General features: G+C 70.1%; 56 protein-coding genes and 2 pseudogenes (1 of these 58 cut by a window edge). 25 read left to right on the top strand and 33 right to left on the bottom strand.

The genetic code is table 11. The annotated features are described in order from the left end of the window. From AB0C27_RS54675 to AB0C27_RS54645, 7 genes are all read right to left on the bottom strand, one after another. Nucleotides 1-961, bottom strand: partial view of a thiamine pyrophosphate-binding protein gene (locus tag AB0C27_RS54675; protein WP_357862940.1) — the 5' portion only. Its footprint begins 821 nt before the window's first position; 961 of the gene's 1782 nt are visible here — the first part of the coding sequence; it begins with the start codon at nucleotides 959-961; the stop codon falls past the left edge of the window. Nucleotides 962-1018: 57 nt separating this feature from the next. Then, nucleotides 1019-1837 carry a hypothetical protein gene (locus tag AB0C27_RS54670; RefSeq protein WP_357862938.1) on the bottom strand — a complete coding sequence of 273 codons (819 nt, stop codon included), beginning with the start codon at nucleotides 1835-1837 and terminating at the stop codon, nucleotides 1019-1021. Nucleotides 1838-2039: 202 nt separating this feature from the next. Continuing rightward, nucleotides 2040-2723, bottom strand: a complete 684-nt coding sequence (locus AB0C27_RS54665) for an HAD family phosphatase (protein ID WP_357862936.1) — start codon at nucleotides 2721-2723, stop codon at nucleotides 2040-2042. Next, nucleotides 2720-3445 (bottom strand): glycerophosphodiester phosphodiesterase family protein, encoded by a 726-nt coding sequence (locus AB0C27_RS54660; RefSeq protein ID WP_357862934.1) that lies wholly within the window; start codon nucleotides 3443-3445, stop codon nucleotides 2720-2722. Before AB0C27_RS54660 ends, AB0C27_RS54665 begins: the two co-directional genes overlap by 4 nt. Before the next feature lie 79 nt (nucleotides 3446-3524). Beyond that, nucleotides 3525-4862, bottom strand: coding sequence for an ABC transporter substrate-binding protein (locus AB0C27_RS54655; RefSeq protein ID WP_357862932.1), 1338 nt, complete (start codon nucleotides 4860-4862; stop codon nucleotides 3525-3527). Nucleotides 4863-4917: 55 nt separating this feature from the next. Then, entirely contained in the window at nucleotides 4918-5790 is an 873-nt protein-coding gene (locus AB0C27_RS54650; protein WP_357862930.1) for a carbohydrate ABC transporter permease, read from the bottom strand. Further along, nucleotides 5790-6770 carry a sugar ABC transporter permease gene (locus AB0C27_RS54645; RefSeq protein WP_346106744.1) on the bottom strand — a complete coding sequence of 327 codons (981 nt, stop codon included), beginning with the start codon at nucleotides 6768-6770 and terminating at the stop codon, nucleotides 5790-5792. The genes AB0C27_RS54650 and AB0C27_RS54645 overlap by 1 nt, the downstream gene beginning before the upstream one ends. 137 nt (nucleotides 6771-6907) lie before the next feature. Between AB0C27_RS54645 and AB0C27_RS54640 the strand changes: the two genes are divergently transcribed. Together AB0C27_RS54640 and AB0C27_RS54635 are read left to right on the top strand one after the other, a co-directional pair. Beyond that, nucleotides 6908-7687, top strand: coding sequence for a DeoR/GlpR family DNA-binding transcription regulator (locus AB0C27_RS54640; protein WP_357862928.1), 780 nt, complete (start codon nucleotides 6908-6910; stop codon nucleotides 7685-7687). A 105-nt stretch (nucleotides 7688-7792) separates the two neighbouring features. After that, nucleotides 7793-8290 (top strand): CAP domain-containing protein, encoded by a 498-nt coding sequence (locus tag AB0C27_RS54635; RefSeq protein ID WP_357862926.1) that lies wholly within the window; start codon nucleotides 7793-7795, stop codon nucleotides 8288-8290. Nucleotides 8291-8297: 7 nt separating this feature from the next. On the opposite strand, the gene AB0C27_RS54630 is transcribed toward AB0C27_RS54635, so the two are convergent. Continuing rightward, nucleotides 8298-9788, bottom strand: coding sequence for a hypothetical protein (locus AB0C27_RS54630; protein ID WP_357862924.1), 1491 nt, complete (start codon nucleotides 9786-9788; stop codon nucleotides 8298-8300). 188 nt (nucleotides 9789-9976) lie between these two features. Here AB0C27_RS54630 and AB0C27_RS54625 point away from each other — a divergent pair, with 188 nt between their 5' ends. The 6 genes from AB0C27_RS54625 to AB0C27_RS54600 all read left to right on the top strand — a co-directional run bounded on the left by AB0C27_RS54625 (nucleotide 9977) and on the right by AB0C27_RS54600 (nucleotide 16190). Further along, nucleotides 9977-10636 (top strand): methyltransferase, encoded by a 660-nt coding sequence (locus tag AB0C27_RS54625; RefSeq protein WP_357862922.1) that lies wholly within the window; start codon nucleotides 9977-9979, stop codon nucleotides 10634-10636. Next, complete coding sequence (locus AB0C27_RS54620; protein ID WP_357862920.1) at nucleotides 10633-11787, top strand: pyridoxal phosphate-dependent aminotransferase; 1155 nt, start codon at nucleotides 10633-10635, stop codon at nucleotides 11785-11787. The genes AB0C27_RS54625 and AB0C27_RS54620 overlap by 4 nt, the downstream gene beginning before the upstream one ends. A gap of 31 nt (nucleotides 11788-11818) precedes the next feature. Then, nucleotides 11819-12397, top strand: a complete 579-nt coding sequence (locus AB0C27_RS54615; RefSeq protein WP_357862918.1) for a hypothetical protein — start codon at nucleotides 11819-11821, stop codon at nucleotides 12395-12397. A 182-nt stretch (nucleotides 12398-12579) separates the two neighbouring features. Next, the gene (locus AB0C27_RS54610) at nucleotides 12580-13386 is read left to right on the top strand and encodes an alpha/beta hydrolase (RefSeq protein ID WP_357862916.1); all 807 of its coding nucleotides are present in this window, start codon (nucleotides 12580-12582) and stop codon (nucleotides 13384-13386) included. A gap of 93 nt (nucleotides 13387-13479) precedes the next feature. Further along, nucleotides 13480-14592, top strand: a complete 1113-nt coding sequence (locus AB0C27_RS54605) for a DUF3500 domain-containing protein (RefSeq protein WP_357862914.1) — start codon at nucleotides 13480-13482, stop codon at nucleotides 14590-14592. A 179-nt stretch (nucleotides 14593-14771) separates the two neighbouring features. Then, entirely contained in the window at nucleotides 14772-16190 is a 1419-nt protein-coding gene (locus AB0C27_RS54600; protein WP_357862912.1) for an MFS transporter, read from the top strand. A gap of 9 nt (nucleotides 16191-16199) precedes the next feature. On the opposite strand, the gene AB0C27_RS54595 is transcribed toward AB0C27_RS54600, so the two are convergent. Both AB0C27_RS54595 and AB0C27_RS54590 read right to left on the bottom strand, forming a co-directional pair. Next, nucleotides 16200-16967: a DUF899 family protein gene (locus AB0C27_RS54595; RefSeq protein WP_357862910.1), complete on the bottom strand. Its 768-nt coding sequence runs from the start codon at nucleotides 16965-16967 to the stop codon at nucleotides 16200-16202. A 119-nt stretch (nucleotides 16968-17086) separates the two neighbouring features. Beyond that, the gene (locus AB0C27_RS54590; protein ID WP_357862908.1) at nucleotides 17087-18109 is read right to left on the bottom strand and encodes a hypothetical protein; all 1023 of its coding nucleotides are present in this window, start codon (nucleotides 18107-18109) and stop codon (nucleotides 17087-17089) included. A gap of 294 nt (nucleotides 18110-18403) precedes the next feature. Here AB0C27_RS54590 and AB0C27_RS54585 point away from each other — a divergent pair, with 294 nt between their 5' ends. After that, entirely contained in the window at nucleotides 18404-19702 is a 1299-nt protein-coding gene (locus AB0C27_RS54585) for an MFS transporter (protein ID WP_357862906.1), read from the top strand. 43 nt (nucleotides 19703-19745) lie between these two features. Here the strand turns inward: AB0C27_RS54585 and AB0C27_RS54580 are convergent, their stop codons facing one another. Together AB0C27_RS54580 and AB0C27_RS54575 are read right to left on the bottom strand one after the other, a co-directional pair. Next, a complete protein-coding gene (locus AB0C27_RS54580) occupies nucleotides 19746-21200 on the bottom strand; it encodes a sulfatase-like hydrolase/transferase (RefSeq protein WP_357862904.1) in 1455 nt (484 codons plus the stop codon). A gap of 218 nt (nucleotides 21201-21418) precedes the next feature. Then, nucleotides 21419-22474 carry a LacI family DNA-binding transcriptional regulator gene (locus AB0C27_RS54575; RefSeq protein ID WP_357862902.1) on the bottom strand — a complete coding sequence of 352 codons (1056 nt, stop codon included), beginning with the start codon at nucleotides 22472-22474 and terminating at the stop codon, nucleotides 21419-21421. Between the two features lie 74 nt (nucleotides 22475-22548). On the opposite strand from AB0C27_RS54575, the gene AB0C27_RS54570 reads away from it, so the two are divergent. Together AB0C27_RS54570 and AB0C27_RS54565 are read left to right on the top strand one after the other, a co-directional pair. After that, nucleotides 22549-23817 (top strand): MFS transporter, encoded by a 1269-nt coding sequence (locus AB0C27_RS54570; protein ID WP_357862900.1) that lies wholly within the window; start codon nucleotides 22549-22551, stop codon nucleotides 23815-23817. Continuing rightward, nucleotides 23814-23975 carry a hypothetical protein gene (locus AB0C27_RS54565; protein WP_357862898.1) on the top strand — a complete coding sequence of 54 codons (162 nt, stop codon included), beginning with the start codon at nucleotides 23814-23816 and terminating at the stop codon, nucleotides 23973-23975. Before AB0C27_RS54570 ends, AB0C27_RS54565 begins: the two co-directional genes overlap by 4 nt. A gap of 55 nt (nucleotides 23976-24030) precedes the next feature. Here the strand turns inward: AB0C27_RS54565 and AB0C27_RS54560 are convergent, their stop codons facing one another. Next, entirely contained in the window at nucleotides 24031-24906 is an 876-nt protein-coding gene (locus tag AB0C27_RS54560; protein ID WP_357862896.1) for a hypothetical protein, read from the bottom strand. A 238-nt stretch (nucleotides 24907-25144) separates the two neighbouring features. Between AB0C27_RS54560 and AB0C27_RS54555 the strand changes: the two genes are divergently transcribed. Together AB0C27_RS54555 and AB0C27_RS54550 are read left to right on the top strand one after the other, a co-directional pair. After that, on the top strand, nucleotides 25145-25888 hold the full coding sequence (locus tag AB0C27_RS54555; RefSeq protein ID WP_357862894.1) for a hypothetical protein: 744 nt from the start codon (nucleotides 25145-25147) through the stop codon (nucleotides 25886-25888). A gap of 277 nt (nucleotides 25889-26165) precedes the next feature. After that, entirely contained in the window at nucleotides 26166-26357 is a 192-nt protein-coding gene (locus AB0C27_RS54550) for a hypothetical protein (RefSeq protein WP_357862892.1), read from the top strand. A 24-nt stretch (nucleotides 26358-26381) separates the two neighbouring features. On the opposite strand, the gene AB0C27_RS54545 is transcribed toward AB0C27_RS54550, so the two are convergent. Next, nucleotides 26382-27020, bottom strand: coding sequence for a helix-turn-helix domain-containing protein (locus AB0C27_RS54545; RefSeq protein WP_357862890.1), 639 nt, complete (start codon nucleotides 27018-27020; stop codon nucleotides 26382-26384). 61 nt (nucleotides 27021-27081) lie between these two features. Here AB0C27_RS54545 and AB0C27_RS54540 point away from each other — a divergent pair, with 61 nt between their 5' ends. The 3 genes and pseudogenes from AB0C27_RS54540 to AB0C27_RS54530 all read left to right on the top strand — a co-directional run bounded on the left by AB0C27_RS54540 (nucleotide 27082) and on the right by AB0C27_RS54530 (nucleotide 28186). Next, entirely contained in the window at nucleotides 27082-27723 is a 642-nt protein-coding gene (locus AB0C27_RS54540; RefSeq protein ID WP_357862888.1) for a class I SAM-dependent methyltransferase, read from the top strand. 33 nt (nucleotides 27724-27756) lie between these two features. Continuing rightward, nucleotides 27757-27888 (top strand): annotated as a pseudogene (locus tag AB0C27_RS54535) (ABC-2 family transporter protein); the annotation flags it as partial. 91 nt (nucleotides 27889-27979) lie between these two features. Beyond that, nucleotides 27980-28186: a hypothetical protein gene (locus tag AB0C27_RS54530; protein WP_357862955.1), complete on the top strand. Its 207-nt coding sequence runs from the start codon at nucleotides 27980-27982 to the stop codon at nucleotides 28184-28186. A gap of 70 nt (nucleotides 28187-28256) precedes the next feature. On the opposite strand, the gene AB0C27_RS54525 is transcribed toward AB0C27_RS54530, so the two are convergent. Then, on the bottom strand, nucleotides 28257-28637 hold the full coding sequence (locus AB0C27_RS54525) for a hypothetical protein (RefSeq protein WP_357862886.1): 381 nt from the start codon (nucleotides 28635-28637) through the stop codon (nucleotides 28257-28259). Between the two features lie 333 nt (nucleotides 28638-28970). Here AB0C27_RS54525 and AB0C27_RS54520 point away from each other — a divergent pair, with 333 nt between their 5' ends. The 8 genes from AB0C27_RS54520 to AB0C27_RS54485 all read left to right on the top strand — a co-directional run bounded on the left by AB0C27_RS54520 (nucleotide 28971) and on the right by AB0C27_RS54485 (nucleotide 36273). Next, nucleotides 28971-30098, top strand: a complete 1128-nt coding sequence (locus tag AB0C27_RS54520; RefSeq protein WP_357862884.1) for a serine hydrolase — start codon at nucleotides 28971-28973, stop codon at nucleotides 30096-30098. Between the two features lie 89 nt (nucleotides 30099-30187). After that, nucleotides 30188-31840: a malonate decarboxylase subunit alpha gene (gene mdcA / locus AB0C27_RS54515; RefSeq protein WP_357862882.1), complete on the top strand. Its 1653-nt coding sequence runs from the start codon at nucleotides 30188-30190 to the stop codon at nucleotides 31838-31840. Between the two features lie 7 nt (nucleotides 31841-31847). Continuing rightward, nucleotides 31848-32708, top strand: coding sequence for a triphosphoribosyl-dephospho-CoA synthase (locus tag AB0C27_RS54510; protein ID WP_357862880.1), 861 nt, complete (start codon nucleotides 31848-31850; stop codon nucleotides 32706-32708). After that, a complete protein-coding gene (locus tag AB0C27_RS54505; protein ID WP_357862878.1) occupies nucleotides 32696-32986 on the top strand; it encodes a malonate decarboxylase subunit delta in 291 nt (96 codons plus the stop codon). Before AB0C27_RS54510 ends, AB0C27_RS54505 begins: the two co-directional genes overlap by 13 nt. Continuing rightward, the gene (locus AB0C27_RS54500; RefSeq protein ID WP_357862876.1) at nucleotides 32983-33858 is read left to right on the top strand and encodes a biotin-independent malonate decarboxylase subunit beta; all 876 of its coding nucleotides are present in this window, start codon (nucleotides 32983-32985) and stop codon (nucleotides 33856-33858) included. Before AB0C27_RS54505 ends, AB0C27_RS54500 begins: the two co-directional genes overlap by 4 nt. Then, complete coding sequence (locus AB0C27_RS54495; protein ID WP_357862874.1) at nucleotides 33855-34721, top strand: biotin-independent malonate decarboxylase subunit gamma; 867 nt, start codon at nucleotides 33855-33857, stop codon at nucleotides 34719-34721. The genes AB0C27_RS54500 and AB0C27_RS54495 overlap by 4 nt, the downstream gene beginning before the upstream one ends. Further along, nucleotides 34712-35335, top strand: coding sequence for a malonate decarboxylase holo-ACP synthase (locus AB0C27_RS54490; RefSeq protein ID WP_357862873.1), 624 nt, complete (start codon nucleotides 34712-34714; stop codon nucleotides 35333-35335). The genes AB0C27_RS54495 and AB0C27_RS54490 overlap by 10 nt, the downstream gene beginning before the upstream one ends. Then, a complete protein-coding gene (locus AB0C27_RS54485; RefSeq protein WP_357862871.1) occupies nucleotides 35332-36273 on the top strand; it encodes an acyltransferase domain-containing protein in 942 nt (313 codons plus the stop codon). Before AB0C27_RS54490 ends, AB0C27_RS54485 begins: the two co-directional genes overlap by 4 nt. Before the next feature lie 423 nt (nucleotides 36274-36696). Here the strand turns inward: AB0C27_RS54485 and AB0C27_RS54480 are convergent, their stop codons facing one another. From AB0C27_RS54480 to AB0C27_RS54405, 16 genes are all read right to left on the bottom strand, one after another. Then, nucleotides 36697-37191, bottom strand: coding sequence for a flavin reductase family protein (locus AB0C27_RS54480; protein ID WP_357862953.1), 495 nt, complete (start codon nucleotides 37189-37191; stop codon nucleotides 36697-36699). A 1-nt stretch (nucleotide 37192) separates the two neighbouring features. Then, complete coding sequence (locus AB0C27_RS54475) at nucleotides 37193-38500, bottom strand: coproporphyrinogen-III oxidase family protein (RefSeq protein WP_357862869.1); 1308 nt, start codon at nucleotides 38498-38500, stop codon at nucleotides 37193-37195. Further along, nucleotides 38497-40968 (bottom strand): hypothetical protein, encoded by a 2472-nt coding sequence (locus AB0C27_RS54470; RefSeq protein WP_357862867.1) that lies wholly within the window; start codon nucleotides 40966-40968, stop codon nucleotides 38497-38499. Before AB0C27_RS54470 ends, AB0C27_RS54475 begins: the two co-directional genes overlap by 4 nt. 104 nt (nucleotides 40969-41072) lie before the next feature. After that, the gene (locus tag AB0C27_RS54465; protein ID WP_357862865.1) at nucleotides 41073-42179 is read right to left on the bottom strand and encodes a ThiF family adenylyltransferase; all 1107 of its coding nucleotides are present in this window, start codon (nucleotides 42177-42179) and stop codon (nucleotides 41073-41075) included. A gap of 4 nt (nucleotides 42180-42183) precedes the next feature. Further along, a complete protein-coding gene (locus AB0C27_RS54460; RefSeq protein ID WP_357862863.1) occupies nucleotides 42184-43419 on the bottom strand; it encodes an HEXXH motif-containing putative peptide modification protein in 1236 nt (411 codons plus the stop codon). Between the two features lies 1 nt (nucleotide 43420). Beyond that, nucleotides 43421-44638 carry an HEXXH motif-containing putative peptide modification protein gene (locus AB0C27_RS54455; protein WP_357862861.1) on the bottom strand — a complete coding sequence of 406 codons (1218 nt, stop codon included), beginning with the start codon at nucleotides 44636-44638 and terminating at the stop codon, nucleotides 43421-43423. Further along, entirely contained in the window at nucleotides 44631-45908 is a 1278-nt protein-coding gene (locus tag AB0C27_RS54450) for a hypothetical protein (RefSeq protein ID WP_357862859.1), read from the bottom strand. Before AB0C27_RS54450 ends, AB0C27_RS54455 begins: the two co-directional genes overlap by 8 nt. Continuing rightward, nucleotides 45905-47242: a tetratricopeptide repeat protein gene (locus AB0C27_RS54445; RefSeq protein WP_357862857.1), complete on the bottom strand. Its 1338-nt coding sequence runs from the start codon at nucleotides 47240-47242 to the stop codon at nucleotides 45905-45907. The genes AB0C27_RS54450 and AB0C27_RS54445 overlap by 4 nt, the downstream gene beginning before the upstream one ends. A 2-nt stretch (nucleotides 47243-47244) precedes the next feature. Beyond that, nucleotides 47245-48579, bottom strand: coding sequence for an MFS transporter (locus AB0C27_RS54440; RefSeq protein ID WP_357862855.1), 1335 nt, complete (start codon nucleotides 48577-48579; stop codon nucleotides 47245-47247). A gap of 84 nt (nucleotides 48580-48663) precedes the next feature. Beyond that, nucleotides 48664-48792, bottom strand: coding sequence for a hypothetical protein (locus tag AB0C27_RS54435; RefSeq protein ID WP_346106833.1), 129 nt, complete (start codon nucleotides 48790-48792; stop codon nucleotides 48664-48666). 107 nt (nucleotides 48793-48899) lie between these two features. Then, the gene (locus AB0C27_RS54430) at nucleotides 48900-50015 is read right to left on the bottom strand and encodes a phytanoyl-CoA dioxygenase family protein (RefSeq protein WP_357862853.1); all 1116 of its coding nucleotides are present in this window, start codon (nucleotides 50013-50015) and stop codon (nucleotides 48900-48902) included. A gap of 101 nt (nucleotides 50016-50116) precedes the next feature. Then, complete coding sequence (locus AB0C27_RS54425) at nucleotides 50117-50878, bottom strand: class I SAM-dependent methyltransferase (protein ID WP_357862851.1); 762 nt, start codon at nucleotides 50876-50878, stop codon at nucleotides 50117-50119. Between the two features lie 411 nt (nucleotides 50879-51289). Further along, nucleotides 51290-52417, bottom strand: coding sequence for an RICIN domain-containing protein (locus AB0C27_RS54420; protein WP_357862849.1), 1128 nt, complete (start codon nucleotides 52415-52417; stop codon nucleotides 51290-51292). A 57-nt stretch (nucleotides 52418-52474) separates the two neighbouring features. Then, a complete protein-coding gene (locus tag AB0C27_RS54415; RefSeq protein ID WP_357862847.1) occupies nucleotides 52475-53068 on the bottom strand; it encodes an AbfB domain-containing protein in 594 nt (197 codons plus the stop codon). Further along, the gene (locus tag AB0C27_RS54410; RefSeq protein ID WP_357862845.1) at nucleotides 53038-53325 is read right to left on the bottom strand and encodes a hypothetical protein; all 288 of its coding nucleotides are present in this window, start codon (nucleotides 53323-53325) and stop codon (nucleotides 53038-53040) included. Before AB0C27_RS54410 ends, AB0C27_RS54415 begins: the two co-directional genes overlap by 31 nt. Beyond that, complete coding sequence (locus AB0C27_RS54405; RefSeq protein ID WP_357862951.1) at nucleotides 53309-53539, bottom strand: TetR family transcriptional regulator; 231 nt, start codon at nucleotides 53537-53539, stop codon at nucleotides 53309-53311. Before AB0C27_RS54405 ends, AB0C27_RS54410 begins: the two co-directional genes overlap by 17 nt. Nucleotides 53540-53690: 151 nt before the next feature. Between AB0C27_RS54405 and AB0C27_RS54400 the strand changes: the two genes are divergently transcribed. Then, nucleotides 53691-54449, top strand: a complete 759-nt coding sequence (locus tag AB0C27_RS54400; RefSeq protein WP_357862843.1) for a DUF998 domain-containing protein — start codon at nucleotides 53691-53693, stop codon at nucleotides 54447-54449. A gap of 271 nt (nucleotides 54450-54720) precedes the next feature. Here the strand turns inward: AB0C27_RS54400 and AB0C27_RS54395 are convergent, their stop codons facing one another. Then, nucleotides 54721-55050, bottom strand: a complete 330-nt coding sequence (locus tag AB0C27_RS54395; protein WP_357862842.1) for an MBL fold metallo-hydrolase — start codon at nucleotides 55048-55050, stop codon at nucleotides 54721-54723. Between the two features lie 86 nt (nucleotides 55051-55136). Beyond that, a pseudogene (locus AB0C27_RS54390) lies at nucleotides 55137-55193 on the bottom strand (hypothetical protein); the annotation flags it as partial. Nucleotides 55194-55444 lie beyond the last annotated feature (251 nt).

Genomic DNA, 55444 nt, shown 5'->3' with positions numbered 1-55444 from the left:
TCTCCTCCGCCACGATGTCGAGGTGGATCACCGGCGTGCCCGGCACGGGCAGGGTGTAGCGCCTGGTGGCGATCTCACCGAGCTTGCAGCCGACGACCAGCAGGCAGTCGGAGGACTCGATGAGCTCGTTGGCGTACCTGCTGAACCGCCCGAACAGGCCGGCGGACAACTCGTGCCCGCACGGGATCGCGCCTTTGCCGCTCAGCGTGTGCGCCACCGGGATGCCCGCGCCCTCCGCCAGGCGCAGCAGGGCGTCATGGGCGCCCGACAGGTGCACGCCGCCGCCCGCCAGGATGAGCGGGCGCCGGGCCCCCGCCAGCGACTCCGCCGCGCGTTCCACGTCGGACGCGTCCGGCCGGGTCCGCCGGGCCGGCACGCGGGCGGTCGCGCGGTCGGCGTGGAGGTCGCTCGCCGCGAAGGCGTGCTCGGCGTGCGCGACGTCCTCCGGCACGTCGATCACCACGGGGCCGGGGCGTCCCGACGTGGCCACCGTGTACGCCCGCCGGACCACCTCGGGGATGCGCTCGACGGCCTCGACTCGGATCAGTTCCTTGACGGCCGGGCGCAGGATCTCCACCTGCCTGGCCTCCTGCGTCATGTTGCGCCAGGAGTGTCCCCGATGGGTGTCGCCGGTCAGGGCGATCACCGGGACGCCCGCGTTCAGCGACTCCACCAGGGCCGTGACCAGGTTCGTGGCGCCGGGCCCGAGCGTGCCGTCGCAGATTCCCGGCCGGCCGGTCAGCCGGGCGTAGGCGTCGGCCGCGAAGGCCCCGGTCCGCTCGTCGTTCACCAGGATGTGCTCCATCCCCAGGGCGCGGACGCCCTCGTAGAACGGCAGCAGCTGGAAACCGGCCATGCCGAACATGGGGCCCGCGCCGCAGATCCGGAGCATCTCCGCCAGGGCCCGCCCGCCGGAGACGGGCCGTCCTGGATCCTCGCCGTGCGTGCTGGAGTCCGTCATTGCACCTTCCTGTCCCGATCCGGTCGATCGTCGTGCGATGTCAGTGCGAGGCCGTTCTCAGTACGAGGTCGCTTTCAGTACGAGGCCGACGAACTCGGGTGTGGACATGCCCACGCGGGCTCCGAGGCGGGCCGCGGTCTCGTTCCCGGCCGAGAGCACGCCGTCGTGGTAGGTGGAGCGCCCGTCGCCCACCCGCGCGGACGCGGCCGACACCGTGACCGCCGCTATCCCGCGCGTGTCCAGCACCGGCAGCCGGCCCAGCCCGGCACCGTCCCTGCCGATCCCGGCGTCGTTGAAGACGGCGGCGGATGCGGCGACGCGGAGCGCGGTGCTCGGCGTCCCGCCCAGCAGACCGCCGTGCGACCCCGTGACCAGCACATCCCCTTCGTCTCCCGGGCCGGCCAGCGAGGCGGAGTCGAGGGCCCAGACGCGCGGCCGCCCGTCACGCAGCAGGTGCCGGCTCTCCTCCACCCGCGGGGGCCGCGCCGCCGGGGCGCTCGCCCGGGCGAGGGCGCGCGCCGCTTCCCCGCAGGGCAGGCCGGGCGCGCATCCCAGCGTCCGTGCGGGCGCGTTGGCGTACGAGATGCGGCCGTGCCGCAGGGCGTCGCCTCCATCCCCGATGCGGGCCGTCACGTGGCTCACGGCCGCGGCCGGCACCCCGAGCGCTTCGAGGTAGTCCAGGCCGGCCACTCCCGCCCGGTCGAGGCCGACACCGGCGTCGTTGAACACGATCGCCCGGACGCCGGCCCGGGCCGCGAGCCGGGCCGGGTAGAGCCCGCCGTGGGAGCCGACGACCACGACGGCGGCGCGGTGTTCGCTGCCCAGTTCCGTCGCGCTGTCGACGAAGGCCGGTTCGCTCCCGGGTGGGGTGGACATCCTCACGATCCGAGCTGCCCGTGCCCTGTCACGGTCACAGTTGCTCCCCTCGCCGCGACGTCCCAGTTTCGCAATACGATACCCAGTCTCTAAATAGCGTCAAGGCCGTTCAAGTTCTTCAAGGGGAGCGCTCGACCGATGGATCGTTCCACGACAACGCGCCGACCCCTTTCGAGGGGCCGGCGCGCGATGTTCCGTCTGTTCAGCCGATCCTGGCCGCCAGCAGCGAGATCAGCCGGTCGACGGTGACGGTCTCCAGGGGAGTCACCACCGCGCCGTGACCGTCGGCCAGTGCCGCGGCGTCCTCCGGCACGGCCACCACCAGGCAGCCCGCCGCCAGCGCCGACGTGATGCCGGGGCGGGAGTCCTCCAGTGCCACGCAGTCGCGCGGATCGACGCCCAGCCGGTCGGCCGCCGTCAGATAGGACTCCGGGTCGGGCTTCGGGCGGGTCACCTCGTCGCCGCAGACCACGGTGTCGAACATCCCGGGGTCGAGCTGGGCCAGCACCTCGTCCACCAGGACCCGGTGGCTTGAGGTCACCAGGGCGGTGGGAATGCCGCGCTCGCGTACGGACCGCACCACGGCCTGGGCGCCCGGCCGCCACGGCACCCCGAGGGCGAACAGCTGCCGGGTGCGTTCCAGCAGCCAGGCGGCCGACTCCTCGACGTCCGCCGCCACACCGAGAGAATCGTGGACGATCCGGGCGGTGTCGCGCAGGTTGCTGCCGACCACCCGGCGGCGGGTCTCGGCCGCCAGTGTGCCCCCGAGTGTCTCGGCGAAGCCGGCGAGGCTCACGTCCCAGAGGGGCTCGCTGTCGAAGAGGGTGCCGTCCATGTCGAACAGCGCCGCCGCCAGGGTGCGGGCGGTGGCGGTTTCCGTCGTCAACGGAGCGCCTCGGCCAGCCACCGCCGCGCCGTACGGGGATCGTCGCTGGTCGTCCCGTCCACGCCGAGTTCGAGCCAGCGCCGCAGGTCGCCCGCGTCGCGCGTGGGCCAGCCGTGCACCGGCACGCCCTCGTCGTGGAGCCGCTTGACGACCTCGGCGGTCAGTCCCTCCGCGCCGCTGTGGACCCGGGAGGAGCCGGTGTCCTCGATCAGCTGCCGGTAACCGCCCGGGTGGGCCTCGGCGGTGGTCCACTTGGAGACGATGATGCCGCGCGGGATCTCCGGCAGCTTCTTCGCCACGGTGGCCATCGCCTCGACCGAGAAGCCGGTCAGAATCGTCCGCTCGGCGTAGCCGGGGTGCCGGGGGAAGAAGTCGGTCAGGCCGTCGATGGCGGCCAGGTCCTTGATCTCCAGCTGGACGAAGCGGGTCGTCGCCGCGTACATCTGCTCCAGCGTGGGCACCCGCTCACCCCCGCCCACGTCGACCGCGCTGATCTCCGACCAGGTCAGCTCCGCGACGGGGCCCAGCTCCCGGCCGGCCGGCTCGGCCGCGGTCCGGTCCAAGGTGGCGTCGTGCAGCATGAAGAGCTGCCCGTCCGAGCTGATCCGGACATCGGTCTCCAGCTCGTCCACGCCGACCTCTTCGGCCACACGGAAGGACGCGATGGTGTTCTCGGGTGCTTCGGCCATGGCGCCGCGATGTCCGACGATGGCAAATGCCACGATCTTCCTCTCTGCTGTGATTTGTGGAGTCTCGTGGGGGGAGCCGGCCGGCGGAGCGGCGGCACGAGAGGTCGAGGGGTCAGGAGGCCACCAGCCGCTGGTACTTCGGCAGCACCCGCTGGACGGCCGGGGCGAGGGTCCGGTTCGCCTCGCGCAGCGCCTCACGCGGGTCGGCGTTGGAGGCGTACACCTTCTGCAGCACGATCAGCATCTCGGAGATCGTCTCGTTCACGTACCGGCGCATCACGTCCGCCTGGCGGGCGCGGCTCAGCTGATCCTGGGCCACCTGGTACGCGGGCGTCGCGGCGTTGCGTTCCTTGATCTTCGGCGAGTTGAGCGAGCTGGTCGTCACCGGGAGGTAGCCGGTGTTGAGGCTCCACTCGGGAGCGCCCGTCTCGGCCAGGTACTTGACCAGCTCCCAGGTCGCCTGCTTGCGCGTCCTGGTCGAGTTGCGCATGATCGCCAGCCCGCTGCCTCCTGTCGGCACGCCGGTCGCGTTCTGCTCGGGCAGGAAGGCCGCGCCGAACTCGAACTTGGCCGCCTTGAGCAGCGAGGTCAGCGCGCCGGTGGAGTTGGTGATGGTCGCCGTCACGCCGGCCGCGAAGTCGGCGTTGACGTCGTTGGCCAGGTAGGCCATCTGGTCGTCGTGGATGAACGCCCGGTCGAACTCCAGAGAGGCGACGGTCTGCTCGCTCTCCAGCCGCGTCGACATGCCCTCGGAGTAGCTGCCGCCGAAGGCCCAGCTCGACCCCTGGAAGTACCAGTCGTCCTTGCCGGTGTAGCCGCGCATCTTGACCGGCGAGCCGTTGTACTTGAAGCCCTTGAGCTGGCGCCCCCACTCCCGCAGCTCGGTGAACGTCTTCGGCCCGTGGTCGGGCAGCCCGGCGCCGGCGAAGATCTCCTTGTTGTAGTAGAACAGGGGCGTCGAACGGGCCCAGGGCAGCCAGTAGACCTGGTCCCTGACGGTGCCCTCGGCCAGGAACCGCGGATGATACTTGTCGGGGCCGAAGCCGGCGTCGAAGTAGCCGCTCAGCGGTTCCAGCGTCTCGGCGAGGAAGTAGCGGTTCCAGTTCACGTCGCTGAGCGTGACGAGGTCGGGAACCTGCCCTACGGCGAAGCTGGCGGCCAGCTTCGAGTCGAGCGCGGGATAGCCCGGGAACAGCTGGATCTCGCAGTAGATGTCCTGCTGCGACTGGTTGAACCCGTCGATGATCGTCTGCAGCACCTCGGCGTTGTGCGCGGTGAACGCGCTCCACAGCACGACCCGCTGGCGGCGGCGGAACTGATCCGGCACCAGCCCGCTCACCTGGGCGTAGTCGCCTTCCATCCGGCCGACGCAGCCGCTCAGGGCCAGGCCGGCCAGGGCCCCGGTGGCGCCGGTCAGGAGCCGGCGCCGGCTGAAACTCGTCCCCGTCACGCTGGGTCCTCTCTGAACGAACCGGATCGCCGGCACATGGTGGTCATGAGATCCGTCACCGTCGGACCGCGCTGCCGGCCAGGCCGGCCACGATGTAGCGCTGTGCCAGCAGGAAGACGATCAGCACCGGCAGGACGACGAACAGGGTGCCGGCCATCAGCGCGCCCCAGTCGTTGATGCCGTCGTTCTCCTTGAGGTAGAGCAGGCCGATCGGCAACGTCCGCATGTTGACCGAGTTCGTCACGATCAGGGGCCAGACGAAGCCGTTCCACTCGTCGATCAGCGCGATCAGCCCGACCGTGATGATCGCCGGCCGGGACATCGGCATGATGATCGAGAAGATCGTGCGCAGGTGCCCCGAGCCGTCCAGCTGCGCCGCCTCCAGCACCTCGTACGGGAGCGACCGGAAGAACTGGTGCAGCAGGAAGGTGCCGAACGCCGACGCCACGCCCGGCAGGATCAGGCCGGCGTAGGTGTTCAGCAGGTTCATCTGGCCGATGGTGATGTAGTTCACCAGCAGCGTCACGTGCCCGGGGACCATCAGCGCGCCGAGCATGAAGATGAACAGGTAACGCTTGCCGGGGAACGGCAGGAAGGCGAAGGCGTAGGCGGTGGAGATGGCCAGCACCACCTTGAGCGCCGTCCCGATCGCCGCCACCACGACCGAGTTGATCAGGAACTGGTCGAACGGGGCCAGCGTCCAGGCGTTGACGAAGTTCTCCAGGGTCAGCGACCCCGGGATCACCCGCATCGGCCAGCTGTTGATGTCGGCGTTGGTCTTGAACGCCGTACTGACGAAGAGATAGAGCGGGACCAGGAAGACCAGGGCCGTGAGCACCAGGGCGAGCACGCCCCACCAGCGCGTACGGCGGGAATCGGGCTTCCGCGCGGCGGGCTCGGTCGCCGCAGCGGTCGGCATGACCGTCATCAGTAGTGAACCCTCCGCTCGACGAACCGGAACTGCAGCACGGTGATCGCCATCAGCACCACGAACATGATCATGGAAGCCGCGCTGGAGACGCCGACGTTGCCGCGGTTGAACGCTTCGTCATAGATGAACCAGCTCAACGTGGTGGTGGAGCGGGCGGGCCCGCCACCGGTCATCATGGCGATCACGTCGAAGGACTGGAAGGCCGAGATCGTCTGGGTGATCACCAGGAAGAACGTGGTGGGGGAGAGCAGCGGGAAGATCATCCGGCGGAACTGCGTCCACCGTCCCGCACCGTCGATCCTGGCCGCCTCCAGCACCTGGGACGGGATCTGCTGGATGCCCACCAGGTAGACGATCGCGACGAAGCCGAGCCCCTTCCAGATGGAGACGATGATCAGCGCCCACAACGCCCAGGAGTCGTCGGTCGTCCAGGCCGGCGACGTGGCTCCGAACGCCTCGAACGCCAACCGGCTGAGGCCGATGTTGGGATCGAAGATGAACAGCCAGATGGTCGCGATCGCCGCCCCGGACAGCACGTGCGGGGCGAAGGCGAGCGTCTGCACCGCGTTCGCGCCCCGTAGGCGCTGCGCGAACAACATCGCCAGCGCCAGGCCGAGCACCAGCGTCACGACCACCACGACGACCACCCACACCAGCGTGCGGAACAGGACTTCGGGGAAGGACCAGCCGCTGAACAGGGACTGGTAGTTGAGCAGCCCGGCCCACTCGGCCTGCGGCGAGATGAAGTCCCACGTGCTGAAGCTCAGATAGACGTTCTCGACGATCGGCCAGTACGAGAACACGGCGATCAACGCCAGGTTGGGCAGCGCGAAGGCGGCGAACAGCAGATACCCGCGCCGCCGGCGGCGTGCCGCGGCGCGCCGCCCGTCGGGCGTTGTTCCGCCGGCATCGGCCGTTTGGCGGGCGCTGTCGGAGAGGGCTGATCTCGAGTCGAGATCGCTTGCTCCACTGCTCACGGGCTACCACCCATCCGCATCGAGGTCGAACAGGTGCAGACTTTACTGGCGGTCTCGTGCTCGAATCTGTTCATATGAGGCGAAATCTGTGACCATTGCGCGAACGTTTCGTCCAGATGTGCAAGGGTGTGCGCAAGGTGTCAAGCTCGTTTCACGGCCGTGCCTTCGACCGCCAGCAGCGGATCCTCACCTACGTCAGGAGCGAGGGCCGCGCGGTCGTCTCCGACATCGCCGATCTGTTCTCGATCTCACCCGCCACGCTGCGCCGGGACCTGCGGGCCCTTGAGGCGCAGCGCCTGATCGCCCGCTCGTACGGCGTCTTCTACCCCACGGACATCGGCCGTTACGAGACCCCGGTCGAGCACCGGCGCAAGGCCAAGACCGAGGAACGGCTGATGATCGCCGAGGCCGCGATCGCCATGATGGTCGACGTCGACACCGTCTTCCTCGACGAGGGAGCGCTGCCGGAGGACCTGGTCGGGCCGATGCGCCGGCTGCAGCGGATGACCGTCGTGACCCGCTCCCTGACCATCGCCGCCGAACTCAACCGCCAGACCGACCACGACGTCATCATGGTCGGCGGCCGGCTCCGCCCGAAGACCATGGGCACCGTCGACCGGTGGGCGACCGCGATGCTCGCGGAGCTGAACGTAGACCTGGCTTTCATGGGCACCAACGGCGTGTCGCTCGAGCGCGGGCTGACCACTCCCGATCCGGCCGTGGCCCAGGCCAAGACGGCGGCGCTGCAGGCGGCCCGTCAGACCGTGCTGGTGTGCGAGCACACCAAGTTCGGGGTGGCCAGCTTCGCCAAGTTCGCCGACATCGAGCAGCTGACGTACATCATCACCGGCAAACAACTCTCCCGCTCCACCGCCCAACGCTACGGCACCGCCGGGCCTCGGGTGCTGCGTGTCTAGCGCCGGCCGTCGCGGACGATGATCAACTCCAAATAGGATGACGCGTCACCACGGGCCGCACCAGAATGCGGGGCCGTCCGACGTCCGCCGCACCTGGAGGCCCCCATGCGCCGTCCCCTCGCGTCGCTCACCGTCACCGCCGCCGTCCTGGGCACGTTCGCCGTGCCCGTGAGCACGGCGCAGGCCGGTACGGTGCCCGCGTCCGCCCGGGTGGGGACGGCGCGGGAGAACATGGTGGTGCGGCTGGTCAACGCCCGGCGGGCGAAGAAGAAGGGCTGCCGGGCGCTCAAGCACCACCCCCAGCTCCACCGTGCCGCCCGCACGCACTCGGCCGACATGGCGGAGCACGGCTACTTCTCGCACACCTCCAGCGACGGCCTGGACCACATCGACCGCATCAAGGCGGCCGGCTACAAACGCGGCAGCCGCTGGTCGGAGAATCTCGGCAAAGGCCAGCGCACCCCCGCCATGGCCGTGCAGTCCTGGATGAACTACGCCGGAACCAAGGCCGCCATCATGAACTGCAAGTTCACCGTCATCGGGGTCGGCGCCGTCGACGACTCCGACGGAAAGATCGTCTGGACGCAGGTCTTCGCAGACTGACGCCGCTTCAGGGGAAGTACGGCTCCTCTCGCCAGGCATAGTGGTCGGGGAGGCGGAAATCGGTCAAGGGGATCACTCGGCCGACTGACGATGTGCCATCTTTAAGGACCGATTTCAACCGCCTCGGGCAGAGCCCGGTCGGTGGTTGGCTCAGGACGAGGTTGCTGTAGCCCTCCTTCCGCAGCTCGACGCAGAGTGCCTTGATCAGCCGAGAGGAAAGCCTCGGGTGGCGGCGGGAATCCACCAGGTGGAAGTAGCGGAGTTCGCAGGCGTCGGGGGCCGGATGGCCCAGCACGGCGCCGATGACACCGAACAGCTTGCTCTGATGGTCCTGGTCGAGGACGAGCAGGAGACGCTGCTCGCCGGTTCCGGTGTCCTGGAAGATCTTCCGGCGCAGCTCGGCGACGCTGGGTGCGCCGGTCAGCGCGGTCACCAGCGGCTCGTCGTAGGGCTCGTAGTCGCGGACCCGGTTCGCGTGGTCCAGGTGAAGGTCCAGGTAGTCCTCGTTCTGGCAGGGCATCAGAAACCCGTGCCTGCGTGGGCAGCCGGGGTCCCAGTGGTAGGCGTAGTGGATGAGCGAGGCGGCCAGGTCGGGGTGGGCGCCGGCCCAGACGTCGTCGAAGACGTACCAGGGCCGGTGGCCGATGCCGTCCGCGTGCAGGGCCAGCTGCGCCAGGTGCTCGCCGACCTCGATGAGCGTCCGCTCGGGCCGGCGGCCGTCGTCGGGAGTGACGGTGCGCAGGTGCTCCAGCGCCGCCCGGTGCGCCTCGTCATGCGGCTCGGGGAGCTCGCCGGCGTCGTCCGCGAACCGGCTGAGGCGTTCGAAGGCGGGCGCGATGTCGTCGTCGTCCGGGCCCACCAGTGCCCTGAGGTGGAGGAGGAATTCGGGCCAGTTGTCGCGATTCTGGATCGGCCGCCGCAGCGCGGCGGCCAGCTGGGGCAGTCGCACACCGGGCAGAACGTACGTCCGATCCCAGGCGAGGGTGTCGTGCCTGGCCTGCAGCGTGGTGCACAACAAGTAGGTGGCGCCGACGTCACCGGCGGCCGCGGGGGCGAGCTCTTCGCAGGGAAAGGGCGCGACGAACGGCTCGGGGCCGGGAGCGGCGGCGTCGGGCAGCGGCCAGGCGGCGTGGACGGGGTAGGCCCAGCGATCCGGCCGCCCGGCGACGCGCTCGTCGTCGACGAAGTAGAACGCCTCCTCCAGAAACGCGCCCATGCTGCTGATGCGGATGCTGTGGGCGTCGATGTGCAGCTCGCGGTCGGCCCATAACTCCATCCGGATCCGGCGGCGCAACTCGACCAGGTCCTCGGGAGGGGTGTCGCCGCAGTCCCGCAGCCGTTCCAGCTCGTACGGCGCGCCGTCCAGCTCGGCGTGCGCCCGGTCGAGCCCGTCCGGCTCCCACAAGCCGCGGAACCACTCCAGGACGGTACGGCCGGGCACGTGCCGGACCCGCTTGCACAGCGGCCCGGCTTCCCAATCGCGATGGATGAAGTACATGGGGTGTGGCTCCTGACGTGATGGGCGGCACGGCGGTCCAGGTTACTGATCTTGCGGTACGTGGCCGGGTCTTGTCGCGTGCGGCCGCTCGGCCCAGATCGTGCGCTCTGCTCCTGGCCCCTTCGAGGTTCCTGGGTTACGATCCCTTCATATGAGATGACCATCTCATTTGAGAATGGAGAATCGTCATGTTCATTGTCGCGCCCACGGACAGCGTGTCCATCGTCCCGCCCTGGGATCGGGTGCCGGTGGAGGAGATTCGCCGGCTGGGAGAGGTGCCGGCCGCCGACGTCGGTGACGCGCTGCGGCGGATGACCGTCATGGACGGCGGCATCCGGCTGCTCACCGGGCATGCCGGGCTCCTGGGAACCGCACTGACGGTGGACGTGCGGTCCGGGGACAACCTGGCCGTGCACCGGGCGCTCGACGAGGCGCGGCCGGGTGACGTCCTGGTCGTCAACGGGCACGGGGACCTGACCCGGGCGCTGGTCGGCGACCTCATCGGCGAGATCATGGTGAACGCCGGGGTCGTCGGTGCGGTGGTCGACGGCGCCATCCGCGACGTACGGGCGCTGAACGAGCTGGGCCTGGCCGTCTACGCGCGCACGATCACCCCCGCCGGGCCGTTCAAGGACGGGCCGGGCGCCGTCGGGGGCCCGGTGGCGGTCGGCGGGGTGGTGGTGGAGGCGGGTGATGTGCTGGTCGGTGACGCGGACGGCGTCGTCGTCGTCCCCCGGAGCCGGGTGAAGGAGGCCGTGACCGCGGTCGGCGAGGTCGTCGAGAAGCAGGAGGCGCTGCGGCGGCGCATCCTCGCCGCGCGTTCCGGACCAGCGGGGGCGGCACGATGACCGCCCCCAGGATCGCCGACCTGCGGCGCCGTTCGCGGCGGCCGGCCCTGGCGCCGGCTCCGCCGGGAGCGGTGTCGCTCGCCATGGGCGAGCCGGACTTTGCGACGCCGCCGCCGGTGGTCGAGGCCGCCGCGGCCGCACTGCGTGCGGGGCACACGCACTACGCCGATCAGAAGGGCCTGCCGGAGTTGCGCGCCGCGCTCGCCGCGAGGTTGCCGGGGCGTCCCGGACGGACCTGGAGCGCGGACGACGTCGTGGTCACCCACGGCGCCACCGCGGCGCTGGCCGCCGTCGTGCTCGCGATGATCGGCCCCGGCGACCGCGTGGTCATCCCCGAGCCGGCCTACTCGCTGTACGCCGATCTGGTCGTCTTCGCCGGGGGCACAGTGGACCACGTCCCGCTCGCCCCTGACCTGCACTGGGATCTCGACGCCCTGGCCGCGGCGCTGCCAGGGGCGGCGATGATGATCTTCTCGAATCCGTCGAACCCGACCGGGATCGTCCACCGCGAGCAGGAGCTCAAGGCCCTCGGGGACCTCCTCGACGGCTCGGACGTCCTGGTCGTCAGCGACGAGGCGTACCACCGGCTGGTCTATCCGGGGCACGTGATGACCTCGGCGCTGGAGATCGAGTCGCTGCGGGACCGGACGGTGTACGTGCAGACGTTCTCCAAGACGTACGCGATGACCGGCTGGCGGGTGGGGTACCTGGCCGGGCCGCGCGAGGTGGTCGACGCGGCCGCTCACGCGCACCGGACGAGCAACGGCTCGCTGAACACGGCGGCCCAGCACGCGGCGCTCGCCGCCCTCGACCTGCCGGACGGCGTCGTCGGCGCCATGGCCGAGACGTACCGGCGGCGGCGCGAGCTGGTGGTCGCGCACCTGACCGGGGTTCCCGGGCTGTGGCTGGTGCCGCCGGAGGGGGCGTTCTACGGGTTCCTCCGTTACGACGCCGGCCTGCCCTCCGACGTGGTCGTCAGGGAACTCGCCGAGCGGAAGGTGCTGGTCAGGGCCGGTGCCGAGTACGGGCCTTCGGGTGAGGGGCACGTGCGGATCTCGTTCGCCGCCTCCGAGGACGACCTGCGGACCGGGCTGGCCCGCATCGTGCGGTACTTCGGCGATGAGGGATATCCTGCGCCTGCGCGTCCATGAGGGCGAAGGATTCGGGTGACTGGGGGCAAGCTTGCGTAGCGACACCCGGCGCAACCGCCGGCGCCTCCTGGAGGCCGTCGGCGAGCTGGCCAGGGAGGCGCCCGACGAGCTCACCATGCAGGCCGTCGCGTCCCGCGCGGAGATCGGCCCGGCCACCGCCTACCGCTACTACTCCACCGTGGACGACGCGCTCGCGGCCTATGTCCTCAGCGTCGTCGAAGAACTGCGCGACTTCAGCGCGGCGTCGACGGCGGAAGGGCAGCCGCTGTTCGACTCGGTGGTGGACAAGTGGGTGGACCTGCTCGCCGAGCACGGCCCTGCGCTGGTGCAGCTGCGGTCGCGGCAGGGATACCTGAAGCGGCTGCACGACGCGAACGAGATCATCGTCGCGATGCGGGACGCCTGGTCAGGGCCGGTGCGGGAACTGCTCGCCGACCTCGGCCTGCCGGCCGAGATGCTGGAATACGCCCTGTTCCTGAACAACATCATGTACGACCCCCGGGAGATCCAGGACCTGCTGGAGGAGACCGACCTGTCGCGCAGGGAGGTCGTCATCCGGCTGACCGAGGCGTACCGGGGCGCCTTGCGCGGGTGGGCGCGGGCGGGCTGATCGCCCTCCTTCGCCGCCGGGAACCGGGCTCGTGGTCATGGGCCGGAGCCGTCGAGTCCGTGGGTGCGGCGATCGGAGAGCACGTCCCTGGCTCTGTGATCCAGGTCTCCCCAATGGCGTAACAAAGTGATACGGTCTTCTCAATTCATAGAGCTATCCGAATAAGGGGGCCAGCAGTGGCCATGCGTCAGGCAGAGCACGACCCCGAAGGATCGGCCGAGACCGTACGGGCGGGTGAGCTCGACGTCGGCGTCATCGACGACGGTGGCGGCGGGGTGCCGCTCGTGCTCGTGCACGGCGGTGAGAGCGACCGCACCCAGTACGCCACGCTCCGCTCGTACCTCGGCCCGGGGATCCGGGCGATCTCCTACGACCAGCGCGATTCCGGGATCACCGTGAACCCGCCGGTCCCGTACTCGCTGGGCGACCTCGCCGACGACCTCGCCGACCTGTTGGACGCGCTGGGGCTGGAGCGCGCGCACCTGCTGGGCACCTCCTTCGGCGGGGCCGTCGTGCAGCACACGGCACTCAGGCATCCCGATCGGGTCGCGTCCCTGGTCCTGATCGCGACCACGCCGAGCTTCGCGCTCTGCCCGCAGCAGGTCGGGGAGCTGTTCGACATGTCGCACGACGACCGGCAGCAGGCGGTCAAGGACTTCTTCGTCACCCCCGAAGGCCAGGCCGAGCTGCACAACCGGGCCGCCCAGACGCTGGCGTACCGTGATCAGGGCAAGGCCGGCCGCCGTCACGACGCCGCCCGCCGTCACGAGGTCCGGGACCGTCTGGGCGAGATCACCGCACCCGCCCTGATCGTGCACGGCACGGCGGACCTGCTGGCGCCCTACTCCGGCGCCCTCCTGATGGAGGAGCGGATCCCGGACGCCCGGCTGCGTGCGATCGAGAACGGCCGCCATGCGATCGCGATGGAGTTCGCGGAGCCGATCGCCGGCTACATCCGCGATTTCCTCGGAGTATCCGTTGAGAGATGACATACGGCGGGGATGTACCGGTATGTCGCACGGGTCGGGTCGCCCTGCGGCCTCGCAGGCGTCCAGGCCGGCCCGTGATCAGCGGAGGCAGCAGTGATCGACACCGGCCGCGAGGTCGCCAACCGGATGGCCGAGGCGGCCCTGACGTGGCTGGACTCCCTGGACGACGACCAGCGCCCAGTGGCGGTCGGCCCGCCGCCGGGCAGTGGCGAGGGCGGCGAGGGAGAACGTACCCGCTGGTTCTACACGCCCACCGACCACGGCGGACTCACCTTCCACCAGCAGCGCCCCGCCCAGCACCGCCTGGTGATGCGGCTGGTCGCGAGCGGTCTGTCCGAGGCCGGCTACAACACCGTCGCCACCGTGCTCGGCCTGGAGAACGTGCTCGACCGCGTCGAGGGCTTCTCGGTGAACTGGGGACGGGAACGTACCCGCGACCCCGGCATGTACTACCTGCGTGTCTTCGGCGAGCCCGGCGGCTCGCGGCCGTGGGGGTGGCGCTTCGGCGGCCACCACGTCTCCCTCAACTACCTCGTGGCGGACGGGCGCGTCGCCGCCACGACGCCGTGCTTCCTGGGCGCGGACCCGGCGGCGTCGCCGCTGCTGGGCGGCGCGACGCTGCGCCCGCTCGGGGCGGCCGAGGACCTGGCCCGCGAGCTGGTCCGTTCCCTGGGCCCTGAGCTCGCCGGCCGCGCGGTGCTGCTTCCGCGCGCTCCTGACGACATCGTGTCGGGCAACACCGCCCGGATCGACGACCGCGTGGTACGGCGCAGCGAGCTCTGGCGCCCCGGCCCGTACACCCCGGACCGCGCCGAGCAGACCGCCACCGGCCTCCCGGACGCGGACCGGCAGGCGCTGGCCCTCATCCCGTCGCCCAAGGGCGTGCCCGGCGCCGAGCTCGACGCCACGCAGCGCGAGGTGCTGCGCGCCCTGCTCGGCACCTACCTCGACCGCGTCCCCGACGGGGTGTCCCCGCTGCCCCGCTACGACGAACCGGCGGCGCTGGACGCCGTGTACCTCGCCTGGGCCGGCTCCACCACGGCGGGGGAGCCGCACTACTACCGTCTCCAGGGGCCGCGGCTGCTGGTCGAGTGGACCAACGTCCAGCGCGGCGGCAACCACGCCCACGCGGTGTGGCGGGACCCGGAGACCGACTTCGGCGGCGACGTCCTCGCCGCCCATCACGCCGCCCACCACGTGCGATGAGAACGGCCGCCACCCGTCCGTGGCGGTAAAGATCACCTGCAGAACACCGCACCGGCGGTGCCCGCGCCCATGATGGGCCGCCGGTTCCGTCCGGCATGTCCGTGAGGCGTTCCACAACGCCCACGCGTCTCCACGCGTCTCCACTCGCCTTACTCGTCGGCAACGAGGAAAGGACTTTCATGAGCACTGCCCAAGCTCCCCCGGTCGGCGTCGGAAAGGCCGCCGTCGCGGCGCTCGGCCTGCTGGCCACCGCCACCGGGGCCCTGGAGTCGGTGGTGTCACCGACGCTCCCGCTGCTGCAACGCGAACTGTCGCTGAGCCCCGCCCAAGGGGCGCTGCTCAGCATCGCGCTGCTCATCACCGGCGCGCTCCTCCTGCCCGTCACCGGCAATCTCGGTGACCGGTACGGCGGGAAACGGGTCATGATCCGGCTGATGGCGGTGGTGCTGGCCGGCGGCCTGGTCTCCGCGCTGGCGCCGAACCTGCCGGTGCTGCTGCTCGGCCAGGTGCTGCAGGGCGCGATGGTGGGCGCGCTGCCCCTGTCGTTCATCCTGGTACGCAAGCACCTGCCGCAGGGGGACTCCCAGGTGGCCATCGGGGTGGTCAGCGGGCTGTTCGTGGGCGGCGGCATGCTGGGCACCCTCATCGCCGGACCCATCGCGGAAGGGCTGTCGCGGCACTGGATGTTCGCGATACCGACCATCGCCATCGCCGTGGCGACCCTGCTCGTCCACCGGCTCATGCCGGACGACCCGCCGGTCCGGTCGGACGCCAGGATCGACTGGCCGGGCCTGGTGCTCCTGAGCGGCATCCTGCTGACGCTCATGGTCGTGCTCGCGATCGTGCCCGAGGCCGGCGCTCAGCCCCTCGAACTCGGCGCCCTCGTCCTGCTCCTGGCCGCCCTCGTGGCCGGATGGATCCGGGTCGAACGCCGGTCCGCCGCGCCGATGGTCGATCTCCACCTGCTCGCGCGGCCGGCGATCTGGAGCTCGTACGCGATCACCTTCGCCGTCTGCCTGGGCACCTCGCTGTCGATGTATCTCGTTCCGCAACTGTTCGCGGTGAGCGCCGACGGCTACGGATTCGCGGCCAGCGCCACCGACATCGGGTTCTACCTGCTGCCCGGCGCCGTCGCGGCGGCGGTCAGCGGGCCGGTCGCCGGGATCGCGGCACGGCGGTTCGGCCCGCGCGCCGCGGTCACCGCCGGAGTCGTCGGCATGACGGCCGCGCTGCTCGCCCTGGCGTTCCTGCACGGCGCGATCTGGCACCTCGTCGTCGGCAAGGTGCTGGTCGCCCTGGCCAGCGGCGTCTGCGTCACGGCGGTGGTCGTCAAGACCGCGACCACCGTCGACCATCGCGACACCGGCACCGCCACCAGCCTGGTCCTCGTCATCCGGGTGGTCGCCTTCGCCGCGGGCGCGCAGATCGGCGGCGCCTTCCTCACCGCCGCGACCCCTTCAGGGTCGGCCGTCCCGGCCGAATCGGCCTTCGTCGCCGGCTTCGTCATCGGCGGTGCCGTCGCCGCGCTGTCCCTGCTCGCCGTCCGCAAGATGGACGCCGTCCGCAAGATGGGCAAAGGACAGACCGGCGCTCCGTAGCCGGGTGCGTCAGGGTGTGGCTGAAGAGCCGAGGTCGTCGTCGCGGCCGGCCGCCAGGCGTGACCACTGGGCGGACGGGCGGCCGTCGAGCCGGAACTGGCCGCCCTTGGAGCCCCAGCGTTGCGGCCAGCCTTCCGGCACGTCCTGCCAGGTCTCCTGCCGCCCGTAGACGGTGAGATCCAGCAGCCCGTACGAAGGCGCCATCACCTCGTTGCCGCGGCCGGTGGTCCAGTAGGTCTCGAACACCTGGTCACCGTCACGCAGATAGCAGGCCAGGACGCCGAAGTGCCGTCCGGCGATCAGCCGGTCCACGGATTCGCGCGGCACCGCGTACCAGGGGACGGGGTAGCCCATGAACGCGCGGTAGCGCGAGACCTCCTCGTACGGGCCCTCGGCCAGGACCGCGTAGCTGACGTCGCGGGAGTGCAGGTAGCCCAGCTCGGTGACCTGGGAGGTGCTGAAGGTGCAGCCCTCGCACTGGTGCGCGGCGGAATGGCCGGTGTGCCACATGTGGAAGTAGGCGATCAGCTGCGACCGTCCGGCGAACAGGTCGATCAGCGGCACCTCCCCGTCCGGCCCGGTCAGCGGGGTCCGCGGATCGACCTCGACCATCGGCAGGCGTCGGCGCGCGGCGGCGATCGCGTCGCCCTCGCGGGTGTGGGCCTTCTCCCGGATCCGGAGCCGGTCCAGTTCGGCCTGGAACGCGGCCCGGTCGGCGGCGACCGGAGGCTTGGCCGCGTCGGCGATCGGGGAAACCTCGGTGGGCTGGTCGGTCATGACGAGATCCTTTCTGTGGTGGCCGGATGGAAGCGGCCGGTTTCGTGTCGTTCCTGAAGGACGGCCTCACCCCTGCTACGAACGCCACCGCCCCGATCCGACACCGCCACCGGATTTCTTCATCGCGTGCTTTTTTCGGCAGCCGTTCGCGTGCTCGAACCGGTGCCGGTACGGCGGCCCAGCAGTGCCAGCAGGACCACGGTGAGCAGCCCCAGCGCGGACAGTTGCACCTTGTCGGCGAGGGTGGCGGCGTTGGCCACCACCCCGAAGGCGGTGTGTCCCACCAATGCCCCGCCCGCCAGGCAGAGGCTGTGCCGGTCCGACCAGCGGCCGGCCGTCCAGCGCCGTACCAGCCACCCGGTGAGTACGGCGAGCAGCCCCGCGGCCAGCATCGGCACGGCCACCCATGCGCCGTGGGTGAAGGCGGGCTGACCGGCTCCGCCGAAGGGGAACAGCAGCGCCAGGTACCCGAACCCGGCCACCAGCCCGAACCCGCCCACCGTCCACGGCCCGGGAACCGGCACCCCGGTCCGGGCGGGGGAGCAGGCGGGCGGGAGCACCCGCAGGGCCACCACCGCCAGCAGCACCACCGCGACCAGGCACCCCGCCAGCACGGGGACCGGCGCCTGGTAGCCGGGGTCGATGGAGGTCGCCACGGTCAGCCGCAGCAGCAGCCCGCCCAGCACGAACACCACCGCGGCGACCACCAGACCCGTCCGCTTCAGGTACGGCCGGTCACGCAGGGACGGGACGGCCAGGTCGGTCAGGAGGATCGGCAGCGCCACGCTGAAGACGGCGTGGTACGGCAGGTTGAGCTCGGTGTAGGCGGTGTTCAGGCCGAGAAACCGGGGCGCCCAACCCGCCACCCCGTACATGGTGGGGCTGCTGAGCGCCTGCAGCACCAGCCCTTCCTCGACGATGCCGTACGCCAGCCCGAGCAGCAGCACGGACGGCCAGCCCCCGCGGCGCCGCCGTACCAGCTCGCGGATCAGCACCGTGCCGGCGCCGTAGATCGGGATCCACAGCAGCATCAGCCAGATCTGGCTGAGCGGCGGATTGCCCAGGGTGAGTTCGGCGATGAGCGGAGTGATCACCGCCAGCAGCAACGCGGCACGCCGGCCGCCCTTCGGTCTGTCGTCCATGGTTGATCAGCGTGCCGGGCGCGGGAGGCGCCTCTCTGCCTGCGAACGGCCGGACTACGCCAGCCTCCGGACGCTCTCCCATGGTCCTTTGGTTGCCATGGCCGGTGGCTTTGGTCGCCTGGGCGAAGTCGCAGGCCTGTGGAAGATCGTCCGACGGTGGCAGACTGCGAATCGTGGCGGACTCCGGTTTCTGCACGTTCGGCACCCGAACGTGCGCGGCTACCCCCGCGACCCGCGCCGCCGCACCCCCCGAAGTGAGGAACGGAGTTCATCGTGCCGAGTGAGTCTCGATCCATGACCCCCGACGACCGCAAAGTCCTCGCCAGCACCCTGGCCGGCACCACCATCGAGTGGTACGACTTCTTCATCTACGCCCAGGCCGCCGGCCTGGTCTTCGGCCCGCTCTTCCTCGCCCCGGTCAACCAGCAGGCCCCCGGCCTGGCGACGCTCATCTCGCTGGCCACGATCGGGATCAGCTTCCTGTTCCGGCCGCTCGGCGCGATCATCGCCGGCCGCTACGGCGACCGGCTGGGCCGCAAGCGCATGCTCGTGCTGACGCTGCTCCTCATGGGCGTGGCCACCATGCTCATCGGCCTGCTGCCGCCGTACGAGACGATCGGCGTGGCGGCGCCCATCGCCCTCATCCTCCTGCGCATCCTCCAGGGCTTCTCGGCGGGCGGCGAATGGGGCGGCGCGGCGCTGCTGGCGGTGGAGCACGCGCCCCGCGACCGCCGCGGCCTGTGGGGCTCCTTCCCGCAGATCGGCGTGCCGATCGGGCTCATCCTGGCCACCGGCGTGCTGTGGATCATGAGCGCGCTCACCACCCCTGAGCAGTTCCTGGCGTGGGGCTGGCGGGTGCCGTTCCTGCTCTCGCTGACGCTGATCATCGTCGGCTACCTGGTACGGCGGGCCGTCGAGGAGAGCCCCGTCTTCAAGGAGCTGCAGCAGCGCACCAAGACCTCCTCCGCGCCGCTGCGCGACCTCTTCCGCGGCCACACCAGGAACGTCGTGCTCACCGCGCTGATCTTCGTGGCCAACAACGCCGCCGGCTACCTCCTCATCGCCTACTTCATCAGCTACGGCACCACCGCGCTCGGTCTGCCCCGGCCGTCCGTCCTGCTCGCCACCGTCGCCGGGTCGGTGGCCTGGCTGATCTTCACGATGTACGGTGGCGCGCTGTCGGACCGGATCGGCCGGGTCCGCACCTTCCAGATCGGGTACGCGGTCGTGTTCGTGTGGATGATCCCGCTCTTCCTGCTGATGGAGACCCGCGACATCTGGCTCTTCGCCCTGGCGATCATCGTCCTGGCCACCGGCCTCGGCCTGTCGTACGGCCCCATGTCGGCCCTGTACGCCGAGATGTTCCCCGTCTCCGTGCGCTATTCCGGCGCGGCCATCGGCTACGCGCTCGGCGCCATCCTGGGCGGCGCCTTCGCCCCGACGATCGCCGAGGCGCTGGTGCAGGGCACCGGATCGGCGTTGTCCATCGGGGCGTACATCATGGTGCTCTGCGTGATCTCGCTGGCCGCCGTCACGATGGTCAAGGACCCGAAGGGCGCCGACCTGGGGCTGACCCAGCAGCCGATCACCTGAACGACGCCCGTCCGGCTCACCCTCGATGGGCCCGGCCGCCGGATCAGCCGGAGCGGCCGGGCCGGTCGCCGCCTTGGGGCGGATAGTCCTCCAGCTCCGCTTCGATCGCGTCCCAGGCGGCGCTGAGCCGGGCGACGAGCTCCTCCTCATGGGCGGCGCGGTTGGCCCGTTCGCGCGGGTCGGCCGTGACGTCGTACAGCAGCTGCTGTGTCGCCTGGCCCTCCTGCTGCGGCAGGACGCGCAGGTACTTCCACTTCCCGCGGCGCAGCGCGCCGGACCGTCTCATCCGCCAGAACAGGTCCCGGGTGGGAGCCTGCGCGCCGTCCAGGAGATAGGGGATCAGGCTGTGGCCGTCCAGCGGATATTCGGCGTGCGGTTCGACGCCGGCGGCCTCCAGGATGGTCGCGGTCCAGTCCTGGGTGACGACGGGGACGTCGCTGACCTGGTTGCCGCCGATGCCGGCGGGCCAGCGCACGATGGCCGGCACGCGGATGCCGCCCTCGTTGAGCTGCCCCTTCGAACCGGTCAGCGGCCACAGGTACGACCAGCGTTCGCCGCCGTTGTCGCTGGAGAAGATCACCAGCGTGTCGTCCTGCTGCCCGCTGTCGGCCAGGGCTTTCAGCACCTGGCCGATCCCGGCGTCCATGGCCTCCACCATCATGCGGTACGTGCTCAGCGAGCCGCCGTCGTTGTGCGCCAGGATCTGCCCCTCCTCCTGGCCCTCGGTGATGCGCCGGGTGAGATCGTCGCTGACGGCCCTGTCGCCGGGGCCCTCCCAGGGCCAGTGCGGGGCGGTGTAGTTGAGGTTGAGCAGCCACGGGCCGCCGCTGTTGGCCCTGATGAAGGCCGCGGCCCGCTCGGACACCGTGCGCGTGTAGTACTCCAGCGACTCCGTCCGGACCTCGCCCTCGTACAGGTCTGTCTCGCCGCTGCCGCTGATCTTGGAGAAGTAGTCGACGGCGCCGCCCAGGTTGCCGAAGAAGGTGTCCCAGCCGGACTTGACCGGGCCGTAGTCCGGCAGGTAGCCGCAGTGCCATTTGCCGAACATGGCGGTGGCGTACCCGGCCTGCTTGAGCAGCGAGGCCAGCGTCGGGTGCGCCACGGGGAGGCCGACGCCCGCGCCCGGGCCGGGGATCGGCTCCAGCAGCCCGGCCTTCAGACGGCCCGGGTAGCGGCCGGTGTAGAGGGCCAGGCGGGTCGGCGAGCACACGGCGGAGGCGGCGTACCCGTGGGTGAAACGCAGGCCCTGGCCGGCCAGGGTGTCCAGATGGGGGGTGCGGATCTCTGGCGCTCCGTAACAGCTGAGGTCGGCCCAGCCCAGGTCGTCGGCGAAAATGAACAGGATGTTGGGGCGGGAGGGGCGTTCGGCTCGCGTGGCGGCCCGGAACGGGCGTTCCCGCGTTGGGCGTGTCGTCTGTGCCTCGGTCGTCGAGGCGGTCGAGGCGGTGAATGCGGCCGCGCCGGCGGTCAGGACCCCTCTCCTGCTGAGTCCACCCATGGAGCCGTCCTTTCGTGAGTGACGGGTCGATGGTGTCGACTGTGACGGCGGCGCTGTTTCCCGGCTGTTTACGCCCTACGGCCAGGAAGGTCACACGGCCAGGAAGGTCACACGGCCAGGAAGGTCACACGGCCGGGGAGGCCTTACGGCCGGGCTGGCATCGCGGTCGGGCGGTTATGGCGGGTCCTCTCGTTCGAGAAATCGGCGCTCGAACGCGGTCACCGCCGGGTGGAGTCGCGCAGGACCAGGCGCCACTCGGTCGGATCGGTCCCGGCCGCCGGCTCCTCGCCCAAAGCCAACTGTGCGCAGAGGGCCCCCTGGGCGCGCAGGTCCTGTGCGACGGTCGTCAGCCCGGCTGCGGCGGCAGCGTCGGTGCCGTCCCAGCCGGTGACGGCGAGGTCGCCGGTGACGGCGAGGCCGGCACGGGCGGCCGCTCGCAGCAGGCCCAGGGCGAGCTCGTCGCTCATGGCCATGACGGCGTCCGGCGCATCAGGGCCCGTCAGGAACGTGGTGGCCAGGGCGTCGGCCTCGCTCGCGCTGTTGCGTGCGCACACCGCGACCCGCACCTGCGGCCAACGTCCGCCGCCCGCCTCCCAGGCGTCACGGACTCCGCGCAGTCGTTCACGGGTCACGCGGAACGTTGCCTCGGCCGGGTCGAGCCCGGCGCGGACCCCGGGCGTACGGGCGCGATCGAGCGGGAAACTGAGCACCATCGGCCGCCGCGCGCCGGCGAAAGCCGCGGCGGCGACGGCGCGGGCCGCGGCGCGGTTGTCGATGGCCACGAACGGCAGGTCCGCGTGGTGCGGCCCGCCGTGCACGGCAACCGGGAGGCCGGTGGCGGCCACCGCCGGCAGGACGGGGTCGTCGTCGCTGGTCGTCCAGACGACGAACCCGTCCACCGCGGCCTCGGCGACCCGGTCGGCGTCGGAAGGCTCCCCGGTGATGGGCACGATCGTGAGCCCCAGGCCGTGATCGGCGCAGACCTCGGCGACGCCGGCCAGGAACCGGGTGGCCTGGGGGTCCTCGAAGGCGTAGGTGAGGTGCTCGCCCAGCACCACCCCGAGGCTGCCGGTCCGCCCCCGGCGCAGCGAGCGCGCCCCCGGATGCGGGCCTGGGTATCCCAGCCGGGCGGCGGCCTCGCGGACCCTGGCCCGGGTGGGCTCGGAGACGCGATCAGGCCGGGCGTAGGTGTAGGAGACGGTCATCACCGAGACCTTCGCCGCCCGGGCCACCTCCGCCATGGTCGGCCGGGGCCGTGCAGGGTCTTTGGCCATGCCTCACTCTATCTTGTGTATCGTTAAACAGCATGTGTACCGATACACAAGCGAGCCATCGGCTCCGGGCCTGGGTGCCATATGCGGGATTCGCCGTCTTCGGCGCGTTCTGGGGCGTGTGGGGCGCGTCCGTGCCCGCCATCCGCGACCAGGCCGGGCTGACCGACGGCCAGTTGGGCACGGCGCTGCTGTTCATCGCCGCCGGCGCCCTGCCCGCCATGCCCCTCGCCGGCCGGGCCGTGGACCGATGGGGGCACCGCGTCACGGCGATCACCCTCACGGCACTCGGCATCGCCGGCATCGCCGTGGCCGTCACCGCTCACGACCTGCCCGCCTTGTGTGCGGGACTGGCGGTGCTCGGCGCGTCGTCCGGCGCCGCCGACGTGGCGATCAACGCGGCGGCCGGCGCCGTCGAGCGTGCCACCGGCCGCCCGGTCATCACCCGGGCACACGGCGTCTTCTCCCTGGCCGTGGTCGCGGCCAGCCTCGTCACCGGCCTGCTGAACGCCGCGGGCCTGCCCGTAGTGGTGCCGTACGCGCTGGTCATGCTCGCCGCCGGTGCCGTGAGCGTCGCCGTCGTCACCGGCAGACGTACGCAGACGGAGACGGCGGCCCGTCACGGTCACGCCCACGCGCTGACCGACGCGGTCCGTAAGGATCTTGCCCGCCCGCAACCCGACCCTGCCCGCACCTCAACCGAGCACAGCACCCGGCCGGGTTTGCGTGCTCAGCTGCCGCTCCTGCTCGTCGCGGGCGGACTCGGCGCGCTCGGATTCGCCGTGGAGAACGCGCACCAGAGCTGGAGCGCCGTCTACCTCGCCGACGCCGTACACGCGGGACCCGCGCTGATCGGCGCCGGGCCCGCGGTCTTCGCCCTAGCCGTCGCGCTCACCCGCTTCGCGATCGGCGCCCTGCAGAACCGTCGCGCCCTGCACGCCTGGATCGTCCTCACCGGCGGCGCGGTGATCTCCGCGGCGGGGACGTCCCTGCTCGCCCTCACCACATACCTCCCTCTGGCGCTGCTCGGGCTGGCCCTGGCCGCCGTGGGCACCGCCGTGCTCTTCCCCACCGTGCTCGGCCTGGCCACCGCCAACGTCCCCACAGCCGCCCGGGGCACCGCCACCTCGGTCGTGTCCACCTTGGCCTATGTCGGCTACCTCGCCGGTCCCGTGTACGTGGGGTACTGGGCACAGGCGGCCGGGTTGCCGGGCGCCATGCTGGCCGTGGCCTCACTCGCCGCCGCCTTGGCACTGCTGGCCTGGCCCGCGCTCAGAGCCGTCGTCCCCTCCTCCGTACGGCACCGCACCGCCGAAGCGGAGACGACGGGCGGACCGCGTACGTGACGGGACAGCCCGCTCTTGGCGGAGTTCGGCGCGCGACAACGGCCGCCCCGGCGACCACCACCGACATCGCCCGCCGCCAGGGCGACCGCGTCTACCACGTCCTGACCGAACTGGGCGCCCGCCTGCTACGCGGCTCGGCAGCCGAGCGCGCGAACTAGTAGCCCGTAGCGGATGGCGGGGTGATGCCCTTTCGTACGGGAGAGTGCTGCTCGCTCAGGAGTGGATCATCGGTGGGCGAGCGGCGATGGACTGGTTGAGCGCGTTCGCCACAGCGTGGACGAGCGCGAACTGCGAGGCGTCCCACACGAGGTGGAGACCGTTGTGGCTGCGGAGGGTGAGCCTGCCGTACTGGAGGACGGGCAGGCGGGCGTTGTTCTTGAACCGGCGGTCGGGGCCGCCGTTGACGTTGACGTAGCGCCAGGTGGAGTCCACGACCGTGCCGTCGGGCGGCACCGGGCCCGCCTCGATGAAGCGGGCGTGCTCCAGGCCGGCGTGGAGGTGCTGGTAGGCGAGGTCGGCGACGTGGCGGCCGTCGCGGATCAGGACGCGGTCGGGGAGGAAGTGCACCGAAAGGCTGCCCGCGGTGAGAGTCGGAACGGCGACGTTGGTGACCAGGATCGGCGGTCCCGTCAGCCGGGCCGAGGCGTTCAGCCTGTGCAGCAGTCTGGCGGCTCCGGCGTTCACCTTGAACTGGTGGGTGCTGGTGATCGCGCCGGACGCGGTGATCAGCCAGAACCCGTGGGCCCGCTGGAGCTCGGCGACCGAGCCGACGAGGTGGTCGAAACGCCAGGCGGCCTCGTCGGTCACGTCGTACATGACGACCACCGCGCGCGCCGCCCGGTCGCGCAACGCCACCCAGAGCACGAACGGCACGCCGACGGCGACGACGACCAGCCCGAAGCGCCCTGTGACCAGCCCCGCGACGAGCAGCGCAGCCAGGACGTACGGCCAGTAGAGCCGTCGTTCAGCGGCCTTCTGCAACTGCCGGACGATCTCACTCGGCTGAGCCGGCGCCAGGCTGACGACGTCGTGCATGACCACCTCACGGTCAGGTGCGACGGTGCGGTACGAGATCGTCCCGCGTCCCATGCGCACGACGTTGCCACGGGGGCCCATCCGCGCCCGGAGACCCGGAACAGCGGTCGAGACCGCCATTCCGGCCTGGCCGAGAGTGAAACGGAACGGTCCAACTCTGAGGCTGGTGCGCACATAGAAACCCACGATGAGGAATCCTTCCGACCCGGGCGCCTGTTACCGGGGCGATCGAGGTGCTGTCGGTAGGGCCATGTCGCGGTTTCCTCGATCACCGGCACGTATCGTGACACGGGTGATGGACGCCTCGCCCGGTCGCCCGGCCCTGGACGTCGAGTCGATCCAGGAACTGGCCCGCGCGCGTGGAGCCACCCCGGATCCGGGGCCCCATGAGCCTGAGCCCGGCGGTCAGCCCACCGTCGTCTCGCCGGAGGCGCTCCCGACCAACCGGAAGGGGCTCGCGCAGATCGTGCACGCCCTCGCGGTGGGCGGCTATACGGTCTGGGACCCGCAGGAATGGCCGGCCCTGGCCACCGCGCTCCTGATCTGCGGCGCTGACTGGCCCGCCATCGCGGACCTGGCGGCGTTGGCGGACGCACGGGACCCACAGGACGCACAGGGCGAGCCGGACGCGGCGGACACCTCGGACGATCGTGCCATCGTCGCCGCAGTCGCCCGCCTGGAGCAGCAGGTCACCGTCAACCTGGGCGACGAGGACCGACTCCCGTTCTGGGACGTGGCCGCCGGGCTGATCGCGCGAGCCTGGCGGTTCGGCGTCGGCGGTTCCGTGTCGGACGCCGTCACCCTACTCGGCAACCACTGGCTGGACCTCCGCGCAGATCTTCCCCGCACCCCGGAGGGGAGTTACCCATCGGGTGTCGTCGCCTGCAACTGCGCGTGGTGGCTCGCTGAGCTGGCCGCGTTCCAGGACACCGAGCCGGACATGACCGTACTGCTGTGCGAGACCGAACGCCTGCTACCGCCGTACTCCGTCACCGCCTCCTTCTGCACGGCGGCCGTCCACGCCCTGCGGTGGTAACGGGCCCGGGCAATACGCTCTCGGGATCTCGTACGGCGAACTCTGAATCTCCTCCTGATCGGCCGGCCTCTCGACAGCCGCGACGCCGCAAGCCGGACGGATCATGAAAAGGTGGTGGCCGGCCGCAGCGGCTCACCGGCAGGGAGATCGACGAGGCGTGGCTGAGCGGGTCGCACCTGTGGCTCGCCCTTCCCCATCGGCTGTGACGGCCAAGTGGTCTGTACCAGTGAGAATGAGACCTACGCGGTAACGGGAGAGCTTCAGGCGGAGGTCGAGCATGGGTGCGCTCGTGGCGGGGTTGTCGGTGGCCTGCGGGATCATCGTCGCGTTGGTGTGCTGGATCGTGCTGAAGGCCCTCGGCGCTGATGACGTGATGGCCTTCACCACGAGCGCTGGGGCTGTCGTCGTCGTCAGCGGGGCTGCGGTCGGGCTCGTTCAGTTCGCCAGGAACTTCGATAAGAAGCCTTGACCTGTCCCCTCTGCGAGGAATGCCTCAGTCAGGGGTGGCGCAGAGCTGGGAGGTCAAGGTGGTGCGAGCCCACTCCTCCCACGTGTCCGGTGACCAGCCGCGGTCGCGGACGAAGATCAGGTAGAGCTGCGGGCTGAGCAGCGCGAACAGCAGGTCGGCCGCCGTCCCGGCAGAGAGGCCGGGGCGGGCGTCGGGCTTGCGTACCAGCGCTTCGGCCGCCGCGTGCTGCACGGTGTAACGCGGGTCGGGGCCGTCCGGCCACTGTGCGGCGATCTCCGGGTCGGTGGCGGCAGCGGCGGCGATCAGCGGCATGATCGGGGCGACCCGGCCCAGGATCTCGCGGGTGCCGTGGACGTGCGCGCGCACCTGCCCGGCCGCGGTGGGCTCGGCGCACGCGGCGCGGAACCACTCGCGGTCCATGGTGGCGACCGGCTCGGCGTCCCCGGCGATCGACGTGTCGACGACGTCCTTGAACAGCGTGCGCTTGTTGCGGAAGACGAAATAGACCGTCTGTACGGCCACGCCCGCCCGGTCCGCGACCTCCTGCAGGCTCGTCGCCCCGTACCCCTGCGCGATGAACAGCTCGCGAGCCGCCTCGACGAGCTTCGCGCGGGTGCGGCGTGAGCGCTCGGCCCGCTTGTCCGGCCGCTTGACGTCGTCCATGGTGCGAGTATATCTCTAGAGTCAGTCACTAGAGTTCAACTCTAGATACCTGGAGGAGATCATGAACGCCACCCACAAGCCGGAACCGCGCGACCAGGAGGAGGAGACCGTCCACCGCGCGCTGGAGGGCTTCTACAGCGACGGCAAGCCGCCGTGGGACACCGGCGTGACGCCGCCCGAGCTGGTCGCCCTGACCGAGGGGCCGCGGCGCCTGCCGCCCGGCCGCGTGCTCGAACTCGGCTGCGGCACCGGCACCAACGCCGTCCACCTCGCCCGCCACGGCTGGGACGTGACGGCCGTCGACCTGATCGACCGCGCCGTCGAGCGGGCCAGGGCGAAGGCGGCAGAGGAGGGGGTGGCGGTACAGCTGCTGCACGGAGACGCCACCCGCCTCGACGAGCTGGACGCGCCGGGCCCGTTCGACCTGTTCTTCGACCTGAGCTGCTTCTGCGGGATCCCGCTGCACCGCCGCGACGCCTACGCCGCCGGGCTCACCCGCCGGGCCGCTCCCGGAGCGCGGCTGCTGATGTTCGGGTACGGCCCCGAGCCGCTCGCCAACCCGACCACCGAGATCGCGTCGTGGGCGGCCGGCGTCACCGCCGACGAGCTCAGCGCCAGGTTCACCGGCTGGGAGCTGCTCGACGTCACACCGGGCACCAACTCGGTGCCGACCTTCTGGTTCACGCTGGGCCGCGAAGTCTAGCCGCAGCTCGCGTCGTCGCTGATCGCGCTCGCCATGGTCTTCACCCGTGCGGACGACCTCAACGGCTGGCGGCTCGGCGAAGCCATCGTCCTGCTGGGCATCTTCCAGATCGTCAGCGGGCTGCGGGCCGCGTTCGTGGAGCCGAACGTGCAGTGGTTCAACGGCAAGATCAACAGTGGCAAGCTGGACGAGGTGCTGATCCAACCGGCGCCCGCGATCTTCGCTGGTCACCCTCGGCACCTGCGCGCCGCTGGCGTTGACCCTGGTCGTCCTCGGCGCCGGCGCCATCGTGCTCGGGATGCGGGAGGCCGGCGTGGCACCGACCGTCCTCGGCGTGCTCGGGTGGCTGATCCTCATCGTCGCGGCGACCGCGGTGATGTGGGCGACCCGCGTCCTGACGGCCGCCGTCGCCTTCTGGGCGCTCGGCCTCGAACTCGGTGTCGCGTACGACGCCCTCTGGTAGTTCGCCCGCTACCCGATACACCAGCGCGACAAGCTGACGCCGCGCTTGCGCGAAACTTGATCCGAGCAGGTCAAGCGGCATGTGTCGAGCGCTGAAGCAAAATAATGGATCTGTCCTGATCGACGGGGTTGAGTGCGGTGAACAGTTGACCATCGGTAAAACGAGGTGCCACCTGGTGTGCGATGGCCAGCGCCAGAGCGCTCTTTCCTGTTCCGGGCTTCCCTTTTATAAGAATTGAGTGAGCACCTTGCCGGATATGTTCGGCGAGGAGCTGGAGTTCCTGTTCGCGGCCGGCGAGAAAGGGGGGAGCCACCGGCAGGCTGGTGGGAATCAAGAACGTCGGGCGGCGTTCCCTGCGGTGGGAGAATTGCTGGGCGATGGCGAATGTGGTGACGATCATCGAAAAGGTCGAAGCGAGGACTAAAGCGACAATCCACACATCATCGGCCATAGTCCCTCCCCTGCCGACTTTAAGAGCAGAGTGACAGACGAACGTGGATTTGTCATCACTCTATGGAACGACATGATGCATTTCCGTAGGGTGGAGCCCGTCACTCCCGGCGGACTGAGTCGGCGATCGTGGAGGATGCTGGTGTCCGCCGTGTCCTGGAGCAGGCCGCGATGGGACAGATTCAGTGGGAACCGACGATGCGCCGCCCCACGTCCCGGCTTCCAGGACATTCGTCCCCCAAGGCCGGGGACACCTCGGAGATGATGGCGTATGACCTGTTGCCGGCTGGCGGCCCGTTCGGCCGTGCGGTGGATCACCCGCACAGTGCCGCTGTTGTCGCTCCTGGCGTCGGCCGGGTGCACCGACGCGGCATCGCCGCATCCGACAGCGGCGGCGAGCCCGGCGACCGTCGAGTGCGGCCGGATCGCGGGTGACGGGCGGACGTTCTACGAGAGCAATCCGACATATCGGGATCTGGGGGACGACGACGCGGCCTGGCCGAAGGCCGCGCCGGAGCGGCAGGGGATGGATCCCGCCAAACTGAACGCGGGACTGGCCGAGCTCGGGACCAACCCGTCCGTTGCCGGCGCGCTGGTCGTCCGGCACGGCCGGCTCGTGGCCGAACGCTATTTCCACGGCGGTGACGCACGGCAGAGCGACAACGTCCATTCGGTGTCGAAGAGCATCCTCCAGGCGCTGGTGCACATCGCCGTCGCGAAGGGCCACCTCACGAGCCTGGACGACCCGGTGGCCACCTATCTGCCGGAGTACTTCGGCGACGCGCCACCGGCCAAGAAGAAGATCACCATCCGGCACCTGCTGACCATGACGTCAGGCCTCGACTGGACGGAGGATTCGACCGAAAACCAGGTCGAGAAGGATTCGGACTGGATACGGGCGATTCTCGGCCGTCCGCTTGTCTCCGCCCCCGGCACGACGTACACCTACAGCACCGGCAACACCCACGTCGTCTCGGCCGTGCTGCAAAGGGCGACGCGCATGGACACCTGCCGGTTCGCCCACCGGCACCTCTTCGGACCGATGGGCATCACCGCCGAGCACTGGGGCCGCGACCCGCGAGGTGTCTTCTCCGGCGGGTACAACGTCTATCTGACGCCACGGGAAATGGCCAAGTTCGGCCTGCTCTATCTGAACGACGGCACATGGGACGGCCGGCCGCTCGTCCCCCAGGGCGCCGTGCGGGCGGCGCGGGCCCGGACCACGCAGGTGGATGACACGTTCGGCTATTCCGAGGGCTGGTGGACGCACACCGTCTCCGGACGTTCGACGTATTTCGCCTGGGGACACGGCGGGCAGTTCGTGTACGTGGTCCCCGGCGCGGACCTCGTCCTCGTGATCAGTGCGCGCACCGGCGACGACAGCGGCGACGACGGCGGCGAGGAGATCGACGCGCAGGCGTTCGTCCGCGACCACCTGCTGCCTTCCATCACCGGACGCTGACCCCCGTGCACAGGCTTTAGGCCCGCTTGGGTTAGTCACGCGCCGTTTGCGTGCACCACAACTGCGTCAACGCGGGATGGGGGCTGGTGATGGCGCGCACCAAGGTGGCCGCTCGAGACTGGACCCGGCGGCGGACCGCCAAACGGGACCGCTTGGAACGGGTCCGTCCCTTCGTCTCCGGCCGGGTGCTGGACGCCGCGCGGATGGGCGCGGCGCTTGAGGCGCTGCTGCGGCCCGGGGACCGGGTGGCGCTGGAAGGCGACAACCAGAAGCAGGCCGACTTCCTGGCCGAGGCGCTGGCCGGCTGCGATCCGCAGGCCGTGCACGACCTGCACCTGCTGATCTCCTCGATCAGCCTCAAAGAGCACCTCGACGTGTTCGAGCGAGGGGTGGCCCGCCGGCTCGACTTCGCCTACGCCGGTCCGCAGAGCGTGCGCATGGCGCAACTGCTGGCCGACGGCAAGGTCGAGGTCGGGGCGATCCACACGTACGTCGAGCTGTACGCGCGCATGTTCGTCGACCTCGTCCCGAACGTCGCGCTGCTCTGCGCCGAGCAGGCCGACCGCGACGGGAACCTGTTCACCGGCCCCAGCACCGAGGACACCCCGACCATCGCCGAGGCGGTGGCCTTCTCCGACGGCGTGACCGTCGTCCAGGTCAACGAGATCGTGGACCGGGTGCCTCGGGTGGACATCCCCGGCGACTGGGTGGACCTGATCGTGCAGAGCCCGCGGCCGTTCGCGCTGGAGCCGCTGTTCACCCGCGATCCCCGCCACATCGGCCAGGTGGAGATCCTCATGGCGATGATGACGCTGCGCGGCATCTACGAGCGGCACGGCGTGACCACGCTGAACCACGGCATCGGCTACGACACCGCGGCGATCGAGCTGCTCCTGCCCACGTACGGCGAGGAGCTGGGGCTGCGCGGGAAGATCTGCCGGCACTGGGCGCTCAACCCGCATCCGACGCTCATCCCCGCCATCGAGAGCGGCTGGGTCGAGTCGGTGCACTGCTTCGGCGGAGAACCGGGCACGGAGCGATATGTCGCCGCCCGCCCGGACGTGTTCTTCACCGGCCGTGACGGCTCGCTACGCTCGAACCGGGTGCTGTGCCAGCTCGCCGGCCAGTACGCCGTGGACCTGTTCATCGGGTCGTCGCTGCAGATCGACGGCAGCGCGAACTCCTCGACGGTCACCGAGGGCCGGCTGAGCGGTTTCGGCGGAGCGCCCAACATGGGACACGACCCGCACGGCCGCAGGCACCCCTCCGCCGCCTGGCTGAGCCTGCTCACCGGGCAGGCCCCGGCGCTGCGGGGCCGCAAACTCGTCGCGCAGATCACCCAGACCTTCCGCTCGGGCGGCGATCCGGCGTTCGTGGAGACGCTCGACGCGGTCCCGGTGGGCAAGGACGCGTCCATGCCGATCCCGCCGATCATGATCTACGGGGACGACGTCAGCCACGTGGTGACCGAGGAGGGCGTGGCGTACCTCTACAAAGCCTCGTCACTGGCCGAACGGCGTGAGGCGGTCGCCGCCGTCGCGGGCGCCACGGCGATCGGCAGGGAGATCGATGAGCGGCGCGTCGAGCAACTGCGCAGGGACGGGCTGGTCGCGCTGCCGGGAGACCTCAAGGTCGACGTACGCAAGGCGAAACGCTCGCTGCTGGCGGCCCGCAGCGTCGAGGATCTCGTGGCCTGGTCCGGCGGGCTGTACGACCCGCCCGCCCGGTTCCGGACCTGGTGACCCGCCTATGACCATGATCGAGCACGTGGCTCTGCTCGCGGACACGGCGGTCCTGTCGCTGTGCGCGGAAGCGGGGCTGAGTCCCAAACCCGGCCTGGTCGACGGCCGTGGCGGCGGCGCTCACGACGACATGGACCTGCCGCTCATGCTGGTCTCCGCCGAGGCGCTGCGGCCCGCGTTCCACGGGATCGCTCAGGCCGCGGCGCGGACGCCCGCCGGCGCCGGGCTCCGCGAGCGGCTGGGTGTGCTCGGCCGGCAGGGCGAGCGGGCGATGTCGCGGGCCACCGGGGGGATCAACACCCATCGCGGAGCCCTGTGGGCGCTCGGGCTGCTGGTCGCGGCCGTCGCCGGCGGCGCGGCCGGTGAACGCGCGGCCGCCCGCGCCGCGGCCCGGCTGGCCGCCCTGCCCGACCGGTGGGTTCCTGCGGGGGAGCCGTCCCACGGCGATCAGGCCCGGCGGCGTTACGGGGCGGGAGGCGCGCGCGGGGAGGCGGAGAACGCCTTCCCGCACGTCACCGAGGTCGCGCTGCCGCGGCTGCGGGCGGGCAGGGCGGCCGGTCTCGGCGAGGAGGCGGCCCGGCTGGACGCCTTGCTGGCCGTGATGAGCCTGCTCGACGACACCTGCGTGCTGCACCGCGGCGGCCCTGACGGCCTGCGTGCCGTACGGTCCGGCGCCCGGCGGGTCCTGGCCGAGGGAGGCGCGGGCACCGGCTCCGGCCGTGCCGCGCTCATGGAACTGGACGACGACCTGCGCGCGCGGCGCCTGTCACCGGGCGGGAGCGGCGATCTGCTGGCCGCCGCGCTCTTCCTCGACATGGTGCCGTGGCCGGAACGCGTTGAGCAGGAGGTGCTCGCATGCAGACGCTGAGCTACGAGTTCCCCGCGGACCGCCCGGCCGCCCGGCGCAGCCACGTCGGGGTGGTCGGCTCGGGGGATCTGGAGGTCCTGATGACTCCCGCGAACGGGATCGCCCGCGTGCGGGTGCGTACCAGTGTGGATGGGTTCGACACGGTGTGGCGGACGGTGCTGGAGCGTTTCTTCGCCCGTCACCCCGTGGCCGCGGACTTCGAGCTCAATGACTTCGGCGCCACGCCGGGCGTGGTGACCCTGCGCCTGCGGCAGGCCATCGAGGAGGGCAGGGCATGACGGTCACCGAGTGGGAGTCGCTGCTCGGCCGTACCAGCTTCATCGAACTGGACGCCAGAGAACGGGCGAAGGCGCTGCTGGACGAGGGCACGGCCCGCGAACTGTGCGGCCCCTTCGACCGCATCGAGTCGCCGTGGCTGGAGCCGCAGGGCGTCGTCCCGCAGTCCGACGACGGCGTCGTCGTGGTCAAGGGCGAGCTGGACGGGCGGCACGCGGTCGTGATCGGCATCGAACAGGCCTTCCAGGGCGGCGGGATCGGCGAGGTCTCCGGCGCGAAGATCGCCGCCGCGCTGTCGCTGGCGGCACGGGACAGCCGCGCCGGCACTCCGACCGCGGCGGTGCTGCTGCTGGAGACCGGCGGCGTCCGCCTCCAGGAGGCCAACCTGGGCCTGGCCACGGTGGCCGAGGTGTGCGCGGCGGTGCTGGAGCTGCGCACGCTCCAGCCCGTCGTGGGCGTCATCGCCGGGGCGCTGGGCTGTTTCGGCGGCGTGAGCATCGCCGCCGGACTGTGTACGAAGCTGATCATGACGGCGGAGAGCCGGCTCGGGCTCGACGGTCCCGAGGTGATCGAGTCTGAGGCGGGGATCGCCGAGTTCGACGCCTCCGACCATCCGCTGATCTGGTCGATCGACGGCGGGACGCAGCGCGTCAGGACCGGGCTGGCGGACGCGCTGGTCCTCGACGACGTCGCCGCGCTGCGGGCCGCCGTGGTCGAGGCCGTGCGGGAGGGTGTGCCCGCTGACCCTCGCTCGCGGCGGATCGGGGAACTGCGGGCTCGCCTGGAGGCCGTGGATCCCGCGCATCCGCCTGCTCCGGCCGAGCTCGCGGCGGTGTGGGGGAGACTCGCGCGGCCGGGGGGAGATGCGGGATGAGTCGTGGGTTGAACTGGACGCACGCGCTCGCGGACGGGGCGGTGAACGCCGTCGTGCCGTCCGTGATCACCGCTGATTGCCGGCTGGGGGACGACAGCGCCCGGATCGTCACCGTTGTGCCGGACCCGGCGAGTCCCTTTCACCGTGCGCGCCAGGGGGAGGTCGGGCTGCGCGAAGGGCTCGCCATCGCCGAGGCGGTGACCGAGGTGGTCGCCGCGGCCGGGCCGGCGAGCGACGGGCAGCCGCGTGGCGGACGGCCGGGTCAGGGGCAGCCGGGTGACGGGCAGCCGGGTGACGGGCGCCGCCGCCCGATCGTCGCCGTGGTCGATCTGCCCAGCCAGGCTTACGGGCGCGTCGAGGAACTGCTCGGCATCCACCACGCGCTGGCCGCCGCCGTGGACGCCTACGCCACCGCCAGGACGGCCGGGCATCCGGTCATCACGCTCATCGTCGGGAACGCCCTGTCCGGCGGGCTGCTCGCGCACGGTCTGCAGGCGAACCAGATCCTGGCGCTGGACGATCCCGGCGTGGTGATCCACGCCATGCACAAGGAGGCCGCGGCCAAGGTGACCCTCAGGACGGTGGCCGAGCTCGACGAACTGGCCGGACGGTTCCCGCCGCTGTCGTACGACGTCGGCGACTGGGCCAAGCTCGGCCTGTGCGACGAGCTGCTGCGGGTGGAGAACGCCGGCCAGCCGACCAACGAGGACGTCACGAAGGTGAGGAACGCGCTGGCCACCGCCGTCGTACGGGCCAGGAAAGGGCCCCGAGACCTGAGCAACCGTCTCAACTCGCCGGGCGCTCTGCAGACCAGGGCGGCTTCGCGGCGCATCCACGAGGAGCTCGCGCGGCAATGGGGGTGACGGCGCGCCCGCACGACCTGATCCGGCTCGCGGGCGGCGCGGTGGCCGGTGCCGAGCTGCCCGGATGGGCCGTGGCGTCGCTGGCGGCCTGCGGCTGGGCCGTCGTACGGCGGGCACCGCACCCGCCCGGCCTGATCCCCATCGGGGTACGCGGACCTCAGCGGTCACAGCGCCACGCCACCTTCGTCCCTGCGGAGGAGGTGACCCGCCACGTGCCCCCGGAAGAGCTGAACCACCCACACCCGCACGCCACCCTGCCCACCGCTCTGTGCGACACCCTGTCCGCCGTCGGCCCGCTGCTGGCCCAGGAGTTGGGGCGCGAGGCCGTCTGGGGCCCGGTCGGCAGTGTCGGTTTCGAGCTGGCCACCGGGCACCGGGTCACCCACCCCGCCAGCGACCTCGACCTGCTCGTACGCATGCCCCACAGACTGCCCCCAGCAACAGCCGCCCGCCTGGTGACGGCCTTCACCACCCTCCCCAGCCGGGTCGACTGCCAGCTGGAAACCCCGCCCGGCGGGATCAGCCTGAGCGAGTGGGCCCGTACCGGCGGCCCGGCCCTGGTTCGCACCCCGCACGGCCCCGAACTGGTCGACGACCCCTGGGCAAGCCCATGACGGTCGCCTTCCTCTACCCCGGCCAGGGCACCCAGCGACCCGGAATGCTGCACGACCTGCCCGGCCATCCGGCCGTCGCCGCGACCCTCACCGAGGCCGAACGCATCCTGCCCGGTTCGTCCACGCAGGACGACGCGCGGGCACTGGCGTCGACCGTCACCACGCAGGTCGCGCTCTGCGTCGCCGGCGTCGCCACGACCAGGGCGCTCGCCGCTGAGGGCGCCGATCCCGACGCCGTGGCTGGCCACTCCGCCGGCGCGTTCCCCGCCGCCGTCACGGCCGGCGTGCTCACCTTCGCCGAAGCCCTCATGGCCGTACGCCACCGCGCCGAGCTCATGCGCGACGCCTACCCGTCCGGGTACGGCATGGCCGCCGTGCTCGGGCTCGGCGTGCCCAGGGCCCGCGCCCTGATCGAATCGGTCACGACCGCGGACGACCCGGCGTACCTGGCCGTCATCGACGCCGACCAGCAGGTCGTGGCCGCCGGCAGTGACCGCGCGCTGGACCGCCTCGACGCGGCGGCAGAGCGGGCCGGCGCGCGGCGGGTGCAGCGGCTGGACATCGGCGTCCCCTCGCACTGCCCGCTGCTGGCCGGGGTCGCCGACGCCATGGCGGCCCACCTCGGCACGGTGCCCAGGCGCGCCGTCACCGTCACCTACCTCGGCGGACGCACCGGCCGCCCGCTCCGGGACGCGGACGCCGTCCTCGACGACCTGGCCCGCGGGGTCGCCGCCACCCTGCGCTGGCGGGACGTCGTGGCCCTGCTCGGCGAGCTCGGCACGACGCTGTTCGTCCAGGCGCCGCCCGGGCACGTGCTCGCCCGCATCGCGGGGGCCGCGAACCCCCGCGCCCGCGCGATCACGCTGGCCCGCACGTCCGTCGCCGACGCGGTGGAGCTGACCCGCCGTGCCCGCGCGACGGACGTACGAACAGCGTGATCATCACCTGTGGCGGTAATCGTCGCGACGCTCGTCGTCGTCTCGTTCGCGGTCCTCGGGCGGGATGGGGTACGGATCGTCCGGCGCGTCCGGAACGGGTGGGACCGGGATGGGATCCGCCGCGACCGCGGTGGTCGTCCCAGCGGTGTGAGCCGAGCCGGGCCCGGCGGACCAGACGGAGCCGATGAGTACGGATGCCATCACTGCGGCTGACATGAGCAGGCGTTCGAACATCGAAATCACTCCCGTGCGCGATGAGAACCATGGCAGGTAGGAGATGACCGGGCGTCGATGCCGCCCCCGAAGCGCCGACACGGCGCGCGAAGCACCTTCAACGCTAGCGGAGCCACACCGCGCGGTCTCTCCGCGGGAGGCAAAGTCTTCCCCAGGGCCATCCGCACGGCATGGCGCGCTCGCCTCCGATCAGCCGCCCGTCACGAACGTGCCGTAACTGCGGTCATGGCGGAGCAGCGGCTCTCCTCCGCCACCGAGTGCGGCCTCCACGAGAGCGACCACGATGATGTGATCGCCCACCCGCATGTGGCTCTCCGACGTGCACAGGAAAACAGCGTGGGCGTGCGCCAGCAGAGGACAGCCCTCCACCTCGGCGAGCTTCGTGTCCGCGAACTTCTCCCGCCCCGCGCCCGCGAACGTGATCGCCGTCTCACGCTGGTCGGACGCGAGCACGTTCACCGTGAATCGGACGCCCGACCGGATGACCGCGAACGTCTCAGAGTCGTCACCGAAGCACAGGACGAACCGCGGCGGGGACAAGGTGAGCGGGGTGATCGAGGTCATCGTCATCCCGGCCAACATGTCCCCGGCTCTCGCTGTCACCACGCAGACCCCGCTGGGCAGGCGCGCGAAGGCAGACCTGAACGCCTCCCTGGAACGGTTCGCCCGAGCCGCCGCCCTCATCTCAGGAGCGCTGGTCACGAGGCGATCCAGTCTGTGATCTGGCGTAGGAGATGAGCCGCCGGTGCCAGGCACGCCCTTGTCCCGTGAGATGAACGGCATCGGGGCCGACCTCGATCAGCCCGCCGCCGGCTAGCTCCGCCATCTCGTCCCGGAAGTCGTCCAACAGGGCGGTGCCGAACGCGTCCTCGTACACGCGGAAGTCGACCGAGTAATAGTGCAGGGCGTTGAACAGATAGCGTTCGCGCCGTTGGCGCGCGGTCATCTGAGGGGAGACGAACGTGACGAGGTGCTCGCCCCGCCGCACCGCGTCTATGTAGGCGCCGGTGTTCTTCGCCGTGGCGAACCGGCGGTGGTTGATCAGGCCGTAGGCCCCTGGCCCGACGCCGAGCACCTCGACGTCAGGACGGCGGTGCGTCCAATGGTTGTAGCGGTTCTCGTATCCGGGCTTGGCGAAGTAGTCGAACATGTACATCTCGAAGCCGGCTTGTTCCGCCGCCTCGACAACGTCCTCGTACATGCGCTGCACCGCGGGGGCGCTCGTACCGAGCATCTGAGGGACCTTGCCACGCTCGATGAGTCGCTGCTGCGGTGTTCCCTCATGCACCCGGTACTCGTAGATGGTGAAATGGCGGACGTCCAGTTCACCGAGCTGCTCCAGGTCGCGTTGCCACACTTCGCGGCGCTGGCCGGGCAGGTTGTACATCATGTCGAACTGGACGTTGTCGAAACCGTGCCGCTTCAGCTCGTGCAGGGCCGAGATGCTCTGGTTCGCCGCGTGCGGGGAACCGATGGTCCTCAAGGTGTCCGGATCGAAGGACTGCACACCCAAGCTCACCCTGGAAATGCCAGAATCGGCCACGTAACGGCTCTTGTCTGGGGTGAAGTCGGACGCATTCCCCTCCAGCGTGATCTCGCAGTCGTCGGCCAGGGAGAAGTTCGTCTCGATCGCACTCATAACGTTGCGGAGGTGTTCGGTGCCGAGGATGGATCCCGTGCCGCCGCCGATGTACACGGCCCGGACCCTGCCGGTTCGCCACCTGCGGTAAGAGGCCCACCGCTCCAGGTCGGCGACCAGCGCCGAGACGTAGGCGCTTTCCATCCCGCGAGGGTCGCGCGGTGACAGCAGGTTCACGAAGTACGGGCACGCACGGCACCTGACGCGGCAGAACGGGATCGAGATGTAGAGAAGGAAATCGCCGCCCACCTCATCCACGGCGAATTCTCCGGCCACCACCCGGTGGCCGGACGTGTTCTGGTCGAGCGCCGGCAGTGACGGCAGCATGGCGGGCCGTCTTTCGATCAGGGTCATCTGCTCTCCAAGAGTTGCTTGGCGGGGCCGCCCGGCGCCCCGATGACGATCGCGGGCTGGTTCGCCGACCAGCGGGTCAGACAGGCGTGGATCTCGTCGGTGCTCACCGCGTCGACGCCGGTGCGGAGCGCCGTGCGGGTGCCGTCGTCCGCCACAGCGTCGGCCGCCCTCGTGGCCAGGGGCGGGGTCCTCACGAGTGCGTTGAACGCCGCCGATTTCGCGACGCGTACCTCGTGTTCGCCGGGGTCAGCCGCCTGTTTGACGGCATCCACCACGTGAGCGAGTGCGACGTGCGCGTCCGGGGTTCCCATGAACGTGATCGTCATGGCACCGAGCCACCACATCGGTTCAACGCGGCTCCCGTGCGCGCCGAGGGCCCGAACGGTGCCGTAAAGACGACGGCGGATCATGCAAGCGGCGACGATCTCGGCCGCCGATCCGCGCCGCACCGCTTCTGAGCCCTCGAAAGCCAGCACCGCGCTGCCCGGAGCCGCCGCCACCGCGTGGTCTGGTTGGCGTGGATCGAGTCTGCCCGGCGGCAGCGCGCGGCGGGGGACGCCGAATTCCAGCCACTCTTCCGTCTCGTCCGGTTCCTCCGAATCACCGGTGAGAACGATCGTGCGGGGCCGCACCGCCAGGTCTCTGAGCATTTCCGCGACGGCGCGCTGATCGGCGGCTGCTTGCACGTGCCGGATGAGGTACAGGGCGGCAGCCGAGCCCGACACCTGGGCAGCGGCCGTGTCGTGCGGGCGCCGCGCCTTCGCCGGACCGCTGGTTCGCCGCCCAGCCCGCAGGCATGCCTGCACCACCTGATCGGGGGCGTTCTCGAGGAACGACAGCCGTTGCCGCACCCACGCGCGGACGTCCCGGGCGTCTTCCGCGTGGTGGGTGATGGTGATGCGCAACCGTGCGTCGTATCGATCCACGTCACTGTCCGCCGCGCGCACGACCGGCTCGACGGCACAACGCCACCGCTGTGCCGTGAACACGGCCCCGACGCTCCTCACCATCGAGAGCATCGTGTCCGGAAGCCCATTGAGCACGATGTCGATCACGACGTGGGCGACGCCCTGGGTATCGGTCCGCCAGCTCCACACGTCAAGCTCGTCGTCAACGCGGCTCGGACCACACGATTCCGATGCCTCCGCGCGCATCGCCGGGAGTCCTGACAGGGCGGCTTCGGCAGGTCTGGACAGGGTCTCCCTCCGGGGCGCGGGCGGGGGCGCATGGCGGGGCGCAGGAAGGGTCGCGTGTCCTGGGGGTGACAGGCGGACGAAGCGAGACGCGTCGCCGGGCAGGAGACCGAGGATCCGATCGGGCTCTTCGATCACCTCCTGGACATGGCGTTCCCTGTCGACCACGCCCAGAGGATCCGCACCGTGGACGATCGGGCCCACCGCGTCGAGGGCCAGCCGTACCTCCCACGGCTCCGGCGGGTTCGTCCGGCCGCTTCTGTCGCGTAGGTCCAGCAGTACGCTACGGGCCGTCGCGCGGATCGCGTCGGGGCCGAAAGGTGACCCTGACAGGACCTCGGCAAGGTCGGACAGCACCGGTTGGGGCTCAGTTCCCTGAGGGCAGATCGCGCCGGCCATCAGAATGGTGTGCGGGTAGTGCGTATGCACGCCAGTGGCGGGCGAGATGCCGACCCCGCTGTGCCGGGCGAACACGCCCCGCAGGTCCGAGCGGTCGTCGCGGATCATCGTCTGGGCGAGGATCTGGGCCCTCATGACCGCACCGTTGTCCGCCGTCGGCTCCAGCGGCACGGCGATGACGGCATGCGGGGCCGTCTCGGTACCGTTCTCGTCGTGAGGTCGCGAGCCCAGATCAGGCACCGGATGCACGGCGGGCGGCAGCGGGCCTGGGTTCATGGGCCGGTCGAGGATCACGGCACGGTGGAAACACGATGCGGAGATCGGGCCCACGGTGAGGAGACAGGCCCGTTCGGGCCGGATGTACGCGGCGTGGTAGCGGCGGGCGTCCTCGGCTCGCACTTGGCGGAGTTCGTGCGGATCGTTGCCCTGGGCGCGCAGAGTGCGCAGGGCGGCGGGCGAGTACAGGACGCGGGCCGCGGCGTCCACCGTGGCCGAACGAGGGTCTCTCGCCCGCGCGTTCGCCTCGGCCCAGACCACGCCCCGCACGACCCCGCCCTCGACCGAGATCGCTTCCTCAGCGAACGCGTGGTCGTCGAGGAGGGGATGAAAGGCGCTGTCTGTCAGCACGGAGGCCAGCATGGCGGCCATGTCCGGCGACGGCGTCGCGGCCAGCAGGCTCAGGTGATCGGGGCCGGTGAACGCGTTGAGGAAGGAGACGTTGCCGGCGTTCAGCAGGGATGGGAACAGGTGCCTATCGGGGTGGTCACGCGAGCCGCAGCCCATCCAGTGCTCCAGCATGTGCGGCACACCGGCGTGTTCGTCCGTTGGCGTGGCGAAGGCCAACGCCACCGCGAAACCGTCGGACGGGGTGTCCACATGGACATGCCGCAGGCCGGTGGCCGCGTGCGTGTAGAGCGAGACGGTTCCCGCTGGTAAGGCGCGGGCGGCTTGGAGCGTGAATCGCCCGGATTCCGCGGAGCTCATGAACCCCCCTGATCGTAACCGGCACGGCCTTCACCGCTGCAGACGGGGCATTTGGGGTGCGGCATCAGCGGACGGACGGCGGAGGTGCTGTCCGGCCTCCACTCCCACAAGGCGTTCACGGTAATGGGCGGGCCGAGCCGGCCCAGGTATCGGAGGACTTCCATGGTCGCCACGCTCGCCGTCACGCTCGCCCACGGGGCAAGGCTGCCGGAGGTGCCCCGGGGCAGGCGCCGCAGCCGTTCGACGACCGAGGGGAAGCCGGGGCGGGCCTCGGCCTGCTCGGCCCATTCACACATGGGGCAGGCGCTCTGCCCGGGAAGGTAGAAAGGGCCGACGCGCAGGCCACTGGGATGCAGTAGCGGGCGGCCAGCCGTGCGGCAGGCCTCCGCGAGCCACTGCCGGATGAGCCAAACCGGCTGGTCGGCGGCGCCTACGACGAGGTCGGCATCCGCGACCAGCTCGGCGATCGAACCCGCGTCCGTGACGGTGGCTTGCACGGGACGGACCCGGCAGCGGGGGACGAACCGGCGCAGGCGTTCCTCCGCCGCCTCGACCTTGGGCCGGCCGATGTCAGCCTCGTCGAACAGGATCGACCGGTTGAGGTTGGACGCCTCCACCACATCCGGATCGACGACGACCAGTTCGCCCACGCCGCAGCAGGCCAAGCCGTAAAGGAGCCAGCTGGCCATGCCTCCGGAGCCGACGACGACGACGCGGGTGCTGAGGAGCCCGCGCAAGCGTTCGTATCGCGAGGGCCCGTTGGCCGTCTCGAATTCGGAGAAGTAGTGCAGGGTTCGGTCGTACCGTGCCAGGTCGGCGTCGGTGAGGCCGGTGTCGCTCGGAGCGGTCTCGAGAAACCCCGCGTTCCTGCACAGGTCGAAGATCTCCTGTGCCCGGCCCCCGTCGCCGGACAGTCGGCGTTCGCCGTCCGTGACGCCTTCGGCCAGCAGGTGCATGATCTGTTCTTCCCGCTCGGCGAACGGGGCGATGCGGAGGGTCCTCTCGCCCAGGCGGAGGATCAGCGACTCCGGCATCGGCAGCAACTGAACGCGTCCTCGTAGCCGCCACGCGGTCGTACTCTCTGTCGTCATGATCGTGTACACGCTCCTACACTTCGGCGATCGTGCACATCTCGCTGTAGAGCAGCTCGCCATGGGGTGTCGGTGTCGTACGGGCGAGCAGGAGGTCGAGCCCCTTCCTGAGATCGCTCAGGACTTCCTGGTAGCGGCGGGCAGCGCGCTCGTCGCGGTCGGCAAGCCGCCAGTGGAACTGGGCGATCCGGGCGAATACGAACGTGCCGTGCAGGATCTGATGCATGGGACGCGGGTCCTCACGCCATGGTGAATCGACCAGCCCCTCGGCTGCGTCCGCCATGATCGGATCCTGCTCCAGCAGGAGGGTGAGGCGGTGGTGGCTGGTCTCGTGGAGGAGGTGCTCGGCGGTGATCAGGGTGTCGGAGAACGGCGCGATGTGCTCGCTCATGAACAGCGCGCCGAAGAAGCCCGTGTCGGTGAAGGTCGAGACCAGACGGCTGCGCATGGGGACCACGAGGGCTATGTGCCGGCGGAACTCGGCGGCGAACGCGGCACAGGTGTCGTCGAGCAGGTCCACGGCGCGGTCGAGACAGTCCCTGATCGCCGTGTCCACCGGGTCGAGGGGGGCCAGGTCGCGCTGCGGGTAGCCGGGGATGGCGCTCTTGGCGTTCTGGGAGCCCATGAAGCGCGTCAGCCAGGGATCGGTGGCGTCCACCTCCGTTCCCTGGCGGAGCACGACGTGCGGACGGAAGGCCGGCGACGCCTCCCGGCGTCCGGCGAGGAAGGAATCGGTGTCCACGTCCAAGGTCGTGCCACCGGCCGTCAGCCGGATCGAGGCGCCCTCGTGCGTCACGGTCACGTGGGTGGTGGGTTCGCCTGGGAGGATGAAATGCCCGGGGTGACCGGGGAGACGGAGCTCGCCGGGGCCGAGGAGAGGCAGGCGTACCGGCCGGCTGGGGAGGGCGTTCTGCCGGATGGCCGCGACACACAGGAATCGCCCGAAATGCTCCATGAGATCTTCGAGTTCGCCGCTACGGCGAGTCGCCACCGCGGTGCGTACCTTGGCCCACCAACTGGAGAACAGCGGCCCTCCCACGATCGAGGCTTGAGTCTCCTCCGGTAGCTGGTGGAAGATCTCCCACCACAGATCGATGCTCGCGGCACTGCGCTCACTTACGCGGTCGAGCAGTTTCGGCAGCACCCGCATCACACCGGCGGCCAGCCGATCGTGATACTTGTCGAGCAGGTCGTGGCCCGCGGAGTCGCTCACCGCGAGCAGGTCCGGCGCGGTGTGGGACGTCACTGACATGTCATTGTCCAATCGCCTGGTCAGAGGTGAGAGCGGACGCGATCGTGTCCGCGGAACGGCGGAAGCCATCACATTGCGCCCGGCCGAACGGCGTGAGCCGGACCGACGAGTCGATCAGGTCGAGCGCCTCCGCCTGCATCTCCAGAACTTCGCCCAATCGCCGTGACCAGGCAGGGCTGTCGAACACGCGTCGCGCCCGATCATGAAACTCCGCGATGCGCGCGAAGACGAAAGCTCCGTGCACCAGGCCGTCCACCGGTCTCGGGGTCTTCCTGTACGGCGAGTGCAGCCGATCGGACGGCAGGTGGTCGTGGAAGGGGCGCAGTGTGAACACGGCGTTGAGCCGCAGGTGGCTCGTCTCATGGATCAGGCGCTCGGTCGCCACGACGGGGTCCGCCAGGTCGGTCCTGATGAACAGCAGCCCGTCCAGCGCCGTGTTGCTGAAGGCGACGGTATCGCGGCTGTGGATCGGGACGATCTGCTGGACGATGGCACGAATCTCACCTGCCATCTCCGGCCACACGGTCTCGACCGTGTTGACGGCATCGGCCAGGTCGGGCGCCGCTTCGGCCGCCTTGGCCACGGAAACGTCCCCCAGCCCGCCCTCGGCCGAGCTGTTCTCGTTGGCCCGCTGGAGGTAACCGGCGATCCACGGGTCATCACCCGACACCAGGACGTCGCCGGGGAGCCGTTCGAAGAGCTCAGCGTCCTGAGGCGTCTCGCCGGACGTCAGACGGACGACGCGAGAGCGACCGACCAGCTCCAGGAGACCGGCGTGCGAAGAGGCGACGACCGAGGGCGCGTCCACGCGTATACGCCAGTACATGCCCGGCAGCCAGAGGCGGCCGTCGTCGCCGGCCGGAAGCTCGACGTCGCTGAAGGAGCTCCCCTCGTCCAGCAGCGGGCGGATCAAGAAGCGCGGCAGGTGTGCGGACCATCGCGCCAGCGGCTCCCACTGCGCCGCCTGATACAGCACAGACAGGCGATGCCACCAGTACCCGAAGAGCGGCGCCTTGACGACGTCACGCTGCCCGTCAGCGGAAAGCCGATCGAACAGGTCGATCGATCGCCTCAGGCGCTCACCGGCGTCCCCCAGCAGGCGCGCGCTGAGCGCTCTGGCCACGGACGCGACAGCCGTCCGCCGTTTGTCCCAGGCCATCTGCTGGTAGTGATCGCCGTCCGTGACGCAGGACAGTACCGACGGCGTGGCGTTATGCATGGCTCTCTTCCTTGGTCAGGGTGCTGAAACTGTCCGGGGACGGTGGAGCGGGCAACCGGTTCAGCCGCTCACGCGCCCAGGCCCGCAAGTGACCGTCGCCGCGCCGTTCGGTGACACACAGGACGCCCTGCAACGCGGTGATGGAGTGCGGGTCGATGTCGAGGGCGGTCATCAGCGCGTCCAGGGCCGCGTCGGTGTCGTCCAGACGCAGGTGGCAGTGGGCCATGAGCGTCCAGGAGACCGCCGCGAAGGGGGATCCGAGCCTGGCGGCAGTACGAAATGAGTCCAGCGCCTGCGCGAAGAGCTCCAGCTTGAACAGGGCGTAGCCGAGGTCGCGGTGCGCCCTGCTGTCGGCGGGATCGAGCGAGGTGAGGTCGCGCATACGCTGCAGAGAGAGCTCGGTGTCGCCCCGCCCAGCCGCCTCCCTGCTGCGGGTCTCCAGCACCGCGCGCAGGTTTTCGTCCCTGGCCAGGCGGCGTTCGGCGGTGTCGTCAGGCGCGGACCTCGCGAGTTCCTCGCACCGCGCGAGCATTTCGGTCGCCTCGTCGAGCCGGCGGTCGAAGAACGGCGCGAAGCTGCACGCCCGCAGCGCCGCGCTCCGTAAGATCACGTCGTCGTCCTCGGCCCCGTCGAACGCGGTCAGCTCTGCCAGCGCCTTCCCGGCCCAGTGGCTTACCGCTCGCGCATCCCGGTCCACCCGTGCGTGATGCACCGTGACGGCCATCGCCGCCACGAGCCGGGAACGCGGTGAAACAGCCTGTTCGTAGGCATGGCGCAGCAGACTGAGAGCACGCTCGTCCGCACCCCTGTCGCTCTTGTAGACGGCGCTGGCCCGCTGCAGGAGCAGCGACACCTCCACGTCGCCAAGCGGCCGGCCGAGCGGGAGGTCACGCAGGCGTTTCTCGGCCTCGCCATAGAAGCCCAGCCGGATCAGCAGGTTGACCAGCAGTGATCGGAGACGCGGAGGCTGATCGTCCCAACTGGTCAGGCACTCACACAGCCGCTGCCAACGCGCGCTTCGATGCTCCTCCGCCAGCCGGTCAGGCGTCCGTGCCGCGTACGCGCTCAATCTGGTCTCGCGCACGACCCGATCGCGTAAGCCCGCGACAGGGTTGCTCTGGAACACGGCTGTGACCTGCTCCCCGGCGGCCATCGCCGTGGCGAGGTGGGCCAGGATCCGGTTGTGCAGAGCGCCACCGGAACCGCCGAGGTCCAGGTAGGTGCGAACCGGATGCACGGTCGGGACAAGGTCGAGGTCGATCGCCGTCATGCGCTCCTCCCGGATGCCTGAAGACTTTCCAGGGCCAGCCGTCGGCGCCAGGCCATGACCCAGCCGCGATGCCAGTCCAGGATCTCCGGCCGCCCGGTACGGGAGGCCAGGCGCCTGGCCCCGCCGGCCGCCCGGTGATCAGCGGGGTCTTCCCGTACGGCCTCGACGTACTCCGCGAGTGCGGACGGGAGGTCGCCGAGCGCCTCCAGGCACTGTGCGACGGCCACACGCGCGCGCGAGGCGTGCGGCAGGCCGAGGGCCACCGCACGGCGGAACGCGGTGAGGGCGCCTTCGTGATCGCCGCGCGCCCGATGGGTCGTGCCCAGGTTGTAGTGCACCTTGCCGTCGTAGGGGTCGAGTTCCGTGAGCTCGGTCGCGTACACCACGGCCAGGTCCAGGTGACCGTGCTCGCGGGCGGCACGACTCCTCGTCTCCAGCAGTGGATGCAGGTTCTGACGGAACAGAAGCAGGCCGGGGTGGTCTTCCACTCCCTGGCGGGCTAGCTCTTCGGCCAGGTCCAGTTCGTGCGCTGTACGCGCGTGGTCACCGCGAAGGAACGGCTCGTAGCTGACCGCCCGCCAGTAGGTGCTGCGCAGCAGCAGGCTGATGGGGGTGTCGTCCCGTTCGAGCCCGCCGGCGTGCCTCGCCGACAGCTCACGCAGTTCCTGGACGGCTGTCAGGTCCGGCGCACCGCCCCGTGCCGCCTTCACGAGCAGCGTGAGGGCGGCGGTCAGGCACATGGAGGCCGGCAAGGCGGTGGAATGGGCTATCAGCGAGAGGACCCTGCGATCGGCGTCCGCCGTCTCCGGTCCCGGCCGAGCTCTCGACAGGGCGTGGCTGCGTTTCATGGCCGTACTGGCCGCGAGAGGATCGGTAGCGATACTCGCGACGTCGGGCGACGGGAGCGCGCGCAGCGCCGCCACGTCCAGATCCAGCGCACTCAGCAGCACTCCCAGCCGGAGGCGCTGTTCGCCGCTCAGCTCTGGCGCGTTCGTGTACAGCTCCACGAGGCGGGACCAGTCGGAGGTCCATTGGTCGCGCGGCAGGCCGTCCGGCTCGTCGTGATCGAGGTCGGGCCGCGCGGCGCCGCGGGCGATCGTCGTCCGGAATCCGCGTGGGGTGTGGAGCTGGAGGGGAGAGGCGGGAGCGTCGCGATCGACATCGTCGTACGCCTTGAGCACCCCCGACGTGTGCAGGGAACAGGCGCTGGGGCGGTGGAGGCCGAAGTACGGGCTGAGCAGCCACAGGTCCCACCTGTCCGACACGCTCGGCACCTCGGGTTCCACGCTGCCGGGAACCGTGAAGTACGTCGGTTTCGCAGAAACGGTCGGCACGATCAGAGCACCTCCCGTACCCCGCGCTGGGTCATCAGATAAACGGACCCGAGGATGAAGGTCGCGGCGATGCACATCAGCGACACGCTCGCCGAGACCGAGGTGGCCACCAGCCCGAACAGAAGCGGCGCGACCGGCATCGCGGCGCTGCTCAGCGAGGCGATCGAGGCGAAGACCCGGCCCCGCATCTCCTCGGGCACGACGCTCTGCACGTACGTGCTGACAGAAACCGTCGCCATGCCCGCCGGCAGCCCGACGAAGAACATGGCCAGCGGTGCCAGCCACGCCTCGGACCCGACACACATCACGAGGATCGCCAGTCCCTGGACGAAGAAGTTGCCGACGAAGACGAGCCCGCGCCTGCGGAGCAGAAAGGTGTGAGTGACGGTGAACATCCCGGCCACCCGGCCGACGCCGATCGCCGCCACGGCCACGCCGAAAAGCACGGTTCCGCCGTCTCCATACGAGAGCAGGAACCCAGGCAGAATGAACACGATGCTGTATTGGGCACCGTCGAGCGCTGGATAGACAAGGAACTGGGCACGTAGCGCCCGCTCGGTCATGATGAACCGCAGCCCTTCGCGGACGGCGGACAGGATGCCCTTCAACGAACGCGACGGTTTGGCGGCCGTCGGGCGGAGCATCTCGCCGCCGGCCTTGACGCGGATCGCCACGATCAGGAGAGCCGCGATCCCGAAGGTGACCGCGTCGATCCCGAGCAGGGCCCAGAGCGGCACGACGGTCAGTGCCAGGCCCGTGATCGAGGGCCCGAGCACCGTCATCGTCGTGGCGCTGCCCATCAGCAGCGCGTCCATGCGCGCGATTGTCGGCACATGCCCCCCGGCCAGCCGAGGCACGATGGTCTGCACGGCAGGCATGTAGAGCGTGCTCGGCACGGTCAGCAAGATGACGCCGGCAAGCAGTCCCGGCAGGCCCAGCATGGAAGTGGCCAGGGCGGCCGCGATGGCGCCGGTGATCGCCATGCGCACAAGGTCGGCGCCCAGCAGGAGCCCGAACCGGTTGAAGCGGTCGACCAGGACGCCGCTGCACAGGCCGAAGATCGTGAGTGGCAGAGCCATCGCCATCCCGACGAGCGCGCCGTCGAACACGTTCCCGAACTGCTGGGTCGCGTGCCAGGGCACACCCACCTTGAAGAACTGGTCGCCGAGCGCGGACTGTGCCAGCGTCAGCCACAACAAGGCGAAAGGAACATTGCGCAGCAGCTTGCGGTACGAGATTCCGTCCTGACCGTCCAGGCCTTCCTGCCCTGTCTGCCCTGTCTGCCCGGTGGCTTCCGAGCTGGACTCGGGCCCGGATTTCTGCAAAGGCGATGTCATTCGCACATCCTCGAGAGGGTGTTGGAGAGAGACCGGGCTCGGACCGGCGCGGGCGGCCGGCAGGCCACCCGCGCCGGCTTAGCTTCAGAGCGTCATGTAGTTGTACTCGGCCGACAGCAACGTGCCGAACTCCTCGAGGAGCTGCTCCTCGTGGGTGGTCAGCGCGGCCTCGGTTGCGATCTCGGTCTTGGTGGTCAGAGCGTCCTCACCCATGTGCTTCTCCTTTGTTGTCCGGACTTTCCTTCATGCAACCGACACGGACCGGCTAGCACGGGGTGCCGGTGTCCTAGGCGGCGTCGCCCGGAGAGGCGACGCGTGCGTCAGGCCGAAGCCTCGTTCTCCCACTCGACACGGGCCCGCAGGTCCTCGAAGGCGATCTGCGGGTCGGCCTCCTCGGGGCCCGCGAACCGTTCGGCACCCTCACCCGGCACCACATCGGGCAGGATCTGCGGGAACAGTGGCCCGCCGAACCTGTCACCCGGCCGCAGCCCGTGCCTCCAGAAGACGGGCAAGTTGCCCGTGGTCGGCGCGTACCGGGTGTCGTCGCCCAGCCAGCGGGTGGCGAGCGCGCGCCGGGTTCCCGTCTCGCTGGCGTTCCCCGTCGAGTAGTGCAGCGTCCGCAGGCTGAAGATCAGCGCGTCACCCGGCTCGACATCCCAGCTCACGATCGGGAGTTGGTCACGATGGGCTTCGATCGAGACCAGACCGGTCTGGCCGTTCGGCAGCGGCGCGCACGCCATCTCCTCCTCCAACCGGCGATGGACGCCGTGGAAGGCGGCCCGGATGACAGACCGCATCGTCGCGGGTTGCTCGACCTGCGAAAGGTCCAGCCCCTCAGACGGCTTCCAGCCCAGTTTGCTCAGGGCGGCCTCGACCCGGTCGTCGCCGGTGGCCCCGGACAGGCGCGTCGCGCGCGCGGACTCCCACAGATGCGACCCGCGGATGAACTGCAGGGCACTGCTGTGAGCCGTGGCCTCGTCACAGGCGAGCCAGATGTTCATCGCCTGTCTTCCTGCGACGGGCCAGGCGATATCGTCCGTGTGCCAGTTCGTTGGGATCTCGCAGCCGGCGTCCTTTCTGAACATGTGGTCACCGAGGAAGTTGACCCGCTGCGAATGCATCACCTGGGCGGCGATTCTGGCCGCCGGAGAGTGGTAGACGAACTCGCGGAAGGCGTCGCTGTACTTCCACATGAACAGGTCGCTGTACATGTGCCGGTCGGCGTTCGAGAGCAGGCGGCCGTATGGAGTGGGCCTGGTGACCATGTCGTCGATCGCCTCCGCCACGTGGGTCACCCAGCGCTCCGGGAAGATCTTCCGGACGAGGACGACCCCGTCGCGTTCGTACGTGGCGATCTCCTCTTCGGTCAGAGCGCGAAGGGGAGCCTCCGCTGTCGCACCCACCGGCTGGAATTTCTGGGTGACCTGCGAAGTCATGACCTGTTTCCTTTCGTACTGAGGAATCGTCCCTGATTCGGGCAGCATGGATGGCCTGAAGACGTGCTTTTTCCGCCTCACCCCATGGCGGTGCGTGCGGTTCAGGGACGTGCGACGAAGAAAATGCGGGGCACCTGATCGGGCTCTTTCACCGATTCACCGAGGGCATCGATTTTTGCCGGCCAGGCGCTGCCGAATCCGGCACGATGCAATTCGGCGATGATGTCCTCCGCGCTCCAGGCTCGGATGGTGGCGTGCTGCTTGAATTGCCGCCACGGCGCGGACACGTCCTTCCGGTCGAATCCGGAGATGCGCGCGATCGCCGTGCCGCTGCCCGGGTCGTAGCCGATCCTGCTGATCAGCACGAGGTCGTCGGTCTCGCGCACGGAGAACGTGTTCTGCTGACGAAGTCCCGAAATGCTGTGAACGTCGAAGATGAAGATGCCGTCGTCAGCGATGACTTCGCGGGTACGGCGGAAGCACGCCGCCAACTGTTGCAGCCCTGGAAGATGGTTGAATGAGTCGAACGTGCAGGTCACCAAGTCCGGCGTTCCCGTGATCTCGAACTTTGCCACATCCGACCTGATGAATTCCACCTGGTCTTCCAGGGTGCTGTGGCGGGCGTTCTCCCTCGCGACTTCGATCATGGGCTGGGATTGGTCGACACCGATCACCCGGTAACCGTGCGACGCGAAGGACAGTCCCAGCTGACCGGTACCGCAGCACAGATCGAGTAGAGTTCCGGACTCCCGCGCCGTGGTCGCCTGATGGTATGCACGCAGTGGGCCGGAGACCTGATGAGCAAAACCTGTGAAGAGTTGATTGTAAACCGGAGCGAATGTCTCGTCGTAGAACGATTCCATCACACCTCGCACAGACCGTCTGAATGCCCTTGTCTCGCCGGTCGACGTCGAAGACGTCGAACGTTGTGAACGTTGCTGGAATTTCGGACTCGCCTTGAACGAACGCTTGACACGTGGACAAGTGCTGACTCAACGGGCGCTACGCTACCAATGATTGGTATACGTTTGGAATATTCATTGGTATACGTACGTAATGTCAGCGGATCACATCGGCTCCAGCTGGGTGGTTAACCTTGATTCTTCAGTGGGTTGTGCTGTGTGAGTGGCTCCGCGGTTTGCCCGCGATGTCCCCGGTGCGGTGCCGGGCCGAGAGGCGAACCCGGCGCATCGCGAGCAGGTGCGCCGCGGCTCGTCCTGGGCCGCGGTGCGGTGCGTGGCTTCTCATGGCATGACTTCCGCTCCGTGCGCGCGTCAGACCTGGGTACGAGACCACTGCTGGTTGGCGCCGCCGCCGCAGGTGTACTGGATGACGTTCGCCCCGTCGGCGGTCGAGGCGCTGGCGACGTCCAGGCACTTGCCGCTGGTCTGGTTGACCAGCCGGTAGTAGCCGCCGCCGGTGTCCTGGAACTGCCACCTCTGGTTCCCGCCGCCGTTCCACGGGTACTGCTTCACCTCGGCGTTGTTCGCCGTCGAGGCGCCGACGACATCCATCACCTTTCCGCTGCCGCGCGCGGTGATCCGGTAGTACAGGGAGGTGCCGCCTCCGGAGACGACGCCGGTCGCGGTGTCGATGGTGACGTACGCCGGCTGGGAGCCGAACGTGGTGCCGTCGCCGACGTTCGTCCACCCGGTCCAGGGACCGGAGATGCTCGACGCGGTCGCGTAGCGCGCCTGGTTCGGATTCCAGCCGGTCGCCGCCGACGTCAGCAGGAAATAGACGTTTCCCCGTTTGAACATGGCGGGTGCTTCCCGGTGGGCGTCGTTCCAGAAATTGCCGACCAGCGTGCTGACGTTCAGATAGTCCGAGGTCAGCCGGTAGATGTGCAGGTCGTAATTCTCGTCCGCGGCCGAGATCATGTAGGCGGTGCCGTTGTCGTTGAAGAGCGTGATGTCCCTCGACAAGTGCTGCCCGAGCGGACGGAAACTGCCGTGGTAGGTGTAGTCGCCGTCCACGGTCGCGGAGGAGGCGACGGCGGCGCGGGCCTCGCTGTAGTTCGAGCCGTTCTCCTTGTGCATCCACATGACGAATCTGCCGGTGGAGTTGTTGTAGATGACCTTCGGCCGCTCGATGTTGGCGACGTCGAGTTCAGGGTGCGATGACCGGGTGAGGACGTCGTTGCGGAATTCCCAGTTCTTCAGGTCCGTGGATCGGTAGACGGAGACCGCGCGGAAGGTGTTGTCGGGATTGCGGTTCTCTCCGAACCAGTAGTAATAGCCGCCTTCCCGCAGTATGCCGCCGCCGTGGGCGTGCAGGACCTTTCCGCTGGTGTCCCTGAACTGGGTGCCGTTCGCGATGGTCACCGGCGCAGCCGCATGGTTGACGAAGGCGCCGGCGAGCAGGAGGACGACGGCGATCGAGTGGCGTAAGCGTACATTCATCCTGATCGACTTCCCTCTGTTGAGCAGCGGCCGGCACTTGGACATGGGCCAGGCCGGCTAGTAGGTGACCTGCCTGACCGCGTAGTTCGAGTGCCGCAGGTAGCTGCCGGGCAGGTTCACCGACTCGAACGACACCCCCGCCGGGTCGGCCAGGCCGGGTACCAGCCGCCACTGCTGGTCGGCCGTCGGACCCATCGGGAAGGGGTCGAGCGGCGCGAGGTTGTTCGCGTGCCGTACGTACCGGTCCGGGAAGTTGCTCGATTTGAGCCGGTTCCACCGCGGTGTTCCCCAGCGGTTGACCAGCGCCGTCTGCTCGGTCGCGGTGATCGGGGTGATGGTGGCGTGCTTGGCGTTGATCGGCGGGGTGTACGTCCGCCGGCCGAGCGCCGACCAGGCGTTGCCGTTCACGTTCGCCGACTGCCAGGTGTAGAAGACCGCGTTGGACGGCGAGAAGGAGTCGCCCCACAGCCAGAACGTGTTGCTCGTGTTCGACTTGACCAGGATCGGCGCCTCGATCGCGTTGCCCTGCCGCAATCCGCTGGTGAGCGTGGTGAAGCTGTTGGGAGCCCCCGTCGTCGACCGGGCCACGTAGAGATTGCCGTCGGCGAGATTCTTGTAGCTCAGGTAGAAGGCGCCGCCGTCCACGAGCACGTCGCCGCGGACGACGCGGTGGCGGTGATCGCGATGGAGCTGAATACGGTCGTCAGCAACGCGACGCCCGCGGTGAACATCCGACGCGGAAACACAGCAGGCACCCTTCTTCGAGGGACGAGGGCCGGCGTCTCCTCCATGAGGGTGAGGATCCGGCGTTGGGGCCCGGTCCTCATCGCGGCGATCTCGGCGAGGTAGCGCGCCTTGAGCGCGTCGGAGATCGAACTCCCCGGCGCCCGGTCACGGACCGCGGCCACGAGGCGCTCGTGCCGTTCGTCCTCGTCGCTGAAGACGAGCGCCTCCTTCTGCGGGAAGTGCGTGAAGACCGTCTTGGGGGGAGACGTCCGCCTGGTCGGCGATCTCGCGGACGCTGACCCCGTCGAAGCCGCGCTCAAGGAAGAGCGCCGTCGCCGCGTCCACGATCGCCGCCCGCGTCGCCTCCTTCTTGCGTTCCCGCCGTCCCACGGCCATGCCGTCAACCATGGGCAGATCCTACTACCGCCGGACTACAACTATATTGACGGTAAAAGTAGTCTCAGTATAGTAAGTAGCCGAGTGAAGCTAGCAGGCCGGGGCGAACCCGTACCGACCGCAGCACCCAGCACCGGAAGGGGCCAGAACCATGACCGGCAACACCAACCCGCTCCCGAGCCTCGAACGGACCGAACCCGCGAACGACACAGAGCCCGAATCGCTCACCCCCGACGCGCGTCGGCCTCCGCGGCAGCAGCGCCGAACCGCGGGAGCTCTGCTCGTCGCGGGGCCGATGATCTTCCTGCTGACGGAGTTCATCGCCGCCGCGGCATGGACGGATCCGCCCTACAGCTACACGTACCACTTCATCAGCGACCTCGGCGTCCACGGGCCCTCGACGCTGTTCGGGCAGTACATGTACTCACCGCTGGCCTGGGTGATGAACACCGGCTTCTTCCTGTTCGGGATCACGATCCTGGCCGGTGTGGCCGCGCTGCGCGGTCTGTCGGGCCGGCGCCGCTGGGCGGCGCTCGTGCCCGCGACGCTGCTGGCGGCCGGCGGCGTCCTGCTCGGCTTGTTTCCCGGATCCGCCGAGGCGATGAACGACGGCACCGGCGACTTCCACGCCCTGGGCGCCTTGGCGGGCTTCGTCGGCGCCAACGTCCTGGCCATCGTGCTCGGGAGCATGCACCGGCGCGTCGGGCTCTCGCCGAAACTCGGGCGGACGCTGGCCACGGCCGGTGTGATCGGCCTGGTTTCGACGGTGGCCTACTTCGCCGACGTCATCTCCGGGGCCAACATCCTCGTCGGCCTCGTCGAACGCGGCGCCACCCACCCGTTCCTGCTCGCCCTCGCCTGCGCGGGAGCGGCCCTCTGGGGGCCGATCGATTCCTCTGCGCGAACGTAACCTGCGAGCACGCCTACGACTCCCCGACTTCTGTCACGGGCTCCCGGGGAGCACGGAGGACGGCGTACCCGTGATCGAGACGAGCTCCGGCAGCGAGCCCGCGCCCGCGACGTCGAGTGCCAGATCGGCCCGCTCGACGCCCAGCGGCCGCACCCGTTCCGGCAGCTCCGAACCATGGACGACGGGGACCGCGCCGAGCCCGGCTCGGTCGAGGACGTCCGCGTGGGCCTGCCGGCCACGACTCCGACTGCGAGATCGTGGAGCGGCCGGCTCACCAGGGCCTTCGCCGGGCCGGGCCGGTCGCCGCCCATGGCCCGAGGGCGAATCCGGCGCCGTTCCGCCGGACCTCCACAGCGCCCGCGCCGCCGAAGTGTGCGGGGACGAGCAGTTCCCGTTCGTCGGCCGCCCGCTCGAGAATCCGCCGGCGGCTGGCCACCGCCTGTTCCGGGGCCAGGCAGGCGTTGCTGTTGAGACAGGGGTCGAGGATCTGCACGGGGCTGGGCAACAGATCGCCGACGAAGACCGCCCGGTCGCCGCCGGAGGCGAGGCGCAGTACCGACGAGCCGGGAGTGTGGCCGGGCGCGGAAACGCCGGCACCCACTGTCCGCCCGCTTCGACGGTGTTCCAGCCGACGTGATCGACGTGCAGATGCGTGTTGACCACGACGTCGACCTCCCGCGGGCGGACGCCGGCCCTCGCCAGGAGATCGAGGAAATCACTGCGCGCCTGGTGGAACGGCCCCATACCCGGTCGCTCGCGCCCGTTGCCCGCTCCTGTGCCGATCAGCACGGTCCGGCGAACCCGGGCGCCCCGTCGAGGGTGGCGATCGAGGCCCCGACGTAGGCCAGCGCGTTGGGGCCGTCATTCGCCGGTAATGGCGCTGACCGCCGGTTCAGGCGCGTGCCGCCTCGCGTTCGAGTGAGATGTCGCGAAGGAGTGCGGTGTCCTGGTAGAACGAGCGCTTCTTGGTGATTTTGCCGTGCACCACGTCGACC

It is taken from the genome of Nonomuraea sp. NPDC048882 (assembly GCF_040649755.1).
GTDB classification, from domain to species: Bacteria; Actinomycetota; Actinomycetes; order Streptosporangiales; family Streptosporangiaceae; genus Nonomuraea; species Nonomuraea maheshkhaliensis.
The sequence above is the reverse complement of the archived record's forward strand: the minus strand, read 5'-3'. Positions and strand labels throughout refer to the sequence as shown.

What these genes read in the sequence shown, in the direction of transcription:
- AB0C27_RS54670 (WP_357862938.1), bottom strand. Translation starts at nt 1,837, where the DNA reads ATGTCCACCCCACCCGGGAGCGAACCGGCCTTCGTCGACAGCGCGACG.
- AB0C27_RS54650 (WP_357862930.1), bottom strand. Translation starts at nt 5,790, where the DNA reads ATGACGGTCATGCCGACCGCTGCGGCGACCGAGCCCGCCGCGCGGAAG.
- AB0C27_RS54635 (WP_357862926.1), top strand. Translation starts at nt 7,793, where the DNA reads ATGCGCCGTCCCCTCGCGTCGCTCACCGTCACCGCCGCCGTCCTGGGC.
- AB0C27_RS54630 (WP_357862924.1), bottom strand. Translation starts at nt 9,788, where the DNA reads ATGTACTTCATCCATCGCGATTGGGAAGCCGGGCCGCTGTGCAAGCGG.
- AB0C27_RS54625 (WP_357862922.1), top strand. Translation starts at nt 9,977, where the DNA reads ATGTTCATTGTCGCGCCCACGGACAGCGTGTCCATCGTCCCGCCCTGG.
- AB0C27_RS54620 (WP_357862920.1), top strand. Translation starts at nt 10,633, where the DNA reads ATGACCGCCCCCAGGATCGCCGACCTGCGGCGCCGTTCGCGGCGGCCG.
- AB0C27_RS54610 (WP_357862916.1), top strand. Translation starts at nt 12,580, where the DNA reads ATGCGTCAGGCAGAGCACGACCCCGAAGGATCGGCCGAGACCGTACGG.
- AB0C27_RS54600 (WP_357862912.1), top strand. Translation starts at nt 14,772, where the DNA reads ATGAGCACTGCCCAAGCTCCCCCGGTCGGCGTCGGAAAGGCCGCCGTC.
- AB0C27_RS54595 (WP_357862910.1), bottom strand. Translation starts at nt 16,967, where the DNA reads ATGACCGACCAGCCCACCGAGGTTTCCCCGATCGCCGACGCGGCCAAG.
- AB0C27_RS54590 (WP_357862908.1), bottom strand. Translation starts at nt 18,109, where the DNA reads ATGGACGACAGACCGAAGGGCGGCCGGCGTGCCGCGTTGCTGCTGGCG.
- AB0C27_RS54585 (WP_357862906.1), top strand. Translation starts at nt 18,404, where the DNA reads ATGACCCCCGACGACCGCAAAGTCCTCGCCAGCACCCTGGCCGGCACC.
- AB0C27_RS54580 (WP_357862904.1), bottom strand. Translation starts at nt 21,200, where the DNA reads ATGGGTGGACTCAGCAGGAGAGGGGTCCTGACCGCCGGCGCGGCCGCA.
- AB0C27_RS54575 (WP_357862902.1), bottom strand. Translation starts at nt 22,474, where the DNA reads ATGGCCAAAGACCCTGCACGGCCCCGGCCGACCATGGCGGAGGTGGCC.
- AB0C27_RS54560 (WP_357862896.1), bottom strand. Translation starts at nt 24,906, where the DNA reads ATGGGACGCGGGACGATCTCGTACCGCACCGTCGCACCTGACCGTGAG.
- AB0C27_RS54550 (WP_357862892.1), top strand. Translation starts at nt 26,166, where the DNA reads ATGGGTGCGCTCGTGGCGGGGTTGTCGGTGGCCTGCGGGATCATCGTC.
- AB0C27_RS54545 (WP_357862890.1), bottom strand. Translation starts at nt 27,020, where the DNA reads ATGGACGACGTCAAGCGGCCGGACAAGCGGGCCGAGCGCTCACGCCGC.
- AB0C27_RS54540 (WP_357862888.1), top strand. Translation starts at nt 27,082, where the DNA reads ATGAACGCCACCCACAAGCCGGAACCGCGCGACCAGGAGGAGGAGACC.
- AB0C27_RS54525 (WP_357862886.1), bottom strand. Translation starts at nt 28,637, where the DNA reads ATGGCCGATGATGTGTGGATTGTCGCTTTAGTCCTCGCTTCGACCTTT.
- mdcA (WP_357862882.1), top strand. Translation starts at nt 30,188, where the DNA reads ATGGCGCGCACCAAGGTGGCCGCTCGAGACTGGACCCGGCGGCGGACC.
- AB0C27_RS54510 (WP_357862880.1), top strand. Translation starts at nt 31,848, where the DNA reads ATGACCATGATCGAGCACGTGGCTCTGCTCGCGGACACGGCGGTCCTG.
- AB0C27_RS54505 (WP_357862878.1), top strand. Translation starts at nt 32,696, where the DNA reads ATGCAGACGCTGAGCTACGAGTTCCCCGCGGACCGCCCGGCCGCCCGG.
- AB0C27_RS54500 (WP_357862876.1), top strand. Translation starts at nt 32,983, where the DNA reads ATGACGGTCACCGAGTGGGAGTCGCTGCTCGGCCGTACCAGCTTCATC.
- AB0C27_RS54495 (WP_357862874.1), top strand. Translation starts at nt 33,855, where the DNA reads ATGAGTCGTGGGTTGAACTGGACGCACGCGCTCGCGGACGGGGCGGTG.
- AB0C27_RS54490 (WP_357862873.1), top strand. Translation starts at nt 34,712, where the DNA reads ATGGGGGTGACGGCGCGCCCGCACGACCTGATCCGGCTCGCGGGCGGC.
- AB0C27_RS54485 (WP_357862871.1), top strand. Translation starts at nt 35,332, where the DNA reads ATGACGGTCGCCTTCCTCTACCCCGGCCAGGGCACCCAGCGACCCGGA.
- AB0C27_RS54480 (WP_357862953.1), bottom strand. Translation starts at nt 37,191, where the DNA reads ATGAGGGCGGCGGCTCGGGCGAACCGTTCCAGGGAGGCGTTCAGGTCT.
- AB0C27_RS54475 (WP_357862869.1), bottom strand. Translation starts at nt 38,500, where the DNA reads ATGACCCTGATCGAAAGACGGCCCGCCATGCTGCCGTCACTGCCGGCG.
- AB0C27_RS54460 (WP_357862863.1), bottom strand. Translation starts at nt 43,419, where the DNA reads ATGTCAGTGACGTCCCACACCGCGCCGGACCTGCTCGCGGTGAGCGAC.
- AB0C27_RS54455 (WP_357862861.1), bottom strand. Translation starts at nt 44,638, where the DNA reads ATGCATAACGCCACGCCGTCGGTACTGTCCTGCGTCACGGACGGCGAT.
- AB0C27_RS54450 (WP_357862859.1), bottom strand. Translation starts at nt 45,908, where the DNA reads ATGACGGCGATCGACCTCGACCTTGTCCCGACCGTGCATCCGGTTCGC.
- AB0C27_RS54440 (WP_357862855.1), bottom strand. Translation starts at nt 48,579, where the DNA reads ATGACATCGCCTTTGCAGAAATCCGGGCCCGAGTCCAGCTCGGAAGCC.
- AB0C27_RS54435 (WP_346106833.1), bottom strand. Translation starts at nt 48,792, where the DNA reads ATGGGTGAGGACGCTCTGACCACCAAGACCGAGATCGCAACCGAGGCC.
- AB0C27_RS54430 (WP_357862853.1), bottom strand. Translation starts at nt 50,015, where the DNA reads ATGACTTCGCAGGTCACCCAGAAATTCCAGCCGGTGGGTGCGACAGCG.
- AB0C27_RS54425 (WP_357862851.1), bottom strand. Translation starts at nt 50,878, where the DNA reads ATGGAATCGTTCTACGACGAGACATTCGCTCCGGTTTACAATCAACTC.
- AB0C27_RS54420 (WP_357862849.1), bottom strand. Translation starts at nt 52,417, where the DNA reads ATGAATGTACGCTTACGCCACTCGATCGCCGTCGTCCTCCTGCTCGCC.
- AB0C27_RS54405 (WP_357862951.1), bottom strand. Translation starts at nt 53,539, where the DNA reads ATGGCCGTGGGACGGCGGGAACGCAAGAAGGAGGCGACGCGGGCGGCG.
- AB0C27_RS54400 (WP_357862843.1), top strand. Translation starts at nt 53,691, where the DNA reads ATGACCGGCAACACCAACCCGCTCCCGAGCCTCGAACGGACCGAACCC.